This is a genomic window from bacterium, from assembly GCA_035308905.1.
Taxonomy (GTDB): Bacteria; Sysuimicrobiota; Sysuimicrobiia; order Sysuimicrobiales; family Segetimicrobiaceae; genus DASSJF01.
The window spans coordinates 1-55,025 of sequence record DATGFS010000080.1; the positions used below are offsets into that span (position 1 = coordinate 1).

Genomic DNA, 55,025 nt, shown 5'->3' on the forward strand with positions numbered 1-55,025 from the left:
ACGCGGCCCTCGATGACCTGCACCAGGACACGTGCTCGTTGTTGCTCCCTCCGGCTCATTGTGACTCTCCCCTTGGTCATGGTGCCAGGGTGACAGAATCACTGAGCCATTAAGGGGTGACAGAATCATTGAGCTATTACACACACGCCCGCGCGCGTTGACACCCGTTCGACGCGGGTGTTATCCTCTGTGTGCCCCGCGATACTGTCCGCGGGGCACGTAGCACATTTGGCCAGGAGGTCCCGGGTGGGCGAGAACGAGGATGTCATCACCCTGCTGGACGAAGAGGGCGTCGAGCATGAGTTCAGCATTGTGGATGTCCTGGAAGTCAGCGATCAGCGGTACGCGATTCTGCAGCCGCTCGAATCCGGCGAAGAGCCCGACACCGCGGTGATCTTCCGGATGGAGGGCGACGCCCTCGTCACCATTGAGGACGACGCCGAGTTCGAGCGTGTCCGCGCCGCCTTCGAAGCGGAGGCCGACGCGCCGGACGGCGAAACCGGCCCGGCGGGAGGCAACGGCGCCGGCGAGGTCGCGCCGAGTTCCGGCAACGGGGTCGACCTGCCGCCCGGCGATCACGACAGCAGTCAGTCGCACTGACGGGCCGCGGCTTAGATGACAACGTTGCCGGCGAGTTCGCTGTAAGGCGGTCCGACGGCATGGGTCGATGGCTGCGGCCGGACGCCCAGGCCGATTCGATCTACGCGATTGACCCGTCCGCGCTGCGTGCCCGCGGCATCCGGGGCGTGATCCTCGATCTCGACAACACCATCGTCCCGTGGGGCGCGTGGGACGCCCCCCAGGCCCTCGGTCCCTGGATCGCCGCGGCGCGCGCGGTCGGTCTTCGCCTTTGCATCGTCAGCAACAACGCCGGCGCCCGCGTCGCGCATCTCGCCGCGGCCCTCGACCTGCCGGCCGTCACCGGTGCGTGGAAGCCGCGCCGCCGGGCGCTGCGCCGCGCGCTCGGCATGATGGGGACGGGGCCGGAGGCGACGGCGCTCATCGGCGACCAGGTGTTCACCGACGTGTTGGGCGGCAACCGCCTCGGCCTTCATACGATTCTGGTCCATCCTCAGAGCCGGCGCGAGTTCCCACTGACGCGCATCACGCGCCTCGCCGAACGGCTGATGGTCGGGCTCAAACGGAGGCGGGCATGATCACCGTGGCGGCGGATCATCTCGAGCGCACGCGGGCGTACCTCGCCGCGGCGGCCGCCGACGCGCTCCTCGTGGCGCGCCCCGAAAACCGCCGGTACGTGACGGGGTTCACCGGGTCGGCCGGGCTGGTTGCGGTCACGCCGTCCGAGGCGCTGCTCGCGGTCGACTTCCGGTATTACGAGCAGGCGGAGTCGCAGGCGCCGGCGTGCCGCGTGATCCGGGGCGGCGCCGACCCCGCGAAGGCGCTCGCCGACGCGGTGAAGACCCTCGGGCCGGCGCGCATCGGATTCGAGTCGGAATTCCTGCCGTACGCGCAGGTCGAGCGGCTGCGCGAGCGGTTCGCGCCCGCGGAGCTCGTGCCGCTCGCGGACGTCGACCGGATTCGCTGGGTCAAAGACGATGCCGAAGTCGCCGCGATCGCGCGGGCGGGGGAGATTGCCGACGCGGCGTTCGAGCGTTTGCTCGAGGTGCTGCGGCCGGGCATGAGCGAGCGCGACGCGGCGCTGGAGCTCGAAATCGCAATCCGCCGGGCGGGCGGCGAGCGGCTGGCCTTCGACACCGTCCTCGCCAGCGGCCCGCGCGGGGCGCTGCCGCACGGCCGCGCGACCGATCGGGTCATGGAGCGCGGCGAGTTCGTGACGGTGGACTTCGGCGCCGTCTTCGATGGCTACGTCTCGGACTGCACGCGCACCGTCGCCCTTGGGACGGCCGATGCGCGTCAGCGCGAGGTGTACGATCTCGTGCTCGCGGCGCAGCGCCGGGCGCTCGAAGCGGTTCGGCCGGGAGTGGCGTGCCGCGACGTCGACGCCGCCGGCCGCGCGGTGATCGCGTCCGCGGGCTTCGCCGAGGCGTTCGGGCACGCGATGGGGCACGGGATCGGGCTCGACGTGCACGAGGGGCCTCCCGTGTCGCCCCGCTCGGACGCGGTCCTCGAACCCGGGATGGTCGTGACGATCGAGCCGGGGATCTATCTGCCGGGGTGGGGCGGTGTGCGGATCGAGGACGCGGTCGTGGTCGCGGACGGCGCCCCCCGCATCCTGACTCGTCTCTCGAAGGATTTGATCCTGCTGGCTTCCTGAGGCGGACGGCGGCCGGGTGCTCTGATTTTATGGTGGCCGCCGCGGAGCGGAAGCCGTTGACAGCCGCGAACGAGGGCGGGTACACTGCCTACGGCCCGGAGCAAACGGAGAAAGACCGGCGTGCCGGCTCGGATAGGGTGATACCAGCGTGATCTCCTCGAACGACTTTCGTCCCGGCGTTCACGTCCTGCTGGACGGCGATCTTTACGCGATCGTCGAGTCGCAGCATGTCAAGGTGGGCCGGGGCCCGGCGTACGTCAAAGCCAAGATCCGCAACACCAAGACCGGGTCGATTACCGAACGTACGTTTCGCGCCGGCGAACGCGTGCCGCTTGTCTACCTCGAAAAACGGACGATGCAGTATCTCTACGGCACCGGCGACGAGTACGTCGTCATGGACAAGAACAGCTACGAACAGCTGACCCTCGGCCGCGAGCTTTTCGGCGACGCGGTGCGCTTTCTCCGCGAGAACCTCGATGTGACCGTGGTGTTCCACGGGGAGACGCCTATCGCCGCGGAGCTGCCCAATTCGGTGGACCTCAAGATCGTCGAGACCGCGCCGGGCGTACGCGGTGATACGGTGAGCGGCGGCAGCAAACCGGCGACGCTCGAAACCGGCGCGGTCGTCCAGATCCCGCTGTTCGTCGAGACCGGGGAGACCATCCGCGTGGACACCCGCAGCGGGAGTTACGTCGAGCGCGTCCGCTGACCGCCGGCCGAGGTCCGCTGGCTTCCCGGCGTTCTCCTATGTTACAATCGGGTCGTTGTACGGGCGGGGACATGCGTAGCTCCGGCGGTGTCCCGGCCCGGCGGCACACTATTTAATGGAGGTGGAGCACGTATGAGCCCTGAGCCCGCGGGCGGCGCCGGGATTGCCGTCGACGAGTTCCGGCGCCACGCGACCGACAGCGGATCGCCGGACGTCCAGATCGCCCGGCTGACCGAGCGCATCAACCATCTCAGCGAGCACCTGCGCGTTCATCAAAAGGATTTCCACTCCCGCAGGGGCCTGCTCAAAATGGTCGGCCAGCGGCGCCGTCTCCTGACCTACCTGAGCGCCCACGACCTCGCGCGCTACCGCGCGATCGTGGAGCGGCTCGGGCTGCGCCGGTAGCCACGCCGCGGGTACCGGCCTGGCCCCGCCGGGGGGGAGCGTATACTCCGCCCCAGGGGCGCCGTTTCCGCAAGCGGATGATGAGGAGGCTTGAATGGCAACCGAAGTGACCGAAGTACGAACCGGCCGGGTCTCGCTCGAGGTCGGTGGAAAGACACTCTCCCTTGAAACGGGGCGCCTGGCGCGGCAGGCCGACGGCGCCGTGGTCGTGCGATGCGGCGATTCGATGGTGCTCGTCACGGCCACGATGTCGGCCGGGCCTCGAGAAGGCATCGACTTCTTCCCCCTGACCTGCGACTACGAAGAGAAGATGTTCGCCGCCGGGAAAATCCCCGGCGGTTTTTTCAAGCGCGAAGGCCGTCCGGGCGAACGCGCCACGCTGACGGCGCGCCTCATGGACCGGCCGCTCCGGCCGCTCTTCCCGAAGGGCTTTCGCAACGACGTCCAGGTCGTCGCGACCGTGCTCAGCACGGACATGGAGAACACCCCCGATATCCTGGCCGTCGTCGGCGCCGGGGCGGCGCTGGCCATTTCCAGGATTCCGTGGGCCGGGCCGATTGCGGCGGTCCGCATCGGTCTCGTGGACGGCCAGTTTGTGGTGAACCCGCCGCTGCGCGCGATCGACGAGCGGACGACCGATCTCGATCTGATCGTCGCCGGCACCGCGGAGGCCGTCACCATGGTGGAGGCCGGCGCGCGCGAGGTGCCCGAGGCGCGGGTGCTCGAGGCGCTCGACCGGGGCCACGCGGAGATCCGGCGGATCATCGAGGCGATCAACGATCTCGTCCGCCAGGCCGGCCGGCCGAAGGTCACGCCGGTGATCGCCGGGCCGCCGGAGGAGATCGCGCAGGCCGTGCACGCCTCCGCCGCCGGGCGTCTGGCGTCCGCGCTGCGCTCCGCCGACAAGCATGCGCGGGAGGACGCCGTCGCGCAGGTCATGGCCGACGTCCAGACGGCGCTTGCCGCGCAGTTTCCGGCGCAGCACAAAGCGATCGGCGAGGCGCTCGACACGCTGATCAAGAACGAAGTGCGGCGCATGATCCTCGACGAAGGCGTGCGCACCGACGGCCGGACGCCGACGCAGATCCGGCCGCTGTCCGCGCAGGTCGGACTCCTGCCGCGCGCCCACGGCTCCGGCCTGTTTGAGCGCGGCCAGACGCAGGTGCTGACCGCGGCGACGCTCGGCACGGGGCAGGACGAGCAGATCATCGACGACCTCAGCACCCGCGAGCGGAAACGCTACATGCACCACTACGACTTCCCGCCCTACAGCGTTGGCGAGGCCCGGCCTATGCGCTCGCCCGGCCGGCGGGAGATCGGGCACGGCGCGCTCGCGGAACGGTCGCTCGAGCCGGTGCTGCCGCCCGAGGAAGAGTGGCCGTACACGATGCGGCTCGTCTCGACCGTCCTGGAGAGCAACGGGTCCACCTCGATGGCGTCGGTGTGCGGGAGCACGCTCGCCCTCATGGACGCCGGTGTGCCGATCCGCAAGCCGGTCGGAGGTATCTCGATGGGCCTGATCACCGGGCCCGAGGGCGACCCCGGCTCCGCGGGGCGGGACGGCCCGCGCACCGCCGTGCTGACCGACATCCAGGGCATCGAAGACGCGATGGGCGACATGGATTTCAAGGTCGCCGGCACGCGCGACGGCATCACCGGACTGCAGCTCGACATCAAGATCAAGGGCTTGAGCCGTGAGATCTTCGAGCGCGCGTTCGCGCAGGCGCGCGACGCCCGGATGACGATCCTGGACGTGATCGAACGGACGATTCCGCGTCCGCGCGCGGAGATGTCGCCGTACGCGCCGCGGATCACGACGATCATCATCAATCCGGAGCGCATTCGCGAAGTGATCGGTCCCGGCGGCAAGATCATCAACAAGATCACGTCGGAGACCGGCGTCAAGATCGACATCGAGCAGGACGGGCGCGTGCTGATCGCGTCCGCGGACGGCGAGGCGGCCGCCCGCGCGCAGCGGATGATCGAGGATATCGTGCGCGAGGCCAAGCCCGGCGAGACCTACCACGGCCGGGTGACGCGCCTGATGAACTTCGGCGCGTTCGTCGAGATTTTCCCGGGCAAGGAAGGGCTCGTGCACATCTCCGAGCTGTCGCACGAACGCGTGGCGCGGGTGGAAGACGCGGTCAAGGTGGGCGACGAGGTCGACGTGAAGGTCAAGGAGATCGACAACCTCGGCCGCATCAACCTCTCGCGTCGGGCGCTGCTGCCGCGCCCGGAAGGGCTGCCGGCCGACGCGTCCCCCGAGGGCGAGGGGACGCACGCGGAGCGGTCCGGTTCGGACCGTCCCGGTTCGAGTCGATCGGGCTACGACCGGGGCGGGCGCGACCGCGATCGCGATCGGCGGGGCGGACGGCACCAGGGCGGGCCGCGCCACGATCGAAAGCCTTCCGACGGCGGCGCGCCGGGAGGATCGTGATCCCATTGCATCCAGGCGCGCGCGAAGCCTCCGCAAGGAGGCTTCTTCATTAATGGCCGTTGATCCGGGGCCGTACCGCCGCGCGGTGCTGCCGAACGGCCTCGTGGTCGTCACCGAGCCGATGGCCCATGTCCGCACGGTGTCGCTCGGCGTGTGGATCGACGCGGGGTCGCGCTACGAGGACGCGCGGACGATGGGCGTGTCCCACTTTATCGAGCACGCGCTCTTCAAGGGGACGACGAGCCGCTCCGCGCTCGCGATCGCGCAGGAGATGGACGCGCTCGGCGGCCACCTGAACGCCTTTACGGACCGGGAGCACACCTGCTTCTACCTCCGCGTCCTCAGCGATCATCTCGAGGCGGCCCTCGGCGTGCTCGCGGACATGGTGCTGCATCCCGCGCTCGAGCCGGGCGCGATGGAACGCGAGCGGCAGGTCATCCTGGAAGAGATCGCGAGCTACGAAGACGCGCCGGACGACCTCGTGCACGACGTTTTCGCCGCCGCCCTGTGGCCCGGCCATCCCCTCGGCTGGCCCGTGGCCGGGAGCGCGGCGAGCGTCGGCGGCCTCGGCGCGCGGGAGCTGCGCGCGTTCATGGAGGCGCGGTACCGGCCGGGGGTCGCGCTCGTCGCCGCGGCCGGCCAGCTCGAGCACGACGAGATCGTAGACCGGATCGGCCGCGCCCTCGGCGTGTGGAACGGCGCGGCGCGTCCCGCCTCGCTCACCACGCCGGCGACGCAGCGCACCGCCGCGTTCCGGACAAAAGATGTCGAGCAGGTCCACCTCTGTCTCGGCGCGCCCGCCCTGCCGCAGGCCCACCCGGACCGGTACGCGATGGCGGTCCTCGAGACGGCGCTCGGCGGCGGCATGAGCAGCCGCCTGTTCCAGGAGATCCGCGAGGAGCGCGGGCTCGCCTACTCGATCTCCGCCTACCACGCCCCCTACCGCGACACCGGGGCGTTCGTGGTGTACGCGGGCACGAGCCCCGCCGCGTGCGTCGACGTGGTGCGCCTCACGGCCGGCATCCTCGGCGAGGCCCGGGCCGGACTGCCGTCGGACGACATCGCACGGGCGAAGGCGTCGCTCAAAGGCGGCCTGATGCTGGACCTGGAGACGCCCGGGAGCCGGATGTCGAAGCTCGCGCGGTCGGAGCAGTACTTCGGCCGCCAGTTCACGCTCGACGAAATTCTCGTGGACGTGGACCGGGTCACGGAGGCGGACGTGCGGCGCGTCGCCGGCACGGTGCTCGCGCCGGCCGCGTTCACCTTCGCGGCCGTGGGGCCGTTCGACCAGTACCGCGAGCTGCGGAGATCGCTCGAGGAGGCGGTGCGTGATGGCGATGCATAGGGTGGTCGTGGCCGGCGCGGCGGGGCGGATGGGCCGCGCCGCGATCCGCACGATCGCGCGCCGCGACGACATGACGCTTGTGGGCGCGCTCGGACGATCGACCGCCGTCGGGCAGGACGCCGGGACCGTCGCCGGCGCCGGCGTCCTCGGCGTGGCGGTCGGCGCCGATCTCGGGCAGATCTTTCTCGTCGCGCGGCCGACGGTGCTGGTGGACTTCAGCCACGGCGACGCCGCGGTCGCGCACGCCGAGGCGGCGCTCGATCATCACGTGCCGGCGGTGATCGGGGCGACCGGGCTGTCGGCGGAGGGTCTCGCACGCCTCAAGGCGCGGAGCGCCGCGGAGGAGACGGGCGTGCTGCTCGCGCCCAATTTTGCGGTCGGCGCGCTCCTGATGATGGAGTTCGCGCAGCGCGCGGCGCGGTTCTTCCCGCACGTCGAGATCACAGAGCTGCACCACGACCGCAAGCGCGACGCTCCGTCCGGGACGGCGGCGCGGACGGCGCGCCTCGTCGCCGCCGCGCGCGGGGCGGCGGCGCCCGCGCCGGCGGTGCAGGAGACGGAGCAGGTCCCGGGCGCGCGGGGCGGGGTGATCGACGGGATCCACGTGCACAGCGTCCGGCTCCCGGGCTTGGTCGCGCATCAGGAAGTGCTCTTCGGCGGCACGGGGCAAACGCTGCTGATCCGGCACGACTCGGTGAGCGAAGAGTGTTTCATGCCCGGCGTCGTGCTGGCGATTCAAAAGGCCGGGACGCTGCGGACGTTCGTGGAAGGCCTCGAGCACCTGCTCGACGCGTGACGTGCGGGCTCGAGACCGGCGCGCCGCGTGCGGCGCGTCCCGAGGGTAGCGGGGGTGGAGGGAATGGCGGCAGGCTATCGGGTGGCGGTGGTAGGGGCGACCGGCGCGGTCGGGCGCGAGGTGCTGCGGCTTCTGGAGTCGCGGCGGTTCCCGGTGGGCCGGCTGCGGCTCGTGGCGACGCAGCGCTCGGCCGGACGGCGCATCGGGCCGCACGTCGTGAAGCCGATCGCGCCCGAGGTGTTCGACGAGGTCGACGTGGCGATCTTTGACACGCCGGACGAGGCGGCCAAGGAATGGGTGCCGGTCGCCGCCGCCCGAGGCGCCTGGGCGATCGACAACTCCGCGGCGTTTCGGATGGCGGACGACGTGCCGCTCGTGATCCCGGAAGTCAATGCGCACGCGCTGCGCCGGGCGCCGCGGCGCATCATCGCCAACCCGAACTGCACCACCGCGACCGTGGCGGTGCCGCTCGCGCCGCTGCACCGGGCGGCCCGCCTGCGCCGGCTGATCGCCTGCTCGTACCAGTCCGCGTCCGGCGCCGGCCAGCGCGGCCTGGATCAGTTGTGGGCGGAGCTCAAGGAAGCGGCCGCCACCGGCCGGGCGCCGGAGGCCCCGCGCGGCGAGGTCTCGCCGAAGCACCCGATGGCGCTCAACATCATTCCGGCCGTCGGCTCGCTGCGCGGCGCGCACACGAGCGAAGAGGTCAAGATGCAGGCGGAGCTGCGGAAGATGCTCGAGGCGCCCGATCTCGTCTGCGGCGCGACCTGCGTCCGCGTGCCGACGCTGCGCGCCCACGGCGTGGCGGCGCACGCCGACTTCGCCGAGCCGTTGTCCGCGGAGCGCGCCCGCGAACTGCTGGCCGGGGCGCCCGGCGTGGAGGTGGTGGACGATCCGGCCGCGGGAGACTTTCCGACCGCGATCGCGGCCGCGGACCGCGAGCCGTGCTACGTCGGCCGGATCCGGATCGACGCCGCGGGGTGCCTCGCCTTCTTCGCCGTGGCAGACAACCTCTGGAAGGGCGCGGCGCTCAACACCGTCCAGATCGCGGAGACGCTCGTGCGCGACGGGCTGCTGACGCCGGCGCGCGCCTGACGCGCAAGATTCTCGACGGTTCTTGAAGGAGGCGCCGCCTGGAAGACGGAACGTCTCCTGCGACGCCGGCTTTAATTACATGGTGGCCGGCGCGTTTTGGCCCGCGCCGCAGGCCCAGGGTCGGCCGGCACATATCGCCGGCTAGTCCCGTAAAGGGGCGACGGCGGGTCGACATCACACGCAAGGGGGTGACCGGGATGGCGGACTTCGGACGCGTGATCACGGCGATGGTGACGCCGATGGATAAGTCCCTCGCGGTCGATTACGCCAAGGCGGCGGCCCTTGCGACGCGCCTGGCGGACCAGGGCTCGGACGGGCTGGTGGTGTGCGGGACCACCGGCGAGTCGCCGACGCTCAGCGACGAGGAGAAGATCCGCCTGTTTCACACGGTGCGGGAGGCCGTGGCCGCGCGCACCGCGGTGATCGCCGGCACCGGCACCTACGATACGGCGCACAGCATCCACCTGACGAAGGAGGCCGAGAAGGCAGGCTGCGACGGCGTGCTGCTTGTGAACCCGTATTACAATAAGCCGTCGCAGGAGGGCCTGTACCGGCACTTCCGGGCCGTGGCGGAGAGCACGCGCCTGCCCGTGATGCTCTACAATATTCAGGGCCGCACGTCGGTCAACTGCGAGCCCGCGACGATCGCGCGCCTCGCCGAGGTGCCCAACATCGCCGCCGTCAAGGAGGCGAGCGGCAGCCTCGACCAGATGTCGCAGATCCGCAAACTCACTCCGCCGTCGTTCCGGCTCTACAGCGGCGACGACAGCCTGACGCTGCCGCTGCTCGCCGTCGGCGGGCACGGCGTCGTGAGCGTCGCGGGGCACATCGCGGGGCGCGAGATCAAGGAGATGATCCTCGCGTTCGCGTCCGGCGACGTCCGGAAGGCGCAGGCGCTCCATTTCCGGCTGTGGCCGCTGTTCAAGGTGCTCTTCATCACCACGAACCCGACCCCGGTGAAGGCGGCGCTCGCGATGGCCGGCTTCGACCCCGGCGGGCTCCGCCTGCCGTTGGTCGAGGTGACGCCGAACGAGCGCGAGCAGATCGCCACGGTGCTGAAGGACCTCGCCCTGGCCGCGGTGCCGGCCTAGCGGCGTCCCGTTCCGCCGGCGCGGATTCGTCCGGCCGTCTTCACACTTTGTCTTCACACTCTCTGTCTTCACACTTATGCTTTTTTGGAACCATACCGCTGTCCCCGGCGCTAACTGGGCATTACAAATGGCGACATCAGATCTGTTCGGGGGGCGCGGGTGAAGATGAGGGGGATCGGACGGAACGCCGTTCGTATGCTGGTGGTGGCTCTGGTCGCGATGGCGGTGGCGGCTCCGGGATTTGCGCCGCGCGCGTCGGCGCAGCCGGGCGCGTACACCGGGCTCGTTATTCTTGTGCGCACGATCCATCTCGACCGGTCGATCAGCCCGGCCGTGCTGACGCCCGCGGGCGAGATCGTCTACGGCCGCGGCTGGTGGAAGCCGGGCCAGCTCAACGATGACTTCGCCGAGCACTACGGGATCGTCGAGTACGCGCCGTCGCTCCAAAGCGCGAGCCGCGTGGGGCCGCGGCCGCTGGTCGTATTCGCGATCGGCGTCAGCGGACCGGTGCTCTCGAACTTCAAGACCGACGTGGTCGTGAGCGATGAGGACGCGCTGCGGATCCGCGACGCGAATACGCGCAGCCGGTTTCTGCAGCAGATGCGGGTCGCTTTCGTCAACTAGCCGATGGCCCATCGTTTGAGCTACTAGGCGATCGCAGACCTCGGCGCGTTCTGATCGAGGAAGGGCGGCCTCCGCTGGGACCGCCCTCTTCGTTTTCTTCCCGCGCCGCTCCGGTTATGATGTGGGCGTGGACCGGGGGAGCAGGGAACAACGGCTCGCGGCGCTCCGGCGCGGCGTCGCGCGGTGCCGCCGCTGTCCGCTGTGGCGGGGCGCGACCCACGCCGTGGCCGGCGAAGGAAATCCCAACGCCGCGGTGATGGTGGTCGGCGAGGGTCCCGGCCGCCAGGAGGATCTCAGCGGCCGGCCGTTTGTGGGGCGCGCGGGGCGTCTCCTTGAGCAGCTGCTCGCGCACGCCGGCCTGCGGCGCGAGGATGTCTACATCACGAACGTCGTCAAGCACCGGGCGGCCACACCCGGCACGCCGAGGCGCGACCGGCCGCCGCTATCGGGCGAGATCGGCGCGTGCCGCTCCTGGCTGCTGGAGCAGATCGAGATCCTTCGTCCCCGCGTGATCGTCACGCTCGGCCGGCACGCCCTGGCCGCGTTTCTGCCGGCCGCCGCAATCGGGGACTGCCACGGGCGCCCCCAGGCCCACGACATCTGCACCATTCTGCCGCTCTATCATCCCTCGTATGCCCTGCACAATCCGGGGGTACGGCCGCTGCTATTCCGGGACGTCGCGGCGCTCCGGGCGCTCGCCGCGGATCGGCGCGCGGGCGGGTCCTCGTCCTAGGGGTGGGCCGCGGCGACGAACCGGGTGATCGGCACAAAGACGACGCCGGCGTCGTCAAACTCGGCGAGGTGGCGCGCCACGATTTCGGGCGCCCCGGTCGTGATGTGCGCGCCGGCGATCGCCCAGCCCTGACGAACGGCGGTTCGCAGCAGTGCCCGAACTTTGGCATCCATATCGGTGGGAGGATCATCGAGGTACGTTGTGACCAGTACCGTTTTCATGCCGGCGGCCCGCGCAACGTCGAGAGCGACCGAGCGCGGGGTCGTCCGGTTCTCCTGGAACCACAGGCCGCGCGCCTTGAGAGCTTTCATTACCGCGGTCATGACGCGGCGGTCGGCCGTCGCGCGCGAGCCGGCGTGGCTGCTGACGCCGGCGACACCCGGCACGGAATCGAGATCCCCGGCGACCGTGCGGGCGATCTCTGCGTCGGTCATGCGCACCCAGACGATGCCGCCGACGGGGCCCACATCGGCCGCGTTGATCGACTCCAACGGCAGGTGCAGCATCGGCGTGAGGCCGTGTGCGGCCGCGTCACGCACGATCTGCGCGGAATAGCGCTGGTGGGGAAAAATGCCGAGCCCAAACGGCCGGCGCATCGCGTAGATCGTTTTGAGGTCGTCCAGGCTCGCGCCGGCGTGCTCGAAGACGATCGCGACTTGAGGGTGCGCGGCGCCGGTACCCGCTCGAGGGCACAGCCCGAGCAGTCCCGCGACGATCGCCACCACGCACGCCCTCCGGACCACTGATCGTACCCTATCGTTGGAGACGGGGTCGTGTCAAACGGTCGATCCCGGCCGGGTCTGCGCGGGGTAACGCCACGCGCGCGACGAATGAGGTGAGCGTGACTTCAGAGCCGCAGGGTGGAGTGAGGGGCGAACGGCGCCCCGACACGGCTTCGCAACCAGGCACCTCGCGCCGCCGCCGCCGTCGGGGGCGGGCACCGGGCGAGCGTGGTCCCGTTCCCCAGCGTCCGTCCCCCGCGTCGCCTCCGGCGGCAGCGCCCGTATCCCGGCAGACGCAGCCCCGCGAGGGCCGCGCGTCTGCGCGCCCCGACGGCAGCCGTGCGAAGGCCGCGCCGGGCCCGGCGCCGCGCGGGCCACAGCGCCGCGCCCCGGGCGGTCCTGTGCTCGAAGTGATCCCGCTCGGCGGGCTCGGCGAGATCGGCAAGAACTGCACCGTCGTGCGGGTCGGCAGCGATTGTCTCGTCATCGACGCCGGGTTGATGTTCCCGGACGAGGAGGATCTGGGCATCGACTTCGTGATCCCGGACTACCGCGCGTTCGAGCAGGCCGGGACGATCCACGGCGTCGTGCTGACGCACGGCCACGAGGATCACGTCGGAAGCCTCCCGTATCTCCTGCGCGCGGCGCCCGTCCCGGTCTACGGGATGCCGCTGACACTCGGGCTCGCGCGCCGCCGTGTGGAAGAGACGCCGGATACGCCGGCGATGCAGGAGGTCGTCTGCGAGACACGCCGGCCGTTCCGGGTGGGACCCTTCGAAGTCGAGCTGGTCCACGTCAACCACAGCATCCCGCAGGCGTGCGCGGTCGTCGTGCGCACCCAGGCCGGCACGCTCGTGTCCAGCGCGGATTTCAAGTTCGACCAGACGCCGATCGGCGAGCCCCCGACCGATTTTGCGCGTCTGGCAGAGATCGGGGAGCAAGGCGTCCACCTGCTGTTGATGGATTCGACCAACGTCGATCGGCCGGGGTACGCGCCGTCCGAGCGGGTGGTCGGTACGGCGATGGACGAGATCGTGGCACGGGCGCAGGGCCGGGTCTTACTGACGACCTTCGCGAGCAACGTGCACCGGCTGCGGCAGGCGTTGGACACGGCCGCTCGCCACGGGCGCAAGGTGGCGGTGGTCGGGCGCAGCATGGTCGATACGGTGCAGATCGCCGCCGACCTGGGCATTCTCCGGATCCCGCGCGGCGCCGTGGTGCCGGTCGACCAGCTGAAGGGGCTCGCGGACGCGCACGTGATGATCCTGACGACCGGCAGCCAGGGCGAACCGATGTCGGCGCTGAGCCGGATGGCCACGGGGCAGCACCGCGCCGTCGCGATCAAGGCCGGCGACACGGTCATCCTGTCTGCGACGCCCATCCCCGGCAACGAAGGCATGGTCGCGCGGACGATCGACCAGCTGTACCGCCAGGGCGCCGAGGTGCTGCACGGCGGCCCGGTGCACGCCTCCGGGCACGCCTGCCAGGAAGAGTTGAAGTTGATGCTGACGCTACTCCGCCCGCGGTATTTTCTTCCCGTGCACGGCGAGTACCGCCACCTGGTCCATAACCGCCGCCTGGCGGCGTCCGTCGGAATACCGGAGGAACGCAGCCTGGTAGCGGAGAATGGGCAGGTCATCGCCGCCTCGGCGGACCGGCTGGTTCGTACGGGGTCGATCGAGGCCGGGTCGGTGCTGGTGGACGGTCTCGGCGGGGTCGGCCCGATCGTGCTGCGGGACCGGCGTCAGCTGGCGAAGGACGGGGTCCTGATCGCGCTCGTGGTGATCGAGCGGCAGACCGGCGAGCTGCTCATGCCGCCGGACATCGTGTCGCGTGGCTTCGTCTATATGCGTGAGTCCGGCGATTTGATCGAGGAGTGCAAGAAGCAGATTGTGGAGGTGGTCGCCCGGTGCCACGAGCGCGGCACCACGGAGTGGGCGGCCGTCAGGTCGGCGATACGGGAGGCTCTGGGACGGTACCTGTTTGAGCGGACGCGCCGGCAGCCGATGATCCTGCCGATGCTGGTTGAAGTGTAGCACCCGTCGTCGAACGCTCGTCGTCGCATTCATCGCAGCCTAGGAGGCCGCCAGTGCCGAAGCACAAGGCGTCCCACTCCGGATACACGAGGGCGGTAGGCGCGGCGCTCATCGCGCTTGCGTTCCTCGTCGCGGTCAGTCTCTTCCCGCACCAGAGCGCGCTCGCTCCGCGGTTCGTGGCCGCGCGCGCCGGTCAGGCGTTCGGGTTTGGAATCTGGTTCCTGCCGTTCCTCTGCCTGCTCATCGGTCTCATCATCGTGGTCCGCCGGAATTTTGCCTTGGGCGCCCGCGTGTGGGGGCTGCTCGCCGGGTACGTCGTGGCGCTCGTCGCGCTGCATCTGCGGTACCCTGCCGGGCGAGAACTGGTCGCGGCTTCCGGCCGGAAAGGCGGCGGCTACGTCGGCGCGATCCTCTCGGTGGCGCTCCGCCGCCTTACCGGCGAACCCGGCCTGTGGGTCGCGACGGTCGGCGGCGCCGCGGCGGCGCTCGTGCTGCTGTGGGGCGTCTCGCTCGACGAACTCGGGCGACTCTGTCTGACGGTGTTTCTCGCCACGGGCCAGGCCGCCGCCCGCGCGTGCCGGACGGCCGCGGCCTGGTGTGGCGGCGCGCTGATGTGGCTCGGCCGGGCGGCCGTGTGGCTGGTGCTTGTGACCCTGGCCGGCCTGCGCACCGCCGGCCGGCTGCTGTGGCAGGCCGTTGCCGCCGTCGCTCCGGTCGTCGGCCGGGCTGCCGTGTGGGCGGCGACGGCGGCGTCCACGGTCGTCCGGCGCGTTCGGGATCGGGTCCGGGAGGCCCGCGAGTCCACGGCGTCCCCGCTTGTGCCCCGCGCCTCCGTCACGCATGCCGTCACGGTGAGCGAGGCGTCCGCGGCAACACGGCCGGAGGCGCCACCTTCGGCCTTGCTGGAATTGGAGGCGGAAGCCGAGGCCCCGGGTGCGGAGTCTCATGAGCCGGGCGCGGAACCGGCCGCCGCGGATGAGTCGGCGGTTGCCGGCTCACCGTCGAGCGCCGAGGCCGGGGGGGCGCCGGAGACGCCCGCCGCCTCCAAGCGCCCGAAGCGGCGCCGCTCCAACGTCGCGCAGGAGGCCCTGCCGTTCCCGGTCGAGCCGCGCCGCGCGTACGTGGTGCCCGACCTGTCGCTGCTCGACGCGTTTGCCGCGAAGGCCAAGGCCGGCAAAGTGGACCCCGAAGAGGTGGCCCGGAACCTCGAGCGAACGCTCGCGAGCTTCGGCGTCGAGGCGAAGGTGATCCGGTGGGAAACCGGACCGGTCGTGACCCGGTACGAGCTTCAGCCGGCGCCCGGCGTCAAGGTCCAGAAGATCACAAGTTTGCAAAACGACATCGCGCTGTCGCTGGCGGCGAGCAGCGTGCGGCTCGAGGCGCCGATCCCCGGCAAGTCGGCGATCGGCGTCGAGCTGCCCAACGAGCGCCCGAGCCTCGTGCACCTGCGCGAGATTCTCGCGAGCGACGAATTCGTACGCGCGCCCTCGCCGCTCGCCGTCGGGGTCGGGAAGGGGATCGCCGGGATGCCGATCGTCGCGGACCTGGTCCAGATGCCGCATCTCTTGATCGCCGGGGCGACGGGCGCCGGGAAAAGCGTCGCCCTCAACTCCATGATCGCGAGCATTCTCTTTCGCGCCACGCCCGAGCAGGCGCGGTTTCTCATGATCGATCCGAAGCGCGTCGAGCTGACCAACTACAACGGCATCCCCCACCTGTTGAGTCCGGTGGTGACGGGCGCCCGGGAAGCGGCCGCGAAGCTCCGCTGGGCGATCCAGGAGATGGAGAGCCGCTATGAGATGTTCGCGAAGGACGGCGTCCGGAACATTCAGGCGTTCAACGCCAGCCACCCGGACCGTCCGCTGGCGTTTATCCTCATCATCATCGACGAGCTCGCGGATCTGATGATGGTCGCGCCGGCCGATTTCGAAGAGATCATCTGCCGCCTCGCGCAGATGACCCGCGCGACCGGCATTCACCTGCTCGTCGCGACGCAGCGGCCCTCCGTCGACGTCATCACCGGGCTCATCAAAGCCAACATCCCGTCGCGCATCGCGTTTTCGGTGTCGTCGCAGGTCGACAGCCGGACGATCCTCGACCACCCCGGCGCCGAGAAGCTGCTCGGCCGGGGCGACATGCTCTTCTCGCCGCTCGGGGCGAGCCGGCCGACGCGGGTGCAGGGCGCGTTCATCAGCGACGCGGAGACGGAGCGGCTCGTGCAGTTCTGGCGGACGCAGGGCGAGCCCGCCTACGTCGACGCGCTGCTCCACGCGACGGCCGACGGGGCGGGGGAGGACTCCGCCGGCAACGCCGACGCGCTGCTCGCCGACGCGGCGCGGCTCGTGGTGCGGGCGGGCTACGCGTCGGTGTCGCTGCTCCAGCGCAAGATGCGCATCGGGTATGTGCGGGCGGCGCGTCTCGTCGACCAGATGGAGGAGAAGGGCATCGTCGGGCCGTCCCAGGGATCAAGTCCGCGGGAACTGCTGGTGGGCCTCGACGAGCTGGAACGGGTCCTGCGCACCGGCGCGCGCGGCGACGCGGACGATGCAGGGGATCACCCCGCCGCGGCGATGGGCCGGGCGCGCGCGGCGGCCGTCGCGGAAGACGCGCCGTAACGAGGCGACGAGCGACACGCTCGTTTCCGCGGCGGTTGACCCGGGGTCTTGGCGCTAGGCGAGCCAGTGTTCGGTGGTTGCGACGTCCGCGCCCCTGACTTGCCACAAGGGCGCCCGCTCGGGATGGTAGCGGGACCCGATCGGAATGGAATAGGTATCTCCGTCCGCGTAGGAACGCTCGCGTTCCTCGGTGCGGTTGAGCAGTTTGCGGAACGCGAGGGTGCCGGCGGACGGTTGATGTTCGTACAGCCGGCCCGCGAACACGTCCGTGAGCAGATCCGTGTAGCGACGGTGCACGCATGCCGCGAACGTAAACGGCTGTTCCCAGAACAGGTCGATCATGTCTTCGAGAACGTCGATGCCGCGTTCGCTCGACAGCTGGTAGCCTGCAAACGGATTGCCGTTGTCTGTGCGCGCGTTCCCGAGGTACGCGCGCACGAGTGGTGCGATGAACTCAGCTTCCCGCATCGCGACCGTCACGCCGAACGAAAAGATCGGGTCGATGAAGCGGTGCGCATCTCCGATGCAAAGGAAACCCTTTCCGGAAAACCCGCGGACCTGGTACGAGTAGTTGGGAATGACGTGGACGTCCTCGACCAGATGGGCCTCGGGAATCCGCCTCGCCAACTCGGGATTGAGCTCACGAATCTCGCGGAGCAGGAAATCCTGCTTGCTCTCCTTTCGGTCGAGGAAGTAGGCGGACGGGCAGACAATTCCGACGCTTGTGACCTCGCCGTCGATCGGGATAAACCAGGCCCAGTGAAACTTCTGCTGGTACAGGATGACCGTGTTGCCGGGCTTTTCGTCTCTCGCCTCCCCGGAGTCCCGAATCGCTCCCGTCACCTGGGAGAAGAACGCGACCTGCCGATCGTATGCGCCCAGGTACTTTGGGCCGGTCGCTCTGTGGTTTGCGAGGAAGGTGGCTTGGCCGGAGCAGTCGAGCAGCAACTCGGATTCGATGTCGAGCGTGCCGCCGCCACCGGCCTGTACCCGCACGCCGTGCACCGAGCCGTCGTCATGCACGAGGGGCCTGATCGCCTTGCCGGGCAGGAACTCGGCGCCGCGCCGCCGCGCCTCGCTGAACATCATCGCGTCGAACTCGCTGCGCCGGACCGACCACGTGAAGCTGTCTTGGAGCCGCCAGTTCTCGTCCCGGGCCGTCACCGGTACAAACCACGAGGTCCGGGCGGTAGGTCCGTAGACCTTGACGCCGTACTTCACCGGCCACGCGCGCTCGGTCATTTTCGGCTCGAGGCCGAGCCGCCGGATGACCTGCCCGCCTTCCCCCGTCAACGATTCGCCAATGTGATACCGGGGAAACGTCTCGGCCTCGACGATCAGCGGAGTGATACCCTGCCGGAGGAGGAACATCGCGGTGGCCGCTCCGGCCGGTCCCCCGCCAACGATGACGACATCCCGCTTCATCAGTCGAACCTCCTCAACAACGCGGTCTCCGTCGACCACCCCGTACGGACGCGCAGACCTGTCCAATGGTCCTCCACAGAGTACCCGCCCGCCGCAACGGCACATACCATCGTTGGATGGAACCAGCAGCCAACCCCAGATGACAATCGATGATATGCCGACGGCGCCAAACAAGCGTTCGCGGCGACCGGCCGAGGGCCACCCGGCGACTACTTCGAAGTATCAGGCCATGCGGCTCATTCGCAACCTTGCCTTCGCCCTTCTGCTTGGTGTCACCATAGCGCTGCCGCTCGGCTCCGCCCATCCGTCGGACGCGCCGTTTCGGGCAACGCCGCTCGTTGACTTTGCCCCGAACGAACGCTATCTTCGTCGGTTCGAAGGATTGCTGTACACCGATCCGGCGACAGGTCGCAGCAGCAACGACGTCCCCGCGCAGCACGACGCCGACGGGAGGAGGATCGCATCCCAGATCGTGCCCCTGGACGCCGACGGCCGGCCATCGCCGTCCGGCAAGATCGGCGTCGTGGCACTGGGAATGAGCAATTGGACTATGGAGTGGTGCCGGGAGCAGTTCAGGGATTTGAGCCAGTGCACCCCGGACTCTTTTCTCCCGCTGGCGCGCTCCAATCCCGAGGTCAATCACACGACGCTGGTTCTGGCCGATTGTGCTTTTGCCGGTCTGGTTGCCTACAACTGGGTCGACAATCATAGAAACCCCGGGGCATATACGCTGTGTCTCACCCAGCGGCTTCCGCTGTGGGGGATAGCGGCGAAGCAGGTCGAGGTCGTGCTGTGGAAAAACGCCGACCCGATCAGATCGGACAATTGGCCGCCGATGTCCCCGGGCATGGTTTGTCGGGTTGCCGGCGCTCTCAATGCCTCCAACCCGGCAGTGCAGGGATCACCTGATGCGTGCAACTATGAGCGATATACGGGCATGATGGCTCGTTTCCTGAAGAGCGTCTTCCCTAACGTGAAGCAACTGTTTGTACATGCGCGGATCTATGGTGGCTATGCGACCACGACCCTTAATCCCGAGCCGTACGCCTACGAGACAGGCTTCGCCACGAAGTGGCTGGTCGACTCACAGATCCGCCAGGTCGCGACTGGTCGGATCGATCCGGTTGCCGGCGATCTCGATTATCGCAACGGCGAGGCGCCGTGGATCGCGTGGGGCCCGTATTGGTGGGCTGCCGGCAACACGCCGTGCCGCAATTGCGCGGAGTCCGGGATCACCTGGGCGGCCGACGACTTCGATCCCCGCGACGGCATACACCCATCGCCACACGGTGTCGCGAAAGTGGCACGGATGCTGCAGCGGTATTATTTGCAGAGTCCCTATAGTCCGTGGTTCCGGGCGCACTGATATCTCGCGGCCGCAACCGCCGCGACCCCCTCGGAGCGAATCAATCGCAGGATTGAATCACTCGCTCTACGATAGTCGCGGACGAGTTTCCTCATCGCACGTTGTGTATCGAATCCACCGTTTGCTCGATCATGTCGCGGGATGGCCGTCCGTATACTACCGTCAGGACGCCGTGCAATCGATCGCATCGCACAGGAGCGCGATGGACCTCGTTCTGGCTTTTTTCACGGCAATGGTTCTGTCGGTCGTCTTGACACCGGCGTGCGGGCGGCTGGCATTCTGGATCGGCGCGGTAGACTACCCGTCCGCCCGCAAGGTTCACCTCCGGCCCATGCCTCGGCTCGGGGGAGTGGCCGTGTACGTTGCGCTTGCGGTGGCCACTCTGCTGTTCCTTCGGGCCACGATCCCCGCCCAAATCACCCTGCTGCTTGCGGGCGCGGGCGCATTCGGCCTCATCGGCTTCGTCGACGATATACGAGATTTGGGGATCTCGAAACTGGTGCTGGAAGCCGTCGTCGTCATCGTCGTCACGTGGTTGAGCCACTTTCGCGTCAACCTCCCCTGGCCGTATGCCGGGGAAATCCTCGCGGTGCTCTGGATCGTGGGAGTCGCCAATGCGATGAACTGCCTCGATTGCATCGACGGCGCGGCGGCCGGCGCTGCGGCGGTCGGTGCACTGGCTCTTATGCTGTTGGCCCTGCTCGCGCATCGCCCGGGAGTCGCGACCGGGGCCGCCGCGGTGACCGGCGCCGCGCTCGGATTCCTACGTCACAATTTTTACCCGGCGCGGATCTTCCTCGGCGACAGCGGCAGCCTGATGCTGGGGTTTCTGCTCGCGGGGCTGGGTGCGGCCATCATAGCACCCGGGACATCTCCGGTGCCTTGGACGGCTGTGGCCTTGGTCCTCGGTATCCCGACGGTGGATTTTCTCCTCGTCCATGCGCAGCGGTATCGGCGAGGGTTGCGGAATCCGTCCGAACTCATAACCTCCACCGGCAAGGATCACCTGCCCCATCGGCTCATGGCCATGGGCCTTCCCGTCCCGGTGGCCGCGACGCAACTCTACGTAGCCTCTGCGGTCTTCGGGGGGTGCGCGGTCGCGCTCGTCGGACTGGGGCCGTGGGCCGGGCTTGCGGTGGCCCTACCGACGGTGTCGGTTGTCGTGCGGTGGTCCAAGCTCAACGCGCTGCCCGCGGTTGAGTCCTACGCACCGGCTAAACCCTCACAATAGCATGAACCTGCGGCCCTGCGACGAGGAGCAGGATTGCGCGCGCGTCACACGTACGATGCGCGCTAGGACGTCGGACTCTTCGCCGCGCGCTTTCGGTCGATCATCGACGTAATACTCTTCAACGTCGCGAAATTGCTCGGCACCAGTTCGTCATCCGCGATGTCCACGCCAAGCTCATCCTCGAGGAAGGAAATCAGCATCAGCAGCCCCATCGAGTCGATGACGTGATTGGCGATCAGCGGATAGTCTTCGGTCAGGGCGCCTACGTCGCCCCCCCAGTGCAGTTCCTGAATGATGAAGTCCCGAACGCTATCGATATGGGACATCGCGTGCCTCCTTCGTGAGTCTACAGGCGATCGATCCGTTCTCGGATATACGTGACGGCTGTCACTTATCGCCGGCGCCCCGAGGCCGCGTGCTCCATCCACTTCTCGAGGCAGGCAACCGTTTGCTGCTGTATCCGCAGGCTCGTCCACTCGTGCACGTTGCCGTCGAGCACTCGCATTTGCACGCAGGCCCTGCCTTGCGCAAGCACCGTTCCGAGCGCACCCTTCGTCGCGCGCACGAAATTCGCGTAGTCCCCGTCGTTGTTGCCCCAGAGCAATAGCAGCGGTACTCGGGCTCGAATCAAGTCACCCACCTGCCTGAGTATGGTCGGGTGCACCCTTGGAAATGGCCACCGCATCCGGCGACCGGTGCCCCTCAACCACGCCCACAGCGCTCGAAGAACAGCGAGTCGTCGGCGTCCGTCGAGCAAGCCCAGCAACATTCCAACGCTGGGTCGGATACGGTCATGGTTTAGGTCGTGAGTGCCCATGCCGGGAGGCAGCAGCGGCATGGATATGAGCACTGCGCCTTGGAGTCCTGGTACCCGCCGTGCGGCGGCCGCCACGGTGCGGGCGCCACCACACTTACCGATTAGGACCAGCTTGTCCATGCCGCGGCGCCTAAGTTCCGCGACGACGGCGAACAACCCATCGGTGTGGAGCCGTCCAAGATTGAACTCACGTTCCATCCCGGTGCTGTCTCCGGTTCCTCGCATATCGTACCGAAACACGCGGAAGCCTGCCTTCGCCAGGGAGCGGGCAAGCGCGACGTTGAAGTAGTTTTTCTCCAGCGCGCCCCCCGCGGCACCGGCGAAGTGCGGGGCCACCAACACGACCGCCTGTTGACGCGGCGGGCCCGCCGGGGTAGTGAGTACGCCAAAGAGCATTTCCGACCCAGCCCGGACCCACAGCGGCGTATCGTACGGCGCTTCGATGTTATCGTGGACGCGGGGCGTACCCACGGGCGCCGTCATCGTGCGCCCTCCAGTCGCCCGAGCCAGCCCAGGGTGGTTTCGATCAATCTGGCGCTCGACTGTGCACCGGCTATCACGAACCACTTGGAGGGATCTTCGCCTGTGATCATCACGCGCTCGACGCGCGACCCGGCGGCGGCAAGCACGTCACCGAGCGCAACATGCTCCGCCTTCCATTCATTCCGCACACCCACCTGAACGAGTAGAATCGAGCGCGCTTCGCTGGCAAGGTTCTCCCACAGGCGACACGCGGCGAGACTCTCATAGAGTGCGCGGTAAACCGGGAACCCCAGTACGTCGGCGTAGCCGTCCGTCTCGATCTCCAGGCGCACCTGGTCGAGGGTCTTCGTCAGCCTACCCTGTGTGGCGAGGGTGAAGACATTCTGCGCACGTACAAACGCCGGAAAGTATCGACGGCCGTCCGACACCGGTTCCCAAAGGGCAACCGGAATCGCGGTATCCCCCGCGACGGCCAGGCCGGCCACCAAGGCGCCCGCCCGGATGCCGCAAAATGCGAGCGATCCGGATTGCGTCAACTCCGTCGCGATATCGGCGGCAGCTTTGGCATCGTCAGCCCAGTTGCGCAATGTGGCCGTCTCGCGGTCACCGCCGCTGTGGCCTGTCCCCCGATAGTGGACCCGCACCGCGGCGTACCCGCGAACCGCGAATGCGCGCGCCGCGTCCACTTCGAGACGGTACAGCATACCGGCCTCTTTGGAGAAGGAAGGGCATAAGACGACGGTCCGACGCGCGGGGGTTTGGGGCCTGTAGAGCACGCAAAAGAGGTCGCTGCCGTCGCGCCTGACGAACATCGCGTCCTCGCGTACGTGGTTGGTCTCATCGATGCGCGTCGCTGTGCGGACGGGATACGTCAGGGTTCCTATGGGCATCAATCAGTCCTCCGAGTCCGCGGGCATAACGTGTTCCACCCAGCTTCGTAGGCACGCGACAATTCGCTGCTGGACCGCCAGGGTCGTCGGGTCATACACTCCGCCTTCGAGCACTTGTACCTGCGCCCGGTCGCCGCCTCGTTCCAGCAGCTTCCCGAGCGGCCCCCTCATCGCCCGCGAAAATTTTACATAGAATCTGTCGTCGGTGCCGTACAGGAAGAGCAGCGGTACCCGGGCTCGGATCGCGTTACGCACGTGCATGAGCAACACCGGGTGAAGGCCGGGAAACGGCCATCTCATCCGCCGTCCCGTACTCCTCGCCCAGGCCCACAGCGCCCGAAGAACAGCGTGCCGCCGGCGCCCATCGAACAAGCCCACCAGCATTCCCGGATTGGGCAGGAAGTAATTCCGATCGTAGGTGCCCATGCCCGGCGGGAGCAGGTTTGTGGAGATCAGCGCCACACCTTTGAGTCCGGCCAGTTGCCCGGCGGCGGCCAGCACCGTGCGCGCGCCAAAACACTTTCCGATGAGGACGACCCGGTCCATCCCGCGGCGCCGCAGTTCGGCTACGACCGCCATCACATCGTCGGTATGGAGCCTGCCGAAATTTAGCTCGGGCTCGGTTCCGGTGCTCTCTCCGGAACCTCGCATGTCGTATCGGAACACATTAAACCCGGCATTCCCCAGGCTGCGGGCGAGCGCGACGTGCAACCCGTTCTTCTCCACACGCGGGAAGACCAGCACCGCAGTGAGGCATCGGCGCGGCCCCGCCGGAGCCGTCAGTATACCGAGCAGCGCTTCAGGTCCGGACTGGACCCACACCGGTGTATCGTGCGACTTCTCGATCTCGGGACCTACGCGCGGCGTGTCCGTCGTCTGCATCATGGGTTGTCCCGGAGACCTTCGAGCCACCGCGCGGTGCTCTCCAACAGGACGCCGCTGGAGTGCACGTCGGGAAGCACGAACCAGTTGGCGGGATTTTCGCCGGTGATCAACGCGCGCTCGACCCGTGACCCCGCGGCGGCGAGCGCGTTGCCGAGCGTTGCGTGCTCCGCCTTCCATTCGTCCCGCATCCCCACTTGAACCAGCAAGACCGGGCGCGCCGCACATGCAAGTATCTCCCGCAACCGGCACGCGGCCAGGCTTTCGTAGAGCGCACGGTGAATGGGAAATCCGAGGGCGTCGGCGCAGCCCTTCGTCTCGATTTCTTGCCGCACTTGGGCGATGGTCTTCCGCTGACTGCCCTCGGTCGCCAGCACAAGGGCGTTCTGCGCGCGGACGAACGCCGGAACGTATCGGGCGCCGTCCGCCACCGGCTCCCACAGGGCGAGAGGAATCCCTGCACTTTCGGCGACGGCCGTCGCAGCGACGAGCGTACCCGCCCGAATCCCGATGAATGCCAGCGATTCGGATTGCGTCATCTTGGCCGCGACATTGGCGGCGGTCTTGACGTCGTCGGCCATGTCGTTCACGGTTGCGGTGCTGCGGTCGCCGTGGCTGTGCCCGGTCCCCCGGTAGTGGACGCGGACTGCCGCGTACCCCATGGCCGCAAACGCGCGCGCCGCGCCGACTTCGAAACGATACAGCATCTCCGCCTCTCCGAGAAACGAGCGGCAGATGATGACGGTCCGTCGTACCGAGCCGAGCGGTCGGTAGAGTACGCAGAAGAGGTCATGACCGCCGCGCCGCACGAACATCGCGTCTTCGCGCACGCCTGACACAGCGTCGATGCGGGTGGCCACCCGCGCCGGGTGTGCGACGGGGTCTCCCGCTTCGAGGAGGTGCTGATCCGTAATCACGCCGGAGTGGCTGGGGCGGCCGGCCGGGTCGCTTCCGTGGCCTTCAACGCGGCCGCCAGGGCCCCGCGATCGACTTTGCCGGTCGACGTCTGCGGCAGGGTTTCAAGGAACGTGAACGACTCGGGGACCATGTACTTGGGCAGCAGGGTCGCGCTAAAGCGGGCCAGTTCGCCGTCCGTGAGTGGCCCCTGCTGCGGCACGACGAACGCCTTGAGCCGACTGCCGACCACGTCATCGGGCACGGCGATGACCGCGCACGCCGCAACCTGCGGGTGGCTGTGCAGGGCGGCTTCAATGTCGCCGATCTCGATGCGGTAGCCGCGGCTCTTGATCTGGTGGTCGCGGCGGCCCAGGAACAGGAAATCGCCGTCGGGCGTCTCCTGCACGAGGTCGCCGGTGCGGTACACGCGCTCCGCGGTGGCACCAAACGGATGCTCGATGAAGGCGCGCGCCGTGCCCTCCGCGTTCCCCCAGTACCCGTAGGCCACGGTATCGCCCCGGACGTGCAGTTCGCCGACCTCGCCCCGCGCGGCCCGCCGCCCATCGTCGTTGACGGCAAAGACCTCGACGTTGGCGATAGCGCGCCCGATCGGAATAGGGGCCGTTTGATCCTCCGGCAGGGGGGGCACCCGGTAGTAGGTGCAGACGTTGGTCTCCGTCGGACCGTAGAGATTCGTGAATTCGGCGTGCGGCAGGAGCGCCATGAGGCGCCGGAGGTGCTTGGTCGGGAACACCTCGCCTGCGAAGATCACGTGGCGCAGGGACGGGAGCCGGCCCGCCCTGAGGCGGCCGTGGAGCAGGAGCAGCGTCAGGATCGACGGCACGGAATACCAGATTGTTATGCGCTCCCGCTCGATAAGCTCGGCCAGCTGCGCCGGGAAGACCGACGTCTCGGGGGCAACGACGACGAGCGTTGAGGACGCCATGGCCGCGAGGTAGATGTCTAGGATCGTCAGGTCGAAGTGGAGCGGCGCGTGGTTGGAGAGCACATCGGTGGGACGGGGCCGGAAGTAGTCACGACACCACTCGACGAAGGCCAACGCGTTCTGGTGCGAGAGCATGACCCCCTTGGGCTGTCCGGTCGACCCGGAAGTGTACAGAATGTACGCGAGATCCCGCGAAATTCCGGGCAGCGGGAATGCTTGGTCCGGCGAGGCCTCAAGGGCCTCCCGCGCCAGATGCGCCGTCCCGGCGGGCGGCGGGGGCAGATCACGTTCCCTGCCATCCAGGACGACGAAACGGTCGACCGGCGCCCCGGCCCGCCGCAATTCGTCCCAGGCGTCCGATTTTTCGCGGCCGGTCACGAGGCAGTGGATATCACAGTTCCGCGCGATGTAGGCAAGCCGCGCGGCGGGCGCAAGAGGATCGAGCGGGACGTAGGCGGCGCCGGCTTTGAGGATGCCGTAAACACCCGTGATGGCGTCCACCGACTTGGACAGGAACAATCCCACTCGGGCCCCTGGTCGTACGCCGGCATCCCTTAACACCCGCGCCAGCCGGTTGGTCCGGCGGTCGAGCTCACCGTACGAGATGGAACCGTTCGCATCGCGAACCGCCGTGTGGTCGGGGCGGCGGCACGCGGCCTCCGGCACGAGATGCGACAAGAGGTACGGTCTCATAAGCCCAACCTTCCCGCGATGATGTTCTTTTGAATGTCCGAGGTCCCGGAGTAGAGACGGCCTCCGACGGCGTCCCGGACGTCCCGCTCCAGTTCGTACTCTTCCGTGTAGCCGTAGCCTCCGTGGACCTGCACGGCGTCGAGGCTTGACGCAAGGAACGCTTCGCTGACGTGGAGTTTGGCCGTGGCCGATGCCGCCGACGTGTTCTGGCCGGCCGCGCGCAGCCATCCCAATTTGTAGAGCAACAGCCGGGAGGTCTCGAGTCGCACCTGCATGTCCACCAGCCGGTGGGACACAGCCTGAAACTTGCCGATCGGCTGGCCGAACTGTCGGCGCTCCTTGGCGTAGCGGATGCAGCGTTCGAGCTGCCGCTGCATCGTGCCGATCGCGCATGCCAGGATGTACCCGCGCTCCCACTCCATCGATGAGTTGAAGACGGTCAAGCCCCCTCCGAGCGGGCCTAGGAGGGTGTCCTCCGGCACCTCGCAGTCCTCGCACACGACCTCTCCCATCGGAGAGGTCCGCAAACCCATCTTGTGTATCTCGCGGCTGACCGAAAGGCCCGGGGTATTGCGCTCGACGAGGAACGCGGAGACGCCCCAGAATCCCTCGCCGCCGGTGCGGGCGAACACGACGAAGACGTCCGCGACCGGGGCGTTGGTGATGAATGTCTTCGTGCCGTTCAGGACGTAGCCCCCGGTGGTCCGCTCCGCCCGCGTCGTGAGCCCGAACGCATCTGAGCCGGATGCGGGTTCCGTCATCGCCTGCACGCCGATGAGGGATCCGTCGCATAGCCCCGGCAGGAATCGCCGCTTCTGATCCTCCCGGCCGAATGTAAGGATCGGCATCTGGCAGCTCCACATCTGGGCGCCGAGAGAGAACAGCAGACCGTTGTCCGCGCAGGCGTACCCGAGCGCCTCCAGCGCAATCGCAAGCGACAGCGGGTCCAGACCGCTTCCGCCGTAGTCCTCGGGAATCGGAAATCCCTGCACGCCGAACGAGGCACACCGCTGCCACAGGATCCGCGAAAATTCCCCGCGAGCGTCCCGCCCGGCGACATCGTCGGCGAGCTCGCGGCGCGCAAAACGCACCACGGCTTCACGCAGTTCTTTCTGTTCCTTCGAAGGCTCGAAATCCATGCCGCCCGCGCGGCCCCCCGCCGTTTCCCGCGATTGGTACAGTCTATTGCTGCGCCCTACTTTAGGCGTTGATCTTTTGATAGTCCCCCCATCGTGCGATGGATTTGCCCTGTCCAGTCGATGCGCGGCCCCGGCTGGTGGCAATTCGGCGCGAACGTGTCGCGACGGCGTCGCCGCCCGTACACATGCGAACACCAGATCGCTGTACGAATGAACGATCCGGTAGATCAATTGCATCAGTCAAATGTCCGGTGGGCCGAAGGGCGGGATCATGTCCAGCGGCCAACTGCATGCTCACGAAAGCAAATCGAAGGGATCAAACGATATCGTCGGACGGCGGGGGGTACCGATGGACAGAGTGAGGGTGCTCATTGTAGACGACACAACCCTGATGCGACAGGGCCTCAAGAGTCTTCTTGAGCACCACGACGGCGTCGAGTTCGTGGGCGAGGCGACGAACGCCGCTGACGCCACCGAGCTAGCGGCGCGGCTGCGGCCGGATGTGATCCTGCTGGACGTCGACATGCCGGGCCTCGATGCCGCCGAGGCGATTCGTCTGACCAAACAGCACCACCCCGAGGTCGAGATCATCGCGTTGGCCGAGGATACGGACCATCAGCGTGCGATGCGCGCCCTCGAGGCCGGGGCGACGGGCTTCGTGTTGAAGGACATCAGCCCCGACGATCTCATCCGGGCGATCGACGCCGTGTGTCACGGCCGTACCCTGATGGACCCGTACGTCGCCCGGCAGCTGATTGAGCGGCTGCAAACCATCATTCAGCACAACAACCACAACAACAACGGTAACAACCACGAGAACGGCGTGCAGCTCGGCGGGCTGTCCGGGCGGGAGCTGGAAATCCTTCTTGAGGTGACCCGCGGCGCAACCGACCGGGAGATCGGGCAGAAGCTCTTTCTGAGCACCTCGACCGTGAAAAGCCACATCCACTCGATCCTCGGCAAGATCGGCGTGAAGAACCGGACCCAGGCCGTCGCCTACGTCCTGACAAACGGGCTGGTGCGGCGGCGTCTGCCGGTGTGACGTGGCCGTCTCGGGGGGGCCAATCATGAAGGCGGTGCACGTCAAGGTCGAATCGGTGAAGACCCCACCGTCCAATTGGGCGATCGGGACGCCGTTCATTTATCAGTCGTCATTGTGGAGGATCAACGGCACGTATCTCGTGACGTCGCGCTCGGGGGTCCGGGAAGTGTGGTGGATTCTCGCGGAGCGGGCGAGCGACAATTGGTCGGCTGAATAGGAGGGCGGGCGATGAAACGGCGCCGGGAAGTGCGCGCAGTGCTTGGAGCCATGCTGACGGCCGTGCTGCTGGCCGCGGTCGTACCACCGGTCTTGGGCGACGCATACGTGGTGGCGCCGGGAGACACCATGAGCGTCACCGTGCTCAACGAGCCGTCGTTGAGCGGTTCCTACACCGTCGATCCCGACGGGAAGATCGCGCTGCCGCTTGCCGGCAGCATCCCTGTCGAGGGACTGACGCTCGACCAGGTGACGTCGACGATCGCCAAGGCGCTTGAGCCCTACATTGTCAAGCCGCAGGTCACCGTGGCGCTGCGGACCGTGAGCTCCAGAAACTACGTGTACGCGCTCGGTCAGGTCACAAAAACGGGTTCGTATACGATGGAACGCGGCTGGACCATCGCCGACCTCATCGCGGCCGCGGGCGGGACCACGTCGAGAGCCGCGCTGACCCAGGCGTTCATCCTCAGAAAGGACCAGACGATTCCCGTCGACCTCGATGCGCTGATCGTGAAGGGGCAGACGTCCGCAAACGTGGCGCTGCAACCCGGCGACGTGATCATCGTGCCGGAGACCAAGAACACCGTGCAGGTCATGGGCGAGGTGCTCCATCCCGGCAACTACACGTTCAAGGCGGGTGATCGTGTCGTCGACGTCATCTCAACCGCCGGCGGCAATACCACAAACGCCATCATCAAGGACGTCGGCGTGATCCGGCAGGACACCACCAAGAAGGCGGCCACCGTCATTCATATCGATCTGAACAAGTTCTACAAGGCCGGCGATCAGGCCCAGAACGTACCGTTGCTGCCCGGCGACATTGTGTACGTACCGCCGAAGGGAACGAACTGGCTCCAGGTTGTGTCGCAGCTCACCGGATTCGCGACGTTGATCACGATCTTCAAGTAGCACGGACGAAGGGGGCGGGCTGCGATGGAAGTCTGGAAGTATTACCGGGTTCTGCGACGGTGGCGGTGGGTCATCGTTGCCGCGATGATCGCGGGCGTCCTCGGCGGGCTGGCCTTTTACCGGCCCGGCATCCACGACTACAGCGCCACGGCGATCCTGCTGGTGCCGTCGGCCGACAGCGCCGCGTTCTCGACCCACCAAACCCAAGGGCCGGGGCAGACCCGAGGGTTGGCGGTCCTCGGGCGCATCTGGAGCTCCGACATTGCCGAGCGCGTGATTCAAGACCTCCACATGAACGAAAGTGTGTATGGGTTCCACCTGCGGCTGGCCGCCGCGCAGGACAAGGACAACCCGCTCATCCACATCGCGGTGAGCGGCCGGACCCCGCGCGAGGCCATTGCGCTCGCCAACGCGGTGGCGGACACGGTCGCACAGGACGACCGGGACGCCGGACAGCGGGACTTCACCGTCGCCCGTGAACTGGTGGAACGTCAGCTCACCACGGCGCAGGCGCAGGAACAGGCGTTGCAGGCGCAGCTCCTGGCTTTCGAGCGTGCGAACCAGGCGGACCTCTCGTCGCCGGCGCTCGTCCAGATCACCAGCCTCCAGACGCAGTTGCAGGACAACGACGTGGCGCTCCGGGAGGTGCAGGCCCGGTTGACCTCCACGAACGCCCAGTTGCAACAGCAGGGACCGACGCGAACCGAGCGCGAGCTCACGACCAACCCACAGACAGAGAGCATCCGAACACAGTTGCTGAACGCGGAGATCTCCCTCACGGGCGAGCTCGCATATCATACGGAGAGCCACCCTCATGTGATCGCGCTCAAGAAGCAGATCGACGGGCTCAAGGCACAGCTGGCCGCCGCGCTGACTCAGGCCGAGAACGCACGGCAGATCGTCCACAACGCGTTGTACGATTCCCTGACGGCGGCGCGCATCAACTTGGTGACGGACGAGATGGCGCTCGAAGCGAAGCGGGACGCATGGCAGCAGGTGATCGCCGCCACTGCGCGCCAGCTTCCCGTGGTGGCCCAGAAGAAAGCGCAGCAGGCCGGCTATTCCCGTGCCATCGGGGACCTCGACCGGATGATCCAATCGTTGACTCAGCAGGTCAGCGACGCCCGGCTGCGCGAGCAGGCGGCGCAGGCTCAGGCCAACGTGAGTGTGGTCGATCGTGCGCAGTCGGCGCAGGCAAACCCGTTCCGGGCTGAGGGATTCGTCCTGATGTTCGCGCTGATGCTCGGGCTGCTCCTCGGCGTCGGCTTGGCCGGTCTGTTGGAGTACCTCGACAATACCGTAAAGACGCCGCAGCGGGCGGAAGGGATCCTCGGCGTTCCCAACCTGGCCGCGATTCCGTCGCACAATCCTCCGTTCAATGAGGCGTATCGGATGCTGCGCGTGAACCTGACCGCGCTCGAACACGACAAACCGGAGATCTTTGCGTTCACGGGCGTGAAGCCGGGGGTCGGGACGTCGACGGTGGTCGCAAACACCGCACGTGCGTTTGCGCGGGCAGGCCGCCGGACGATCGTCGTCGATGCCGCGGTGGAGCGGCCTGTGCTGCACTCACGCTTTGGAGTGCCGAACGACATCGGCCTCGCAGACGTGCTGAACGCCCGCGCGACCTTGGCCGAAGCCCTGGTGCCCACCGGTGTCCGGAACCTCGAGGTCCTGCCGGCCGGCACGGTCGCGGCGGACGAAGGCGCGGTCGACGGACGCTTTGGCTCAACGGCCATGCGAGATCTGCTGACGGCGCTGCACGGGCGGGCGGACGTCGTGCTTTTCGATACCTCGCCGGCGTCGATCTTCTCTGCGACGCTGGACCTGGCACCGCTCATGTCCGGGGTTATCCTGGCCATCGACGCCCGCCAGGTGCCTCGCGGGTTGGAGCTGCAGGCCAAGACTCAACTGACCCGCGTCGGCGCCAGTTTGCTCGGGATGGTGTTGACCCGTATGCGCCCGGATCTGGTTGACAGCTATTACTACTACGATCGCCAGCTCAAGCCGCAGCGGCCGGGACTGTCGCCGGCGATGGCCGCTACGGGACTGGCGGTGCTGATCGGGGCGGCCGGCCTCGTGGCGGCGCTGCTCCTCAGGCGCGCCGGGCTGCACCTGCCGGCATTCGGCGAGGTGCTGGTGCGGTGGGCACCGTTCCTCCATTTCGGCGTCTTCGGCGGTCGTTAGCGATTTCGGGACGCACGCTCGTAGACTTTCTGCGGAGGACGAACGAAGTGATTAGTGCGCCGGAGCAGATGTTGGAGGAGCGGATCGCCGCCAAGACGGCGCGAGTCGGCGTGGTCGGCCTGGGCTACGTAGGACTGCCGCTGGCCGTGGAGTGCGCCAGGGCCGGCCTGACCGTCATCGGCGTCGATACGGACGCCGCGAAGATCGCCGCGCTCGGCGAGGGGCGATCCTACAACTTGGACGTCGGCGATGACGCGATCCGGTCCCTGGTGGGCGCGTCGCGGTTGTTCGCGTCGACGGGCTACGAGGCGTTGCAGGGCGCGGACGTTGTCGTTATCTGCGTGCCCACGCCGCTGACCAAAACCAAGGATCCCGATCTGTCCTACATCGTTGAAGCAGTCACCGCCTGTGTGCCGGCTCTGCGTCCCGCGATGCTCGTGATCCTCGAAAGCACGACGTATCCGGGGACGACTGTCGAGGTCGTCAAGCCCATCTTGGAGCGGAGCGGACTGGCCGCCGGCGTGGATTTCGCGCTGGCCTTCTCGCCGGAACGGATCGATCCAGGCAACCGCGCGTACCGGTTTCGGGATGTGCCCAAAGTCGTCGGCGGTCTCACACCGGCGTGCACCCGCCTTGCGGCGCGATTCTACGGCCAGATCGTCGAGCGCGTCGTCCCCGTGGCGTCCCCGACGCTCGCGGAGATGGTCAAAGTGTACGAGAACGTCTTCCGCAACGTCAACATCGCGCTTGTGAACGAACTCACGCTGCTCTGCGATCGGATGGGCCTCGACGTCTGGGACGTGATCGACGCCGCGTCTACGAAGCCGTACGGGTTCGTCGCGTTCTACCCGGGGCCGGGCGTAGGCGGACACTGCATTCCGGTCGATCCGTACTATCTGCTCGCCAAGGCCCGGGAGTATGATTTTCACGCCCGGTTTATTGAACTCGCGGCGACCGTTAACGACAGCATGCCGTACTATGTGATTTCTCGCACGCACAGCGCGCTTGAATCGCGGGGCAAGACGATTCGTGGCGCCGACGTGCTCGTGCTCGGAGTTGCCTACAAGCGTGACGTGGCGGACGCGCGGATGTCCCCCGCCACGAAGATCATCGAGTTGTTGGGCAAACGCGGAGCGCGGGTTCGCTACCATGATCCGCATGTGCCGGAGATCATGCTGCCGAATCCGGGGCGGCTGACCTCGATACCCCTGACAGATGAGGCACTGACCGGGAGCGATTGCGTGATCATTACCACGGATCACAGCGCCGTGGACTACGATCGCGTCCTCGCGCGCGCCCCGCTGATACTCGACACGCGGAACAGGCTCCGCCGGCTCGAGGGACGCAATCGCGCGGACCACGTCCTGACGTTGTGAACGTCCGCTCTCGGGGGCAGGCATCCGGCGCGCCCTGCGGCCTCTTGTGGGCCGTGCTGGCGGTGGCGTTCATCGCGCGGCTCGCCGCCGTCCAGGTATTCATCGGTTGGCATGCGCCGCCCGCGGTCGAGCCGGCCGCGGACAGCCGTATTCATATGGCGCTGGTCCGCAGCCTCCTCGGCGGGCACGGGTTCAGTTTGTTTGGGGCTCCCACGGGGGAGACGCCGCCGCTTTATATCTTTCTGCTCGCGGGGCTCTACCGGCTGTTCGGGGATCCGGCCGCCGTCCGGATTGTGCAGGGGGGGCTCGGCGCCGCCGACTGCGCCCTACTGTATACGATTGGGAGTCGATTGTTCAATCGGACCACGGCGCTTGCCGGCGCGGCGCTCCTGGCGGTGTACCCCTTGGCCGTGTACCTCTCCTCGCTGCATCTGACGGAGAATTTGTTTCTTCCGTTACTGCTGCTCGTTGTGCTGCAGAGCATCCGTGTCGCGGAGCGGCCGTCGCCAGCGGCGGCCGCGGTCCTGGGCGCGCTGATCGGCCTTTGCGCTCTCACGCGGGCGGCGTTTTTGGGATTCTTTCCGCTCGTGGTCCCGTGGGCGATGGCGACCTGGGGATGGCGCCATCCGGTGGCGTACCGTTCGGCGGCCGTCGTACTGCTCGGCGCGGCGATCTTGATTCTGCCGTGGACGGTGCGGAACGCGATGGTCCTGCATACGTTCGCGCCGGTGCAGGACAACGGCGGCCTGATGTTTTGGGCCGGCAACAACGCCGCCGCCGACGGCGGCATCACATGGCCCACCTGGCGGACGTGGACGGCGACGCGGCCCCCCGATACCCCGTTGTACGGATGGACCGGCCTTACGCAGGGCCGGGCGAACCGTCTCTACGTGCGTGAAGCGCTGGCGTGGATCCACGGGCATCCCCGCGCCTACGTTCGCCTGCTCGCCCGGAAATTCGGCCGCCTGTACGGGTTCACGAAGAGCCAGGACCGCGAGGACCTGCGCGTGCCGCGGCCCGTGGTGCTGTGTCACATCGCCGTGCTGGTCTCGGCGGCGCTGGGCCTCGTGCTGACCCGCCGGCGGTGGAGATCGCTCGCCATGCTCGCGCTGCTCATCGTGTTCGCCAACGCCACCGTGCTTGTATTCAGCGGGTCGACGCGATACGAGCTGCCGATGCTGCCGAGCCTGGTCCTGTATGCCGGCGCGGCCGCTTCTGCGGCAGGCGCGCGCGTGGCGAGCGCGCTGAGGCCGATGTTCGCCGCCCCCGTCCTGAAAGAGGCTTCGCCCTCATGAGCATGCGCCTCGACGCCGAGCGTACGCCGCTGATGCTGGCCCTTGGTTTGGCGGGTCTCCTCGGCGTCTTCCTCGTCACGCAACCCCCGGCGGTGGTCGGCGCCACGCTGGCCGCGGTCGTCGTGCTCGTGCTGGCGTTCTTCAATCGGATGCTCGCGTTGTATGCGGTCGCCGCTGCCGCGGCGGTGTCGCCGGAGATCATCGTCGGCGGGACGAGCACGCACCTTCGTGTCGACGCCGTGCTGATGGTTGTGTTCGCGGCCGTCTGGCTGTTGAAACTGGCGGTCTCCAGCGAGCGAGAGACCTCCCCGCTCGACCGGGTGGTGGTCGCCTACGTGTTGGTCGGCTTCGCGTCGATCCTGTGGGGCCTGTACATTGGCACCGCGCACCTGACGCTGGCCGACAAGGATCTCAGCGCGCCGCTGCACTTCCTGGAGCGCATCGAATTCGCATTTCTGTTCTTCGTGCTGGTCGACACGCTGCGAACGGCGGACGACGTCAGAAATTTCACGTACATCATGATGGCCGCGCTCGTGGCCCTCAGCGCGTACTCGGTGCAGCAGTATTTCAGCGGCGCCAGCCCCATCGCGGCGGCGCCCGGCGGCGCACCTGTGCACGAGCCGGGCTGGGCATCGTTGCTCAACGTCACATTTGCGCTCTCGCTTCTGCCCGCCGTTCGTCGGCCTGGCAAGGTGCTCCTGCTCGCGATCGTCTGCTTCTCGTTGGCGGTGCTACCGCTGACGCTTGGACGCAACTTTATGGTGTCGACCATGTTCGTCATCGCGTTTATTGGGGTGACCCAGCAGCGGTGGCTGCTGGCTTTCCTGCCGCTTCCACTGCTGTCGTGGATGCTCTACCCTAAGGTGTTCGCCAATCGCGTTCTGTCGCTCCAACACCTGTTTTCGCTCGACCCTACCGGCACGCAGACGGCCGGGGCGTCGCTCTTGTCGCGCGTGATCGCGCCCGTCTCCTACACGATGCTTTCTCTCGGGTACTCGCCGCTGCTCGGCTTCGGCCTTGCGGCTCAGCCGCTCGGCGCCATGGACAGCGAGTACGTAACCCAGCTCTATTACACCGGGGTCATCGGCTTCGTTGTGTTCATCGCGTTAGGCTCGCGCCTGTTCCGGATGTCGATCCAGACGGTGCGGGCGGCCAGAGATCCGGTTCACTGTGCGCTGGCCAGGGCCTATTTGCTGATTCTGATCGCCTACGGGTTCTTCAGCGCTCTGAGCGCCTCCATTTCGGCATCGCGTGCCGGTACGTTCTTCTTTATCATCGCGGGTATGACCGCCGCGCTTCACCGGTCGGTGACCCAGTCTACTTCGCCTGGACAGGCGCCGCCGAGCTTGGCCGAGAGGACGCATGACGATGACTCGCCAACTTGATTGTCCTGATAAGACCACTGAGTCGCGCGTCGCCCTGTCTTTGATCCTGCCGACGTACAACGAACGGCACAATATCGCTCCGCTCGTCGAGCGCATCGGCCGGGCCCTGGCTGGCCTCTCGTACGAGGTCATCTTTGTCGACGACAGCACGGACGGCACGGACCGCGTCGTGGCGCGGTGCGCCGCCACCGACCGCCGCGTGATGCTCATCCATCGGGAAGGGAGAGGGGGGCTCGCTACGGCCGTCGTAGCGGGCATGCGGCGTGCGTCCGGCGGACTGCTCGCGGTGCTCGACACGGACCTGCAGCATCCGCCGGAGGTGCTGTCGCTCCTCGTGGAGGCCGCCGAGCACACGGGTGCCGATGTCGTGATCGCCAGTCGGCACATCTCGGGCGGCGGCGTGCGGGCGTTCTCGCTGCCGAGGCGTTTGGCGTCGCGCTTGGCGGCGGGCCTCGCGAGGCTGCTGCTGTCGCGCGCCCGGCTGGTCTCGGACCCAATGTCCGGTTTTTTCGTAGTGCGGCGCGAGGTCATCGAGGACGTGCCGCTCCGTCCTATCGGCTACAAGATCCTGCTCGAAATTCTCGTGCGCGGACGGCTCTCGCGGGTCGCGGAGGTACCGTATCTCTTCGAAGCCAGGAGCGCGGGACAGAGCAAGCTGACGCTGCGGCAGCAGCGTGAGTATCTTGAGCATCTCGCGCGGATTGTCGGCGTGCAGCCCGACGACCTCCGGTTTGCCAAGTTCTGTCTCGTCGGCGCTAGCGGTGTGCTGCTGAATACGGGGATGCTGTGGCTGCTCACCCGCGCAGGTCTTCACTATCTGTGGGCCGGGGTCGCCGCGACACTGTGCGCCACCACCTCGAACTTCCTGCTTAACGACAGATTGACGTGGCGGGAGCGCAGCTCTCCGACCCCCCGGGTGCTTCTGGCACGCTATCTCCAGTACTGGATCGTCACGGGCATAGCGTCGGGGGTTCAGTTGTCGTTGCTATTCGGGCTGACCACGATCGGCGTGCCGTACCTGCTGTCCAACCTCGTGGGCATCGCGGCGGGAACGCTCTGGAACTTTCTCACCAACGGGCGATGGACCTGGAAACCGGGGCCCGTGACAGTTACGCGCGCCGTGTACACCGGCCGGCCGACGGAGCCGACGAGAGCCGCGCTGACATCGGGAGGCGCGGGGGGCTAGCCGCTCCGTCGCGGGCCCACGGAAGGATCGGAGGCACGTTCAATGCGCATCGTTGTTATAGGGGCCGGATACGTCGGTCTGGCGATCGCCGGCGGGTTTGCCAAGCTGGCGCACCACGTGACCCTGATCGAGCGGGATCGTGCGCGTGTGGACATGATCCGGCGCGGCCAGGTCCCGTTCCATGAGCCGGAGATGCCGGCCCTGCTGGCCGCCGGGCTTCGAAGCGGCATGCTTCGCGTCGCCGAGACGGGGGTTTCCGCCGCGGCAGACGCGGATATCGTCTTTGTGGCGGTCGGCACACCCGCCGGGCCCGACGGCGATCCGGACCTGAGCGCGGTGGACGACGTCGTAGGCGATTTGGCGCGCCTGCCGCGCCTCGGCGTCGTCGCGCTCAAGAGCACGATACCGGTCGGCACCACGGCGCGGGTGCAGACCGCCCTCGGAGCGCGCGGACGGTGCGCGGGAATCGCGTACACGCCTGAGTTCTTGTCGGAAGGCACCGCGGTCGCGGATTTCTTCCATCCGCACCGCGTGATCATCGGTACCGCGTCGCAGAAGGCGGCCAAACTGCTGTCGGCGCTCTACCAGCCGTTCCACTGCCCGATTCTGGTGACCGACGCGGCGACGGCCGAAATGACCAAGTACGCGGCCAACGCTTTCCTGGCCACACGGATCTCGTTCATCAACGAGATTGCGATGTTTTGTGAGCGGACGGGCGCCGACGTCTCCGCCGTCGCCGCGGGGCTCGGCCTCGATCCTCGCGTCGGCCCGCACTTCCTGAGGGCGGGCATCGGGTTCGGCGGGTCCTGCCTCCCCAAGGACATATGCGCGCTGCGCGCGCGTGCGCGCCGCGACGGGATCGCCCCAACGCTGTTGGACGCCGTATGGGAAGTCAACGACGCCGTCCGGCGCGCCTTTGTGGAGAAGGTGGCCGCGGTTCTGGCCGGTCTCGCCGGAAGGACCGTCGCGGCGCTCGGGCTGGCTTTCAAGGGCGGGACCAGCGATCTCAGGGAATCGCCCGCGCTGGACATCGTGGCGCGCCTGGCCGCCCGGGGCGCCGCGGTGAGGGCGTACGATCCGGCCGCCGGCCCGTGGGCCGCGGGTCTCGTCCCGGGGCTCCTCTGTTACGGCGGTCCCTACGAAGCGGCCCGCGGGGCGGACGCGGTGCTGCTGCTGACGGACAGCGCCGAATTCGCGCGGCTTGATTGGTCCCGGCTCAGGAGACAGATGCGTCGGCCGCTCGCGTTGGACGGCCGGGGCCTCGGGCTCGCGTCCGCCGCAGAGTCCGACGGATTTTCGTACGTTGGTCCGGGGCAAAGCGCGCCGTTCCTCGTCCCGGTCGCGGGGGCTCCGCTGCGGCAGGTGCCGCTGTGATCGCCGTCATCCGGCAAGGACCGGCCGAATCGGTTATTCGCGGCACCCGCCGCATCCCGCTCTTCGGGGCGCTGCGGGATCTCTGGCGGTTCCGCGGCGTCATCCTCGCGTTCGCCGAGCGAAATGTGCGCCTGAGGTACAAACAGGCGGTCTTTGGCGTCGCCTGGTCGGTGGTACAGCCACTTGCCTTCCTCGTCGTCTTTACGCTGGTCTTCGCGCGGATCAGTGGCAGAGGCACGGCCTACCCGGCGTTCGCGATCACCGCGCTCGTCCCGTGGTTTTTCGTTCAGAACGGCGCGATGCTCGGCGCCAATTCGCTGCTGACCGATGCGGCGCTGCTGCGCAAAGTGTACTTCCCCCGGGAGATTCCGGTCGTGGCCGCGGTGCTGGCGTCCGCGCTCGATCTCGCGATCGGGCTTGCGGTGCTGGTCGTCGCGGGCCCTTTCATCGGCCTGCACCTCTCCGTCCAGACGCTCCTCATTCTGCCGCTCTCCGTAATGCTGGGGGGCCTGGCCGTGGGCGTGGCGATGCCGCTGGCGGCCCTGAACGTCTACTATCGGGATTTCCGGTACGCCTTGCCCCTGTTCTTGCAGCTCTGGATGTTCGCCAGTCCGGTCGCCTACCCGCTGACCATTGTGCAGCCGCACTGGCGGGTCGTGTACGTGCTCTTGAACCCGGCGGCCGGCGTTCTCTCGGCGTACCGGGCGGCGATGCTGCACCAACCCATCGGCGTCGATGTGCTCGCCGTGAACGCGGCGACGATCATAGTCGTGGTATGGGCCGGTTACGCGCTGTTCAAGCGCATCGAGCCGGGATTCGCGGACGCGGTGTAAGGCGATGGCATCCGCGCTCAAGTTCGAGCACGTGAGCAAGCGGTACACGATCGGCGGGCCGCTGTACGCGTCGCTGCGCTACGATCTCGCGCGCGCGGCGCGCGGCCTGCTGACCGGATTCCGCGCACCCGACACTGCGCCGCGGCGGTCGAAGCTCGCGCTCGACGACGTGTCCTTTGACGTGAGAGAGGGCGAGTCGTGGGGCATCGTGGGGCCCAACGGCGCGGGCAAGACGACCATGCTGCGCCTGCTCACCCGCATCTCCTACCCGACCGCGGGGAGCATCCGGGTGCGGGGCCGCGTGGCGGCGCTGATCGAGGTCGGCTCGGGCATTCACCCCGAACTGAGCGCCCGGGAGAACATCTGGCTGTACGGCCAGATTCTGGGCATGTCGAAGGCCGACATCGCGCGGCACTTCGACGAGATCGTGGAGTTCGCCGAACTCTCCGAGGCGCTCGACACGCCCGTCAAGATGTATTCGAGCGGCATGATGGTCCGCCTCGGGTTCTCGATCGCGAGCCACCTGAATCCCGACATCTTCGTGTGCGACGAGGCGCTGGCCGTCGGCGACGCGGTGTTCCAGGCGAAGTGCGTCAACCGAATGACGCAGCTCATGCGCGACGGGAAAACGCTCCTCTTCGTCTCCCATCATCTTCCGGCGGTTGAAGCGGTGTGCCCCCGTGCCATCTTCCTGCTCGACGGGCGCATCCAGGCGACCGGCGCGACCGCCGAGGCCATAGACGCCTACTTGGCCTGGGTCGATAGGCGCCAGGAGAGCGGGATGCGGGGCAACGGGAGCCAGCCGACGGGCGCTGCCGTCTCGATCGAGGGCGTGACGCTGTGCGACGCCGCGGGCGCTCCTCGGCGGGCGTTTCGCACGGGCGACGACATCGAAGTGCGGATCACGATGCGGGCGGCCAAGCCGGTCCCGTGGCCCGCGCTCGCCCTCGGAATCACCGACGGCCGTCCGGGTCCGCTGGTCCTCTGCTCGATGGGAGGAAACGGGCACCGGCCTTCCGTGCTCGACGGAGCCGTGACCGTGGCATGTCGTCTCCGGGGCGTGCCCCTGATGCCGCGAATCTATCAATTGTACTTCAACATGGATTCTGCAAGCGACCGACCGCCGGCGCCGGGCGTGGGATGGCAGAATATCGGTTCGTTCCGTATCGCGGAGGGGCCCGGCGGGCAACACGCCGTCGCCGGGACCAAGGTCGCCAGCATCGAGGCACCCGTCCACGTCATGAATGAGTGGACGTGGAGCTGACCGTGCGCATCTGCCATGTCACCTCCGCCGACCCGGATCAGGGGGTTACAGGCGTGGCGGCGTACGTCCGCGATCTGGCCCATGCGCTGGCAGGCGCGGGACACGAGGTTGGACACGTCTACCGTACCCCCGGCCCCGCTGTTGCAGGGGTCTCGTCCGTCCGGTGGACGGTCCGCCGGGGGTGCCGTTATGCCGCCGTGTCGGCGAACGACGCGGGCGACGGAAGTCCGGCGTCGCGGTTCGAGGGCGACGTGCGCGGCGGTCCCGCTTTGAACGCGTGGCTCGCCGCCGTCGAGGGCATCCATCCCGACGTCGTTCACGTGCACGACCTCTCCGGAGTACCCGCGGACATCATCCCGGCGTGCTGCGCGCGCGCGTATCCGGTCATCGTGACCCTCCACGACTTCTGGGCATTCTGCCGGCGGCTGCTCCTTGTCCGGCAGGATCTCACGCCGTGCGATGGACCCGACGGCGGCCGCAACTGCGCGCGCTACTGCGCCGGGGAGCCGCGGCCCACGCGGCGCATGCTCACACGTCTTTTGATCCAGACTGGTCCGCTCTCGCGGCCGTTGCGCATGGCACGCAGGGCGTACCGCCGTGTGCGCGGCGCCCGGGCCTCCCAGTTTGTGGTGCGCCGCGGGACCGGTTCCGCCGGCGCGACCGGGGACGCGATCACGGCATACGCGTCCCGCCAAGCCCTCATGCGGGATGCGCTGCTCGCCGCCACGTGTCTTCTGGCGCCGTCCGAGGATACGCGTGCGCAGTACGAACGGCAGGGATATCCTCGCGGGCGGATCCGCGTGCTGCCCCTCAGCCTATTGTTCGAAGGGCGGGCGCGCGGCCCGCGTGGGTTCCGCGGGTATCCGGTGCGGTTCGGTTACATGGGCCGGGTGAACGCCTGGAAAGGTGCCCATGTGCTCGCCGAGGCGGCGGCGGAGATTCCCGCCGATCGCGCGCATGTCACGTTCTACGGCGCCGTGGAGCCGGAGGACGAGCGGTACCTTACGGTGCTCGCCGGCGGAGGCGGGCGCGTCTCGTTCAGCGGCCGGTATACCCGCGCGCAGCTGGCGGAGATTGTCGAGGAAATCGACGTGGCGGTCTTTCCGTCCATCATGCGAGAGACCCAGGGGCTGGTCGGCTTAGAAGCGCAGATCGCCGGACTTCCGGTGATTGCCGCCGCCGGCGGTGCGATTCCCGAGTACGTCCACCACGACGTCAACGGTCTCTTGTTCACTCCCGGCAGCGCATCCGGACTCCGAGAGCAACTCCGGCGTGTGGTCGATGAGCCAGAAATGATCGGCCGGCTCTCCGCCAACGTGCGTCCACCTCGTCGCATGGACTGGCACCTCGCGGAAATTCTGCCGATTTACGAAGCCGCCGTGTCCGGCGAGCGGCAGGCGGTGAGCAGCCGATGAGGCGGAAAGGCGGGCAACACGCATGGACCGTCTTTTCGGCATAATTCCGGCGGGCGGAAGAGGAAGCCGCCTCGCTCCGTATCCCGGCCCGAAGGAGCTATTTCCGATCGGGTGGCAGCCCTACGCCGTCAACGGCGAAGTGCACAAGCGCCCGAAGGTCGTCAGCCAGTACATTGTCGAGGCGATGGTCCGTGCCGGAGTCAGACAGGTATTGATGATCGTCGGCGAGCACAAATACGATCTACTTCGCTACTACGGCAACGGCGCGCGCTTCGGAACCCAACTGGCCTACCTGTTTCAAGAGCAGCCCGAGGGAATGGTGCACGCGATCGACCTAGCATACCCGTGGATTCGCGGCGGCCACGTCGTTTTCGGGATGCCCGATACGGTGATTCATCCGCCCGATGCGCTCGCGCGCCTTCTCGCAGCGCACCGCGAGCGCGGCGCGGACGTCACACTTGGATTGTTCACCACGAATCGACCGGAGAAGTTCGGAATGGTAGAGGTCGACGCCGCCGGACGGGTGATCGCGCACGTCGATAAGCCGAAGGAGACGGCGCTCACGCTTATGTGGGGGTGCGCGGCCTGGACGCCGTCCTTCACGGAGTTGGTGCACGAGGTCCGGTCACGCGGTCGCACCCACGGTCGGGAGACGGTGTTGGGCGATGCCATTGACGAGGCTCTCGAGCGTGGTATGTCCGTTGGTGGATTGCATTTCGCCGATGGTTTCTATGTCGACATCGGAACCTATGATGAACTTGTCGAGGCCGATTCTAAGATCCGGGAGGCGCAGCGGTGAGCGCTCGGCCCGACGTGTCTGTCGTGATCAGCAACTACAACACGCGCGATAGGCTCGAGGCGTGTCTTCGCTCACTCACAAGCGATTTGGAGACCAGCGGCCTCCGCTTCGAGGTGCTTGTTGTCGACGACGCTTCGAGCGATGGGTCGCCGGAGATGGTTGCGGCCTCGTTCCCCGCTGTGCGCCTCCTTCAGACCGGGGTGAACTGCGGATATGCGAAGGCCAACAACATCGGAGTACGCGCCGCCGGCGGCGCGGCGGTGCTGCTTCTCAACTCCGATACGGTGGTGATGCCGGGAGCGATCCCGGCACTCCACCAAACGCTCCGGCAGTCGCGGCGGCTGGCCGCCGTGGGACCAGTTCTGCTCAACCCCGATCATACCGTGCAACGCTCTTGCTGGCGGTATCCCATGACCGGCCTCGTCGGTAACATGTTCGCGTTGTTTACGGTTCGCGTGTGGGACGACTACAGGCGCTGGGACGGCGCCAGGAACCAGTGTGTCGATTGGATGAGCTCGGCCGCGATGATGATAGACCGGGCGGCGCTCGACCGGGTCGGCTTATTCGACGAGGCATTCTGGGTCTACGGCGTCGATATCGATTGGGCGGTGCGCGCGCATCGTGCGGGATATCGCTTTTTGGCTGTCGCCGGTGCGCGAATCATCCATCACGGGCGGTCGTCGTGGGGCACGATGGGAACGCGAATGCGGCTCGACCACATGCGTTCGCAGGATCGGCTCTTCCGAAAGCATTACGGTCGGGCGGGCTGGCTGTTCTATCGCGCGGCCATGCTCTGCAGCAGCGCGGTACGCCTCGTGGTGTGGGGAATTCCGTGTCTGCTCGGCAACCGCCGCCTGGATCCGAAGGTCGCCTTCCTCGTGGAGTCGGTTCGTTGGGCTGTGCGCGGCGATAGGGGAGGGACCGTTCGATACGGCGCGCCGGCGGGAGGTCGCGGCTTCGAAGTTCCGCTGTAAAGGAGGCCGGTAACGGTTTGAACATCCTCATCGTATCCCCATTCCTCCCGTATCCCCTCGACAACGGCGGGGCGATGCGCATCTACCACCTTGCACGTCACCTCGCCGCGCGGCACCGGGTGGCGCTGTTGAGTTACGGAATCCTGACCGATGATGCCGCGCGTGCGTTGAGCTTTTGCGAATCGGTCACGGTCGCGCCGGCTCCCGAATTTCCGCGTCCGTGGCGGGAACACCTCAGGGCGCTTCCGGGTCCGTTGCCCGCGTCGGTCTGTTACCCTATCGGCCCGTTGGTTGAGCGACTGCAGTCCGTCCTGCGACGGTCCCATTTTGACGTGATTGAGGTAGAGTTCCTGGGGATCGCGCACGTCGTTCATGCGTTCGGCGCGGGACCGCGGCGGATACTCGTCAATCACCTCATCACGTCGGAGTCAAGGTCCCGGCAGTTGCGTCTCATGCCCTGGGGGGTGAAGCGGTTCTATTACGGCATGGATCTTCTTAAGTTGCGGCGGTACGAGCGACGCGTGCTCTCCGCATTCGACGGCTGTGTGACGGTCTCTGCCCGCGATGCGGCGCGAATTGCTTCCTGGGCGCCTGGTGTGCCGGTCGCCGCCGTGGCGAACGGCGTCGACACGGATGCCTTTCGGCCGCAGGGCACGGAAGCTCCCGATTCGCTGATTTTCATCGGATCGTTCGACCGTGACCAGGTGAACGCCGACGCCGCGATCTATCTCGCGCGAGCGGTCCTGCCCCTCATTCGCCGGTACATCCCGAACGCACGGCTGACGGTGGTCGGGTCCAATCCTCCCGCCGCCGTCCGTGATCTCGCGCGCTTCCCCGGGATCACGGTGACGGGACGGGTCGATGATGTCCGGCCCCATTTGTCTCGAGCGAGCGTGATGGTATTGCCCCTACGCGGTGGTGCGGGGACCAAGATTCGAGTCTACACGGCCATGGCAATGCAAAAGCCCATCGTCGCAACGTCCGTCGCGGCGGAGGGGCTCGAGGCAGCTCCAGGCCGCGAGATCGTGATTGCGGATGGTCTCCAAGCGTTCGCGGACGAGGTGGTTTCATTGCTGAACGACAGGGAGCGTCGGCAGCGGATCGGCCGGGCGGCGCGCGCCCGGGCGGTCGCGGAATACGACTGGAGGATCAGTGCCGGCCGGCTCGAGGAGTTTCTCCAGACGTTGACCGCAGAGACCCGTAGGCAGGCGCCCGGAGCGGTAGTCGCAGAGGCCGGACGCGGCGCCGGACCGCTCGATCTCGTGACGAGTCGCGCCAAGAGGTAACGGACGATGTGCGGAATCTGCGGAGTAATCTGCGGTCACGACGGCGTTGGCCCGCAGCGCGGCGAGCTCGAACGGATGACCGAGAGGCTCCGCCACCGCGGGCCGGACGCGGGCGGCGTGTACGTCAACGGCCGCGCCGGATTGGGCAACCGCCGTCTCAGCATCATCGACTTGGCCGGCGGCGACCAACCGATTTCCAACGAAGATCGGACCGTTTGGATCGTCTACAACGGTGAGACCTTTAACTATCGGGAACTGCGGGCGGATCTCGCCGCGCGCGGCCACCGGTTTGCCACGGTGAGCGACACCGAGGTCGTGGTTCACCTGTACGAGGAGCACGGTCCGGACTGCGTGCGGCACCTGCGTGGAATGTACGCGTTCGCGATCTGGGACGCGTGCCGCGGCACACTGTTCCTGGCTCGCGACCGCCTCGGCATCAAGCCGCTCTACTACGCGGAGCAGGACGGCGGTCTAGTCTTCGCATCCGAACTAAAGAGTCTCCTGGCGGGTTTCCACGGCCCGCGCGAGTTCGACCCAGAGGCCGTCGAGGAGTACATCACTCTGGGTTATGTGCCCGCGCCGCGTACGATTCTCCGCGGCATCCGCAAACTGCCGCCGGCCCACTCGCTGGAATGGGCGCAGAGCCGGATTACGCTGCGCCGGTATTGGGACGTGCGCTACACCGGCGACGGACCGCGTGAGGTCGGCGAGGCGGCGGCGTTGCTGCGGGAGCGGCTCACCGAGGCCGTCCGCGCCTGGATGATCAGCGACGTCCCCGTGGGAGCGTTTCTGAGCGGCGGCGTGGACAGCAGCGTGGTGACCGCGCTCATGTGCCGGCTGGCAGGGGACCGCGTCCGCACGTTCTCGATCGGCTTCGACGACCCCCGGTACGACGAACGAGAATACGCGCGTCAGATGGTGCGGCGGTACGGCACCGATCACGAGGAGGTCCTGCTCGAGGCCACGGTACTCGACGGCCTGCCCCGGCTCGCGTGGTTCATGGACGAGCCGCTCGCCGATGATTCGGCGGTGCCGACGTACGTCGTGTCCGAACTCGCGCACCGGCGAGTGAAAGTGGTCCTGTCCGGCGACGGCGGGGACGAGCTGTTTGGCGGGTACGCGTGGACCGCGCGCGATCAGATGCGGCGGTGGGCCGGATGGATCCCGGGCGCCATTCGAAAGCCGCTGGCCCGCCTCAGCCTGAATGGGGGGACCGATCTCGCGGGCCCTCGCTGGGAGGCGCGCCTGCGGCGTGGAATGAGCGACGCGATGGCCACGCTCGAAGACGGCTACTTGCGCCGGACCACCGTTGGGGCCGCCTTCAAGTCCGCGCTGTACCATTCATCGCTGCGCCGGAGTCTCGGTGCCTACGACGGCGCGGAGCCTGCCCGGGCCCGGCTCGGTGCCGTCGCGGTCGCGGACCCGCGGGAGCGCATGCTCTATGCCGACCAGACGCTGTATCTGCCGGACGACATTCTGTTCAAGGTCGACCGGATGAGCATGGCGCACTCGCTGGAGGCGCGGACGCCGCTTCTGGATCACCCGCTTGTCGAGTTCGCGGCGTCGCTGCCGTACCACCTGAAAGTGCGGGGCTTGGTGTCCAAGTACGTTCTCAAGGCGGCCGTCCGCGATCTCGTGCCGGAGGGGCTGCTGCGGCAGCGCAAGCACGGCTTCAGCATGCCGGTGGGCCGGTGGCTCCGCACGCGCGGCGCAGCGGCGGCGCGCGCGATCCTCATGGGCCCGGCCGCCGAACGCCGCGCCCTGTGGGCGCCCTCCTTCGTGCGCTGGCTCGTGGACCAGCACATGGAAGGCCGGCGAGACTTCGGGCGCCGGTTGTGGAGCCTGCTGGTGCTCGAGGTGTGGGCGCGACTCTATCTGGACGCGGCGCCGGGGCAGGCGCCGCCGGAGCGGGTTTCCGACCTCGCGTAACACTGTATCTGTATATGCCCTATCTGGGGAGAAGACGATGCGAATCGCGGTGACGGGAGGCGCTGGATTCATCGGGAGCCACCTCGTGGAGCGGCTACTCGCGCTCGGGCATGAGGTGCGCTGTCTCGAGAACTTCGACGCCTACTACGACGAGGCCCTGAAGCGGCGAAATCTCGGGCGCGCCCTCGACTCCTCGCGGTTCCGGCTTGTCGAAGGCGACATCCGGGACGCCGCGGCGATGGACCCGGTGTTGGAGGGCGGATCCGACGCGGTGGTCCACCTCGCCGCCCGGCCGGGCGTCCGGCGGTCCCTCGAGGAGCCGGCCGCGTACGCGCAGATCAACGTGGTCGGGACGATCAACGTGCTCGAGGCATGCCGTCTCCACCGCGTCGGCCGCATCGTCGTCGCCTCGTCGTCGTCCGTGTACGGCCGCAGCCCGGATGTTCCGTTCCGGGAGGACGAGAGCCGTCTCATGCCGGCGTCGCCGTACGGGGCCAGCAAGTTGGCGGCCGAGCAATTCAGTAGGGTCTTCCACGAGTTGTACGGGATCCCGGTCACATGCCTCCGGTTCTTCACCGTGTACGGGCCGCGGCAGCGTCCCGACATGGCCATCGCCAAGTTCGTCCGGTGCGTGAGTACCGGGACCCCGCTCCCGATGTACGGCGACGGCAGCACGCGCCGCGACTACACGTACGTGCGGGACGTCGTCGAAGGAGTGGTGGGTGCGATCGAGCGGTCCGCGGGCTACCGTGTGTATAACCTGGGAACCGAGGACACTGTGTCGTTGCGCGAGTTGATCGCGACGATCGAACGCGCCGTGGGCCGGCGCGCGGTGCTCGAGCAGCATCCGGATCAGCCGGGGGACGTGCCGCTGACACACGCCAGCGTGGCGCGCGCCGCTCGGGAACTGGGATACGCGCCGCGCGTCGGGATCGAGCAGGGCGTCCGCGCGTACGTCGCCTGGCTGCGCGGGACGGCTCCCGCGGCGGTGGAGGCGTAAATGACCGCCGGGCTCGACCCGATTTTGAGACTCGACGGACAGGCGCTCGCGGTGGTGGCCGCCGAGCAGCGCCGAGAGTTCGTGCGATACCTCCGCGACGGTCCGCCCTCGAGTGTCAGGCGCATCCTCGGGCGTGACGGGGTCGGCGATCCCCGTATCTCCGTCATCATCCCGACCGCCGATGGGAATCGCGGCGGGTATCTGCCGGCGCTTCTCGCGCAACTGACCCGGCAGACCTTTCAGCGCTTCGAGGTGATCGTGGTCGAAGGCGACCGCCGCCAGGGGCGTGCCATCAATACCGCGGCGGCCATCGCCCGCGGCGATCTCCTGGTCACGATGGACGACGATACCCGGATCGGCCACGACAATCTGTTGGAGCGGATCTTGCCGGCGTTCGACGCCGATCCGGCCATCGGCATTGCCGGCGCGGCGAATCTCGTGCCACGCGACGCGCCGTGGCTCGTGCGGCGGGCAATGCGGGAATTGCCCCGGCGGTCGTCCCGGCTCGTCCGGGAAATCACCGACAGCGACATGGCGGAGCACCCGTGCCTGGCCATCCGGAAAGACATCTTCTACCGCATCGGCGGGGAGCACGAGTGGATCCCGCGAGGTCTGGACCCGTACCTGCGCCGGGAGGTGCGCAGGTTCGGCTACCGCGTCGTGCTGGTCCCCGACGCGTGGATCCATCATCTGCTGCCGCCGACGCTCCGCGGCATCCTGCGTCAGTATCATCGCAACGGGCAGCAGGCGGCGTATGTCCAAAAATTCTTTCCGCAATTCGTCATCGATCAGGCTTTGGATCATGCCGTCGCCCCGTCCGAGGAGTCCGGCGCGCGGCGCCGCTTCTGGAGGTACGGGGCCAGAATGCTCGGCGCGCTGGCTTCCGGGCGATGCATCTATGCCGGAACGCTGCTGACCTATGCGGTCGGCTATGCTCAGGGGCTGCGCGCGAAGGAACAAACGCCGTGATCGGATCCGCCGTACCCTACGCGCGCCGCCTGCGCATGGCGGGATGCCGGCTCCTTCTGGGACAGACATTCTGCCAGGCGGCCGCGGTGTCCCGGAGCACCGAATGGCTTCCCCCGACTGCCGTGCGCGACCGCCAGTGGGATGGCGTACTGGAGATCGTTCGCGCAGCACGGGAGGCGGGCGCGCCGGGCGCGGGCCGCCTGGACGCCGGTATGACGCCCGGCCGGTTCGCCGAGGTCCCGCCGCTCACGCGGGAGGAGCTTCGTCGCGCCGTGGGCGCCGATGCATCGCCGAGGCTGCGGGGCATGCGCCGCGCATCGGGCGGCAGCGGAGGTGCCGGTCTCGCGGTGCCGATCGACCGCGGCGTCTACAGCTGGTACATGGCAGGGACGTGGCGAGGTTTTTCGTGGTGGGGAGTGGACATTGCGCAGCCCGCGGTGCTGTTACTCGGGCACACGGCGAGGCCGCCGCTTCACAGACTGCTCGGCGCCGTCAAGGATCGGGCAGTCGGCTGGCACCGCGTCCCGGTCGACGTCGCGTTCGACGCCCGCGCGGCCGAGCTGCTCGAAGCGGTGAACGCGCCCGGCCCCGTCGCCCTGTACGGCTATCCGTCGGCGGTCGATCGCCTGGCGCGCGCGCAGCGCGGGCACCCCCATATGCTGCGTCGTCTCAAGGTGATCGTGTTGACCGGCGAGCCGTTGTACGAGTTTCAACGGCGCCGCATCGAGGAAACGTTCCAGTGCCCCGTCGCCGAGGAGTATGGGATGGGCGAACTGGGCTCGGTAGCGTTTGAGTGTCAGGAGCGCCGCCTCCATATCAGCGCGGAGACGGTGTTCCTCGAAGTGGTCCCCGACGCACTCTCCGACGGAACATCGCGCGCCGGCCGGATTCTCGCCACGCATCTCCGAAACCGGGTGTTCCCGCTGATCCGGTACGACACCGGAGACATCGGCGTCATGCCCGGCGAGGGCTGTCCATGCGGCCGCGGACTGCCGGTTCTGCGTGTCTACGGACGTGCCGACGATCGTCTGACCGGACCGGCCGGCGTCGCGCCGGCCAAGCCGTGGCTGGACCGGTTTTTCGGCCTGCTGCCGGATTCTCTGCAGGGCAGCGTCAGGGTTGTGCAGGACGCGCCGGGCGCCCTTCGGCTCCAGATTGCCCCCGATGCGGCCGCGGCGGCCGCCGACCCGGCCGCCGCGGCGCGGACCGCGGCGGCCGGTGTGCCCGGCCCCGCGTGGACCATCACCGTGGAAGAGCGCCTGCTCCACCGCGTTCCGTCGGGCAAGCTTGCCCTGTTCACGCGCGCATGACCCGGACGTTGCTGCTCATCACCAACGACTTCCCGCCGATGGCGGGCGGGGAGGCCGTCTGGTACGCGCGGATGTGCACAGCCGCGGTGCGACGCGGCCCGGCGGTCTCCGATCGCGTATTGGTGCTGGCGCCGAAATTGCGTGGGGACGTCGCCTTCGACGCGCGCCAGCCGTATTCGGTTATTCGCCGGCGTGTACCTGTCTCGACGCACCCCGCGGCACGGCTGTGGCAGTTGCTGCTCCTCGGCATCGCCGCGTTCGGCATCGTCCGGCGTGAGCGGGTCCGCATGGTCCACATCGGCCATCTGTACCTCGGGCCGATCGCGCTCGCGCTCAAGGCGCTGCGGAATATTCCCTACGTGCTGTATCTGCACGGAGGTGAAATGGCCCCATACATGCGCTTCCGTTTGATCCGGCGGGTGGCGGAGGCAACGGTTCGGAACGCACACGTGGTCGTCATGAACAGCGGCTTTACGCGGCGGCACTTCGCGTCCCTTGGTATCTCACATCCCCACGTCGAGATCGTGGCCCCGCCGGTGGACATCGAGCGCTTTCAGCCGGGCATCGACACCGCCGCGGTCAGACGACGATACGGCATCGACGGCCAGAAGGTGCTGCTGACCGTGGGCCGGCTCGTGACGCGCAAGGGCCACGATACGGTGATCCGGGTGTTGCCGCGGCTCCGCAAAGAAGTGGGCCCGGTCCGGTACCTGATCGCGGGGGCGGGACCGGACGAGCCGCGACTCCGCGCACTTGCGCGCGAAACAGGCTGCGACGGTGAGGTCGTCTTTGTGGGCCCCGTCCCGGACGAGCATGTGCCCGGGCTCTATGCCGCATGTGATGTCTTCGTCATGCCGAACCGCAGCCTCGACGAGCGTGACGGCGTCGAGGGGTTTGGGTTGGTGTTCCTCGAGGCCGGCGCCAGTGGGAAGCCGGCGATCGGCGGCCGCAGCGGCGGTGTTGAGGACGCAGTACTGGACGGCAAGACGGGAATCCTCGTCGATCCACTCGATCTTGACGGCCTGTCCGAGGCACTTCTACGGGTGCTGCGCGATCCCGGTCTCTCCGCCCGGCTGGGCGCAGAAGGCCGGCGCCGGGCGGCGGCGCTAGCTTCCGCGTCGGCCGCGGCGCTGGCGCGGGTGTGGGCCGCGGACCTCGGGGACCGCGATACGCCGGATTGCCGCGCCCAGGGGCCCGCCCATGCACGCTGAGCGGGGCCGCTGCAAGAAAATCCGCGTCCTGCACGTGATTACCCGCATGATCCTCGGCGGGGCGCAGGAGAACACATTGATGACGGCCGTTCGCCTCGATCGGTCGCGCTATGACGTGACGCTGGCGAGCGGACCGACCTACGGTCCGGAAGGCAGCCTCGAAGGGCGAATCCCGGATGATCTGCCGCTCGTGCGCATCCCCGACCTGGTGCGGGACCCGCATCCGCTCAAGGATCTGCGCGCGCTCGCAGCTTTGGCCAGAGTCGTCCGGCTGGGCCGTTATCATATCGTACACACCCATACCACGAAGGCGGGGCTGCTCGGGCGCATCGCGGCGCGGTGGGCGGGGACGCCCGTCGTGGTGCACACGCCGCACGGCCACGCATTCCACAGCTTTCTGAACGCGCCGGGCTCGGCCGCTCTCGTGTGGGTTGAGCGCGCGGTGGCCCGGTGGACCGACCGGATCATCTGCCTCACCGAGGCGGAGCGCCGGGACCACCTCAATCTGCGGATCGGACCGCCGGGACGGTTCGAGGTTATCCACAGCGGCGTCGATCTCGGGCGGTTCGGAAAGGTCACCGCGACGCAGGCAGCGCTGCGAATGTCGTTCGGCGTGCCGGCAACCGGTTCGATTATCGCCTGCGTCGCCAGGCTTGCGCCGGTGAAAGGCGTCCGATATCTGATCGAGGCGATGCCGCGCGTACGCGACGCGGTCCCGGCCGCCACGGCCGTGATCGTCGGGGACGGGCCGGAGCGCGCGAAGCTGCAGGCCCGCGCCTCCGCGCTGGGCCTGAACGGCGCGGTGAAATGGTTGGGCCTGCGTACGGACGTGCCCGAGATCATGAGTCTTGCGGACGTCGTCGTGTTGCCCTCGTTGAACGAGGGGATGGGGAGGGTGGTCGTAGAGGCGTTCGCCGCCGGTCGTCCCGTCGTCGGGTCGCGGGTCAGCGGCATCCAGGACCTCGTGGCGGACGGCGAGACCGGATATCTTGTACCGAGCGGAGACCCTCGTGCGATCGCGGAGGCCGTGGTTTGCTGTCTCCGGGACCCGGAGCGCGCCCGGGCAATGGGAATATCCGCCCAACGGACCGCCGCCGCCTTCAGCGCGGAGCGTATGGTCGCAAAGATCGACGCGTTGTACGCGCGGCTGCTCGCGGCGAAAGGCTGTCCGGCATGAGATTCAGAGGGCCGGTAGAGGAGCGGACGCTGTCTCGCGTCGGGGGGGCTCTCATGCGACGCAACCTCCTATTCTACGCCGCGGTTCTCGTCATCTTTGGCGGGATCGCTCTCTGGGTGCTGCACCTCGGCCCGCGTCTTCCGGGCGGCAGTCCGCCCGCGGGTACGGGGAGCGCGTTCGGGGCGAATCTGCGCGATCCCCTGACCACACTGCTGCTTCAGGTCATCGTGATTGTTGCGCTGGCCAAGGCGCTCGGACAGATCTTCCTCCGCATCGGGCAGCCCACCGTCACCGGCGAGATCATGGCCGGTATTCTCTTGGGCCCGTCCGTGCTCGGCAGCGCGTTTCCCTCCGCGACAGCCTTCCTATTTCCGCCGTCGTCCATGGGCGGCTTGGGGTTGCTGAGCCAGATCGGCGTCATCCTGTTCATGTTCGCAGTGGGCATGGACCTCGACATCGAACGCCTGCGCGGCACAGCGCAGACCGCCGTGCTGGTGAGCCATGCCAGTATGGTCGTGCCGTTCTCCCTGGGCACCGTCCTCGCCCTCGTGGTCTACCGGTCTATGGCGGCCCCGCACGTCGCGTTCACCGCCTTTGCGCTATTCATGGGGGTGGCGATGAGCATTACCGCACTGCCCGTGCTCGCCCGGATCGTTGAGGAGCGCGGGCTCTCGAAGTCGCCGCCCGGAGTCACCGCGCTTGCGGCCGCCGCCGTCGGCGATGCGTCGGCGTGGTGCATCCTCGCGGTGATCGTGCCGATTGTCCGGGCGAAAGGGCTGCTCGACTCGGCAATGACAATTGTGCTCCTCCTTGCCTTTGCCGCGATGATGCTCCTCCTTATCAAGCCGGCGGCCGGCCGGTTGGTGCAGTCGAGGTGGCCGACCGAAACCTTCGGAAAGGGCCTCATCGCCGGAGCGCTGGTGTTCGCCGTGGCATCGGCGCTGTTTACTCAGACGATCGGCGTTCACGCGCTCTTCGGCGCCTTCCTGGCCGGAGTGGCCATGCCGTCATACCGACCGCTGCGCGCGCTGTTGAAGGAACAGCTGGAGACGTTTGGGGCAGTTCTGCTGCTGCCGCTGTACTTCGCCTTTACGGGACTTCGCATGCGGGTTGGACTGCTGAGCGATTGGCAGAGTTGGCTTGCGTGCGCCGCCATTATCGCCGTGGCCGTCGCCGGAAAGATGGGGGCAGGAACCGCGGCGGCGCGGTGGACCCGGATGAGCTGGCTGGACTCACTCTCCGTGGGCGCGTTGATGAACACCCGGGGTCTCGTTGAGCTCATCGTGCTGAACATCGGCTATGATTTAGGTATTTTGCCGCCGAAGATCTTTGCCATGTTGGTGCTCATGGCTCTGGTGACAACGTTCATGACGGGGCCGCTGCTCTCACTGTTCGGCTTTTTAGAACGAGTTCAGCAGGCCGTGCGCGCGCGCGACACGCAGGCCGTCCCGGCCTCTCTTCGCGAGGGTCTTCGCGCCGTGACGAAGTAAGGCAGGCCACATGAGACTCATACCGTCGGCGGAGGGATTTCCATCGGTCGATGGGGTTACGCGGGGGGATGGTTAGATGATAAATGGGGAAGAGCACCGGCTCCGGGCGCCCCGGTTGCGCACTAGAGTGGACGATCGAGGAGGCTTGCGGACGGGATGATCGTCGCGATCCATCAACCGCACTATCTGCCCTGGCTCCGCTACATCGACAAGATCGCGCGGAGCGATGTCTTCGTGCTGCTGGACGACGCGCAGTACACCAAGAACGGCTGGCAGAACCGCAACAAGATTAAGTGCGCCGCCGGTTCGCGGTGCGTGGACGGGTGGATGTACCTGACCGTACCGGTGCTGGCGGGGCCGTCCACCCGCCGGATCAACCAGGTGGAGGTCAGCCGGGACAAGCGGTGGCGAACCCAGCACTGGGGCGCGCTGCAGACCAACTACGCCCGCGCGCCGTTCTGGAGCCGGTACGCGGCGGTGCTGGCCCCCATCTACAAGCACGAGTGGAACACGCTGCACGAACTGGACATCTCCATGCTCACGACGCTGCTCGATCTGCTGGGCGTGCGCACGCCGCTCGTGCGCAGTTCGGAACTCGGGGTGCCGGGCAGCGCCACGGCCCGGACCATCGACATCTGCACCCGGCTCGGCGCGACGACCTACCTGAGCGGCGACTACGCCGCCACGAACCATCTCGAGGTGGAGGCGTTTGCGGCCCGCGGGATCGCCGTTGAACTGCAGGACTGGCGGTGCGCTCCCTACGCTCAGCAGAACCCCGAGGCCGGATT

48 protein-coding genes are annotated in these 55,025 nt (G+C 67.8%); 39 read left to right on the plus strand and 9 right to left on the minus strand.

The window, feature by feature from the left end:
* Positions 1-246: 246 nt before the first annotated feature.
* The 12 genes from VKT83_19325 to VKT83_19380 all read left to right on the plus strand — a co-directional run bounded on the left by VKT83_19325 (position 247) and on the right by VKT83_19380 (position 11,468).
* Complete coding sequence (locus VKT83_19325; protein HLY24625.1) at positions 247-600, plus strand: DUF1292 domain-containing protein; 354 nt, start codon at positions 247-249, stop codon at positions 598-600.
* 59 nt (positions 601-659) lie between these two features.
* Complete coding sequence (locus tag VKT83_19330) at positions 660-1,157, plus strand: YqeG family HAD IIIA-type phosphatase (GenBank protein HLY24626.1); 498 nt, start codon at positions 660-662, stop codon at positions 1,155-1,157.
* Positions 1,154-2,236, plus strand: coding sequence for an aminopeptidase P family protein (locus VKT83_19335; GenBank protein HLY24627.1), 1,083 nt, complete (start codon positions 1,154-1,156; stop codon positions 2,234-2,236). The genes VKT83_19330 and VKT83_19335 overlap by 4 nt, the downstream gene beginning before the upstream one ends.
* A 148-nt stretch (positions 2,237-2,384) precedes the next feature.
* Positions 2,385-2,945 (plus strand): elongation factor P, encoded by a 561-nt coding sequence (gene efp / locus VKT83_19340; protein HLY24628.1) that lies wholly within the window; start codon positions 2,385-2,387, stop codon positions 2,943-2,945.
* Positions 2,946-3,077: 132 nt separating this feature from the next.
* Positions 3,078-3,350 carry a 30S ribosomal protein S15 gene (gene rpsO / locus VKT83_19345; GenBank protein ID HLY24629.1) on the plus strand — a complete coding sequence of 91 codons (273 nt, stop codon included), beginning with the start codon at positions 3,078-3,080 and terminating at the stop codon, positions 3,348-3,350.
* 94 nt (positions 3,351-3,444) lie between these two features.
* Entirely contained in the window at positions 3,445-5,787 is a 2,343-nt protein-coding gene (locus VKT83_19350) for a polyribonucleotide nucleotidyltransferase (GenBank protein ID HLY24630.1), read from the plus strand.
* A 52-nt stretch (positions 5,788-5,839) separates the two neighbouring features.
* Positions 5,840-7,132, plus strand: coding sequence for a pitrilysin family protein (locus VKT83_19355; GenBank protein ID HLY24631.1), 1,293 nt, complete (start codon positions 5,840-5,842; stop codon positions 7,130-7,132).
* A complete protein-coding gene (dapB, locus tag VKT83_19360; GenBank protein HLY24632.1) occupies positions 7,119-7,928 on the plus strand; it encodes a 4-hydroxy-tetrahydrodipicolinate reductase in 810 nt (269 codons plus the stop codon). The genes VKT83_19355 and dapB overlap by 14 nt, the downstream gene beginning before the upstream one ends.
* A gap of 63 nt (positions 7,929-7,991) precedes the next feature.
* Positions 7,992-9,020, plus strand: a complete 1,029-nt coding sequence (locus VKT83_19365; protein ID HLY24633.1) for an aspartate-semialdehyde dehydrogenase — start codon at positions 7,992-7,994, stop codon at positions 9,018-9,020.
* Positions 9,021-9,217: 197 nt separating this feature from the next.
* Complete coding sequence (gene dapA, locus VKT83_19370) at positions 9,218-10,111, plus strand: 4-hydroxy-tetrahydrodipicolinate synthase (protein ID HLY24634.1); 894 nt, start codon at positions 9,218-9,220, stop codon at positions 10,109-10,111.
* 195 nt (positions 10,112-10,306) lie between these two features.
* Positions 10,307-10,735 carry a hypothetical protein gene (locus VKT83_19375; GenBank protein HLY24635.1) on the plus strand — a complete coding sequence of 143 codons (429 nt, stop codon included), beginning with the start codon at positions 10,307-10,309 and terminating at the stop codon, positions 10,733-10,735.
* Between the two features lie 127 nt (positions 10,736-10,862).
* Positions 10,863-11,468, plus strand: a complete 606-nt coding sequence (locus VKT83_19380; protein ID HLY24636.1) for a uracil-DNA glycosylase — start codon at positions 10,863-10,865, stop codon at positions 11,466-11,468.
* On the opposite strand, the gene VKT83_19385 is transcribed toward VKT83_19380, so the two are convergent.
* Positions 11,465-12,190, minus strand: coding sequence for a divergent polysaccharide deacetylase family protein (locus VKT83_19385; GenBank protein HLY24637.1), 726 nt, complete (start codon positions 12,188-12,190; stop codon positions 11,465-11,467). The two genes, VKT83_19380 and VKT83_19385, sit on opposite strands and share 4 nt — an antisense overlap.
* Before the next feature lie 401 nt (positions 12,191-12,591).
* Here VKT83_19385 and VKT83_19390 point away from each other — a divergent pair, with 401 nt between their 5' ends.
* A complete protein-coding gene (locus tag VKT83_19390) occupies positions 12,592-14,226 on the plus strand; it encodes a ribonuclease J (protein HLY24638.1) in 1,635 nt (544 codons plus the stop codon).
* Positions 14,227-14,279: 53 nt separating this feature from the next.
* Positions 14,280-16,841: a DNA translocase FtsK gene (locus tag VKT83_19395; GenBank protein ID HLY24639.1), complete on the plus strand. Its 2,562-nt coding sequence runs from the start codon at positions 14,280-14,282 to the stop codon at positions 16,839-16,841.
* Between the two features lie 54 nt (positions 16,842-16,895).
* Here the strand turns inward: VKT83_19395 and VKT83_19400 are convergent, their stop codons facing one another.
* Positions 16,896-18,266: a tryptophan 7-halogenase gene (locus VKT83_19400; GenBank protein ID HLY24640.1), complete on the minus strand. Its 1,371-nt coding sequence runs from the start codon at positions 18,264-18,266 to the stop codon at positions 16,896-16,898.
* 229 nt (positions 18,267-18,495) lie between these two features.
* On the opposite strand from VKT83_19400, the gene VKT83_19405 reads away from it, so the two are divergent.
* Positions 18,496-19,632, plus strand: coding sequence for a hypothetical protein (locus VKT83_19405; GenBank protein HLY24641.1), 1,137 nt, complete (start codon positions 18,496-18,498; stop codon positions 19,630-19,632).
* A gap of 202 nt (positions 19,633-19,834) precedes the next feature.
* A complete protein-coding gene (locus tag VKT83_19410) occupies positions 19,835-20,863 on the plus strand; it encodes an MraY family glycosyltransferase (protein ID HLY24642.1) in 1,029 nt (342 codons plus the stop codon).
* Between the two features lie 62 nt (positions 20,864-20,925).
* On the opposite strand, the gene VKT83_19415 is transcribed toward VKT83_19410, so the two are convergent.
* The 7 genes from VKT83_19415 to VKT83_19445 form a co-directional block, all read right to left on the minus strand.
* Complete coding sequence (locus tag VKT83_19415; protein ID HLY24643.1) at positions 20,926-21,189, minus strand: acyl carrier protein; 264 nt, start codon at positions 21,187-21,189, stop codon at positions 20,926-20,928.
* Positions 21,190-21,254: 65 nt separating this feature from the next.
* Positions 21,255-22,163, minus strand: coding sequence for an alpha/beta fold hydrolase (locus VKT83_19420; GenBank protein ID HLY24644.1), 909 nt, complete (start codon positions 22,161-22,163; stop codon positions 21,255-21,257).
* Entirely contained in the window at positions 22,160-23,053 is an 894-nt protein-coding gene (locus tag VKT83_19425) for a CocE/NonD family hydrolase (GenBank protein HLY24645.1), read from the minus strand. The genes VKT83_19420 and VKT83_19425 overlap by 4 nt, the downstream gene beginning before the upstream one ends.
* Before the next feature lie 3 nt (positions 23,054-23,056).
* Positions 23,057-23,797, minus strand: a complete 741-nt coding sequence (locus VKT83_19430) for an alpha/beta fold hydrolase (GenBank protein ID HLY24646.1) — start codon at positions 23,795-23,797, stop codon at positions 23,057-23,059.
* Positions 23,798-23,934: 137 nt separating this feature from the next.
* Positions 23,935-24,852: an alpha/beta hydrolase gene (locus VKT83_19435; protein ID HLY24647.1), complete on the minus strand. Its 918-nt coding sequence runs from the start codon at positions 24,850-24,852 to the stop codon at positions 23,935-23,937.
* On the minus strand, positions 24,849-26,471 hold the full coding sequence (locus VKT83_19440; protein HLY24648.1) for an amino acid adenylation domain-containing protein: 1,623 nt from the start codon (positions 26,469-26,471) through the stop codon (positions 24,849-24,851). Before VKT83_19440 ends, VKT83_19435 begins: the two co-directional genes overlap by 4 nt.
* Positions 26,468-27,610 (minus strand): acyl-CoA dehydrogenase family protein, encoded by a 1,143-nt coding sequence (locus tag VKT83_19445; protein HLY24649.1) that lies wholly within the window; start codon positions 27,608-27,610, stop codon positions 26,468-26,470. Before VKT83_19445 ends, VKT83_19440 begins: the two co-directional genes overlap by 4 nt.
* A 349-nt stretch (positions 27,611-27,959) precedes the next feature.
* Here VKT83_19445 and VKT83_19450 point away from each other — a divergent pair, with 349 nt between their 5' ends.
* The 23 genes from VKT83_19450 to VKT83_19560 all read left to right on the plus strand — a co-directional run.
* Positions 27,960-28,652 (plus strand): response regulator transcription factor, encoded by a 693-nt coding sequence (locus tag VKT83_19450; protein ID HLY24650.1) that lies wholly within the window; start codon positions 27,960-27,962, stop codon positions 28,650-28,652.
* A 25-nt stretch (positions 28,653-28,677) separates the two neighbouring features.
* A complete protein-coding gene (locus VKT83_19455) occupies positions 28,678-28,869 on the plus strand; it encodes a hypothetical protein (protein HLY24651.1) in 192 nt (63 codons plus the stop codon).
* Positions 28,870-28,880: 11 nt separating this feature from the next.
* Complete coding sequence (locus tag VKT83_19460) at positions 28,881-29,777, plus strand: polysaccharide biosynthesis/export family protein (GenBank protein ID HLY24652.1); 897 nt, start codon at positions 28,881-28,883, stop codon at positions 29,775-29,777.
* Between the two features lie 24 nt (positions 29,778-29,801).
* Positions 29,802-31,964: a polysaccharide biosynthesis tyrosine autokinase gene (locus tag VKT83_19465; protein ID HLY24653.1), complete on the plus strand. Its 2,163-nt coding sequence runs from the start codon at positions 29,802-29,804 to the stop codon at positions 31,962-31,964.
* Positions 31,965-32,032: 68 nt separating this feature from the next.
* Positions 32,033-33,340, plus strand: a complete 1,308-nt coding sequence (locus VKT83_19470) for a nucleotide sugar dehydrogenase (GenBank protein ID HLY24654.1) — start codon at positions 32,033-32,035, stop codon at positions 33,338-33,340.
* Positions 33,337-34,635, plus strand: coding sequence for a glycosyltransferase family 39 protein (locus VKT83_19475; GenBank protein HLY24655.1), 1,299 nt, complete (start codon positions 33,337-33,339; stop codon positions 34,633-34,635). The genes VKT83_19470 and VKT83_19475 overlap by 4 nt, the downstream gene beginning before the upstream one ends.
* Complete coding sequence (locus VKT83_19480) at positions 34,632-36,020, plus strand: hypothetical protein (GenBank protein ID HLY24656.1); 1,389 nt, start codon at positions 34,632-34,634, stop codon at positions 36,018-36,020. The genes VKT83_19475 and VKT83_19480 overlap by 4 nt, the downstream gene beginning before the upstream one ends.
* Positions 36,021-36,060: 40 nt before the next feature.
* Positions 36,061-37,206 carry a glycosyltransferase family 2 protein gene (locus tag VKT83_19485; GenBank protein HLY24657.1) on the plus strand — a complete coding sequence of 382 codons (1,146 nt, stop codon included), beginning with the start codon at positions 36,061-36,063 and terminating at the stop codon, positions 37,204-37,206.
* A gap of 42 nt (positions 37,207-37,248) precedes the next feature.
* Positions 37,249-38,580 carry a UDP-glucose/GDP-mannose dehydrogenase family protein gene (locus VKT83_19490; protein HLY24658.1) on the plus strand — a complete coding sequence of 444 codons (1,332 nt, stop codon included), beginning with the start codon at positions 37,249-37,251 and terminating at the stop codon, positions 38,578-38,580.
* A complete protein-coding gene (locus tag VKT83_19495; protein HLY24659.1) occupies positions 38,577-39,413 on the plus strand; it encodes an ABC transporter permease in 837 nt (278 codons plus the stop codon). The genes VKT83_19490 and VKT83_19495 overlap by 4 nt, the downstream gene beginning before the upstream one ends.
* A gap of 4 nt (positions 39,414-39,417) precedes the next feature.
* Entirely contained in the window at positions 39,418-40,677 is a 1,260-nt protein-coding gene (locus VKT83_19500; GenBank protein HLY24660.1) for an ABC transporter ATP-binding protein, read from the plus strand.
* A 53-nt stretch (positions 40,678-40,730) separates the two neighbouring features.
* Positions 40,731-42,092, plus strand: coding sequence for a glycosyltransferase (locus VKT83_19505; protein ID HLY24661.1), 1,362 nt, complete (start codon positions 40,731-40,733; stop codon positions 42,090-42,092).
* A 22-nt stretch (positions 42,093-42,114) separates the two neighbouring features.
* Positions 42,115-42,891 (plus strand): nucleotidyltransferase family protein, encoded by a 777-nt coding sequence (locus VKT83_19510; GenBank protein ID HLY24662.1) that lies wholly within the window; start codon positions 42,115-42,117, stop codon positions 42,889-42,891.
* A gap of 14 nt (positions 42,892-42,905) precedes the next feature.
* Positions 42,906-43,865 carry a glycosyltransferase family 2 protein gene (locus tag VKT83_19515; protein ID HLY24663.1) on the plus strand — a complete coding sequence of 320 codons (960 nt, stop codon included), beginning with the start codon at positions 42,906-42,908 and terminating at the stop codon, positions 43,863-43,865.
* Positions 43,866-43,882: 17 nt separating this feature from the next.
* Entirely contained in the window at positions 43,883-45,151 is a 1,269-nt protein-coding gene (locus VKT83_19520; protein ID HLY24664.1) for a glycosyltransferase, read from the plus strand.
* A gap of 6 nt (positions 45,152-45,157) precedes the next feature.
* On the plus strand, positions 45,158-47,080 hold the full coding sequence (asnB, locus tag VKT83_19525) for an asparagine synthase (glutamine-hydrolyzing) (GenBank protein HLY24665.1): 1,923 nt from the start codon (positions 45,158-45,160) through the stop codon (positions 47,078-47,080).
* A gap of 37 nt (positions 47,081-47,117) precedes the next feature.
* Positions 47,118-48,080: an SDR family NAD(P)-dependent oxidoreductase gene (locus VKT83_19530; GenBank protein HLY24666.1), complete on the plus strand. Its 963-nt coding sequence runs from the start codon at positions 47,118-47,120 to the stop codon at positions 48,078-48,080.
* Entirely contained in the window at positions 48,081-49,049 is a 969-nt protein-coding gene (locus VKT83_19535; protein HLY24667.1) for a glycosyltransferase, read from the plus strand. It abuts the gene before it with no gap.
* Positions 49,046-50,359: a hypothetical protein gene (locus VKT83_19540; protein HLY24668.1), complete on the plus strand. Its 1,314-nt coding sequence runs from the start codon at positions 49,046-49,048 to the stop codon at positions 50,357-50,359. The genes VKT83_19535 and VKT83_19540 overlap by 4 nt, the downstream gene beginning before the upstream one ends.
* Complete coding sequence (locus VKT83_19545) at positions 50,356-51,570, plus strand: glycosyltransferase family 4 protein (GenBank protein ID HLY24669.1); 1,215 nt, start codon at positions 50,356-50,358, stop codon at positions 51,568-51,570. The genes VKT83_19540 and VKT83_19545 overlap by 4 nt, the downstream gene beginning before the upstream one ends.
* The gene (locus VKT83_19550; GenBank protein ID HLY24670.1) at positions 51,560-52,747 is read left to right on the plus strand and encodes a glycosyltransferase family 4 protein; all 1,188 of its coding nucleotides are present in this window, start codon (positions 51,560-51,562) and stop codon (positions 52,745-52,747) included. Before VKT83_19545 ends, VKT83_19550 begins: the two co-directional genes overlap by 11 nt.
* 116 nt (positions 52,748-52,863) lie before the next feature.
* A complete protein-coding gene (locus VKT83_19555; protein HLY24671.1) occupies positions 52,864-54,237 on the plus strand; it encodes a cation:proton antiporter in 1,374 nt (457 codons plus the stop codon).
* Positions 54,238-54,393: 156 nt separating this feature from the next.
* Positions 54,394-55,025: WbqC family protein (locus tag VKT83_19560; protein HLY24672.1), on the plus strand; the 632-nt coding region annotated here is incomplete at its 3' end.

Coding starts and splice junctions, on each gene's coding strand:
- VKT83_19330 (HLY24626.1), top strand. CDS start 660: ATGGGTCGATGGCTGCGGCCGGACGCCCAGGCCGATTCGATCTACGCG.
- VKT83_19335 (HLY24627.1), top strand. CDS start 1,154: ATGATCACCGTGGCGGCGGATCATCTCGAGCGCACGCGGGCGTACCTC.
- rpsO (HLY24629.1), top strand. CDS start 3,078: ATGAGCCCTGAGCCCGCGGGCGGCGCCGGGATTGCCGTCGACGAGTTC.
- VKT83_19350 (HLY24630.1), top strand. CDS start 3,445: ATGGCAACCGAAGTGACCGAAGTACGAACCGGCCGGGTCTCGCTCGAG.
- VKT83_19355 (HLY24631.1), top strand. CDS start 5,840: ATGGCCGTTGATCCGGGGCCGTACCGCCGCGCGGTGCTGCCGAACGGC.
- dapB (HLY24632.1), top strand. CDS start 7,119: ATGGCGATGCATAGGGTGGTCGTGGCCGGCGCGGCGGGGCGGATGGGC.
- VKT83_19365 (HLY24633.1), top strand. CDS start 7,992: ATGGCGGCAGGCTATCGGGTGGCGGTGGTAGGGGCGACCGGCGCGGTC.
- dapA (HLY24634.1), top strand. CDS start 9,218: ATGGCGGACTTCGGACGCGTGATCACGGCGATGGTGACGCCGATGGAT.
- VKT83_19375 (HLY24635.1), top strand. CDS start 10,307: ATGCTGGTGGTGGCTCTGGTCGCGATGGCGGTGGCGGCTCCGGGATTT.
- VKT83_19400 (HLY24640.1), bottom strand. CDS start 18,266: ATGAAGCGGGATGTCGTCATCGTTGGCGGGGGACCGGCCGGAGCGGCC.
- VKT83_19405 (HLY24641.1), top strand. CDS start 18,496: ATGCGGCTCATTCGCAACCTTGCCTTCGCCCTTCTGCTTGGTGTCACC.
- VKT83_19410 (HLY24642.1), top strand. CDS start 19,835: ATGGACCTCGTTCTGGCTTTTTTCACGGCAATGGTTCTGTCGGTCGTC.
- VKT83_19415 (HLY24643.1), bottom strand. CDS start 21,189: ATGTCCCATATCGATAGCGTTCGGGACTTCATCATTCAGGAACTGCAC.
- VKT83_19420 (HLY24644.1), bottom strand. CDS start 22,163: ATGACGGCGCCCGTGGGTACGCCCCGCGTCCACGATAACATCGAAGCG.
- VKT83_19425 (HLY24645.1), bottom strand. CDS start 23,053: ATGCCCATAGGAACCCTGACGTATCCCGTCCGCACAGCGACGCGCATC.
- VKT83_19440 (HLY24648.1), bottom strand. CDS start 26,471: ATGAGACCGTACCTCTTGTCGCATCTCGTGCCGGAGGCCGCGTGCCGC.
- VKT83_19445 (HLY24649.1), bottom strand. CDS start 27,610: ATGGATTTCGAGCCTTCGAAGGAACAGAAAGAACTGCGTGAAGCCGTG.
- VKT83_19450 (HLY24650.1), top strand. CDS start 27,960: ATGGACAGAGTGAGGGTGCTCATTGTAGACGACACAACCCTGATGCGA.
- VKT83_19455 (HLY24651.1), top strand. CDS start 28,678: ATGAAGGCGGTGCACGTCAAGGTCGAATCGGTGAAGACCCCACCGTCC.
- VKT83_19460 (HLY24652.1), top strand. CDS start 28,881: ATGAAACGGCGCCGGGAAGTGCGCGCAGTGCTTGGAGCCATGCTGACG.
- VKT83_19465 (HLY24653.1), top strand. CDS start 29,802: ATGGAAGTCTGGAAGTATTACCGGGTTCTGCGACGGTGGCGGTGGGTC.
- VKT83_19470 (HLY24654.1), top strand. CDS start 32,033: ATGTTGGAGGAGCGGATCGCCGCCAAGACGGCGCGAGTCGGCGTGGTC.
- VKT83_19480 (HLY24656.1), top strand. CDS start 34,632: ATGAGCATGCGCCTCGACGCCGAGCGTACGCCGCTGATGCTGGCCCTT.
- VKT83_19490 (HLY24658.1), top strand. CDS start 37,249: ATGCGCATCGTTGTTATAGGGGCCGGATACGTCGGTCTGGCGATCGCC.
- VKT83_19500 (HLY24660.1), top strand. CDS start 39,418: ATGGCATCCGCGCTCAAGTTCGAGCACGTGAGCAAGCGGTACACGATC.
- VKT83_19510 (HLY24662.1), top strand. CDS start 42,115: ATGGACCGTCTTTTCGGCATAATTCCGGCGGGCGGAAGAGGAAGCCGC.
- asnB (HLY24665.1), top strand. CDS start 45,158: ATGTGCGGAATCTGCGGAGTAATCTGCGGTCACGACGGCGTTGGCCCG.
- VKT83_19530 (HLY24666.1), top strand. CDS start 47,118: ATGCGAATCGCGGTGACGGGAGGCGCTGGATTCATCGGGAGCCACCTC.
- VKT83_19535 (HLY24667.1), top strand. CDS start 48,081: ATGACCGCCGGGCTCGACCCGATTTTGAGACTCGACGGACAGGCGCTC.
- VKT83_19545 (HLY24669.1), top strand. CDS start 50,356: ATGACCCGGACGTTGCTGCTCATCACCAACGACTTCCCGCCGATGGCG.
- VKT83_19550 (HLY24670.1), top strand. CDS start 51,560: ATGCACGCTGAGCGGGGCCGCTGCAAGAAAATCCGCGTCCTGCACGTG.